This window comes from Catenulispora yoronensis (assembly GCF_039531695.1).
Lineage (GTDB): Bacteria > Actinomycetota > Actinomycetes > Streptomycetales > Catenulisporaceae > Catenulispora > Catenulispora yoronensis.
Genome location: NZ_BAAAQN010000079.1, coordinates 1 through 49671, shown reverse-complemented (window position 1 = coordinate 49671; position 49671 = coordinate 1). Strand labels below are relative to the sequence as shown.

The following is a 49671-nucleotide window of genomic DNA, read 5'->3' as shown; positions in this document are numbered from 1 at the left end:
CGCATCCTCACCCACCAAAACACCACACAACCAACCCCCACACCTTGACATAGGAGCATCGGAAAGACCGGAACCGAAGACCTAACTTTGGCAAAAAGCGGGGCACCCGGTCGCGATGACCACCGGTCCTGCTGGCCGCCGCCGGTTGTGATGGCGGCCAGTCTTCTTTTGCTTGCCGCCGCCGGTGGTGATCGTGGCGCGGCGACCGGTTGCGATGGGGTCCGGTCCTGCTGGCCAGTCTTGTTTTGTTGGCCGCTGGCAGCAGGGCGATCGTTCTGGGCTGCTAGCCCAGCGCTCGTAGCGCCGGCAGTCGCTCAGCGACCTGTTCCAAGTCGGCGAGCGGATGCTCTGGGCCGAAGAAAAGTACGATTTCGCTGAAGCCGGCGTCGAGCCAGGGGGCTATGTCGTCGATGACGCGGTGGGGGGTGGGGCGGAGTTGGACTGAGCGGCGGATTTCGGTGGGGTTGCGGCCTGCTTTGGTGCACCAGGTGTCCAGGACTTTGGACAGGCGGGTGGCTTCGGCGAGGCCGGAGTGGTTCACGGTGTTCCAGACGTCGGCTTGTTCGGCTACTAGTTTCAGCATGTGTTTTTCGCCGGTGCCGCCGAGCCAGATCGGGGGGTGGGGTTTTTGGAGGGGTTTGGGGGCGTGGACTGCTTGGTGGAGGGTGTAGTGCTCGCCGGTGAAGGTTGTGGTGGGGGCTGACCAGAGGCTTTTGATGATGGTCAGGGATTCGGCGAGCTTTTCTATGCGGTGGCGGGGGGTGCCCAGGTCCAGGCCGAGCATGTGGTGTTCGTATTCGGCCCAGCCGGCGCCTATGCCGAATTCCAGGCGGCCGTTGCTGAGGTGGTCGACTGTGGTGGCTATCTTGGCCAGGGTGGCGGGGTGGCGGAGGGTGTTGGCGGTCACCATGCAGCCGAGGCGGGTGGTGCGGGTTTCGGAGGCCATGGCGGACAGGAGGGTCCAGCCGTCGAAGAGGTCGATCGCGGGGTCGGGTTCGGCCACGGTGGCGGCGTTGCCGACGCCGGCCAGGTGGTCGTAGACCCAGAGGTGGTCGAAGCCTGATTCGTCGGCGAGGCGCCAGAAGGCCCGCAGGGCGGCGATGGTCGTGCCCTGCGGGACCAGTTTGGCGCCGAGGCGGAGCGGGGGCATCGGGGGTGCTACTTGCCGATCTGGCCCAGGTCGCGGACGCCGCCGGTGGCGGCGCTGGAGGCCAGGGCGGCGTAGGCGCGCAGGGCCACGGAGACCGGGCGGTCGCGGTCGCGGGGGTGGTAGCCGCCGAGCTCGGTCAGGAGCTTGGTGCGGCGGGCGTCCAGGACCTCGGGGTCGACGTCGAGGTGGAGGGAGCGGGTGGCGATGTCGATCTTGATCGTGTCGCCGTCCTCGACCAGGGCGATGATGCCGCCGGAGGCCGCTTCCGGGGAGACGTGGCCGATGGACAGGCCGGAGGTGCCGCCGGAGAAGCGGCCGTCGGTGACCAGGGCGCACTTCGCGCCCAGGCCCACGCCCTTGAGGAAGGCGGTCGGGTAGAGCATCTCCTGCATGCCGGGGCCGCCCTTGGGGCCCTCGTAGCGGATGACGACGACGTCGCCCTCGACGATGTGCTTGGACAGGATCGCCTCGACCGCGTCGTCCTGGGACTCGAAGACCTTGGCCGGGCCGGCGAACTCCCAGATCTTCTCGTCGACGCCTGCGGTCTTCACGATGGCGCCGTCGGCGGCGATGTTGCCCCAGAGGACGGCCAGGCCGCCGTCCTTGGTGTAGGCGTGCGGGAGGTCGCGGACGCAGCCGTTCTCGGCGTCGGTGTCCAAGCTGGCCCAGCGGTTGGCGGTGGAGAAGGGCTCCGTGGTGCGGACGCCGCCGGGGGCGGCGTGGAACAGCTCGGTCGCGGCCTCGGAGGCGTGGCCGCCGCGGATGTCCCACTCGTCGAGCCAGGTCTGGAGGGTCGGGGCGTGGACGGCGTGGACCTCCGGGTCCAGCAGGCCGCCGCGGTGGAGTTCGCCCAGGATGGCCGGGATGCCGCCGGCGCGGTGCACGTCCTCCATGTGGAACTGGCTGCTCGGCGCCACCTTGGAGATGCACGGCACGCGGCGGGAGACCGCGTCGATGTCCTTCAGGCCGAAGCCGACGCCGGCTTCCTGGGCGGCGGCCAGCAGGTGCAGGACGGTGTTGGTGGAGCCGCCCATGGCCACGTCCAGGGCCATGGCGTTGCCGAAGGCGGCGGGGGTGGCGATGGCGCGGGGCAGGACCGACTCGTCGTCGCCGTCGTAGTAGCGGCGGGCCAGGTCCACGACCGTGGTGCCGGCGCGCTCGAACAGCTGGCGGCGGGCCTCGTGAGTGGCCAGCACCGAGCCGTTGCCGGGCAGTCCCAGGCCGAGCGCCTCGACCAGGCAGTTCATCGAGTTGGCGGTGAACATGCCGGAACAGGAGCCGCAGGTCGGGCAGGCGGAGCGCTCGATGCCGTCGAGCTGCTCGTCGGTGACGGACTCGTTGGCCGAGGCGATCATCGCGTCGATCAGGTCGATCTTGGAGTGCACCACGCCCTCGATGGCGGTGGTCTTGCCGGCCTCCATCGGGCCGCCGGAGACGAAGACCGTCGGGACGTTCAGGCGCAGCGCGGCCATCAGCATGCCGGGGGTGATCTTGTCGCAGTTGGAGATGCACACCAGGGCGTCGGCGCAGTGCGCGTTCACCATGTACTCCACGGCGTCGGCGATCAGCTCGCGGCTGGGCAGCGAGTAGAGCATGCCGGCGTGGCCCATGGCGATGCCGTCGTCGACGGCGATGGTGTTGAACTCCTTGGCGACGCCGCCGGCCTCCTTGACCGACTCGGCGACGATCTCGCCGACGTTGCGCAGGTGCACGTGGCCCGGCACGAACTGGGTGAAGGAGTTGGCGATCGCGACGATCGGTTTGCCGAAGTCGTCGTCCCCCATGCCGGTGGCCCGCCAAAGGGCTCGGGCCCCAGCCATGTTGCGTCCGTGGGTACTAGTCCGGGACCGCAGGGCGGGCATGGTGGCTCCGTTCTACTGGTGATGCTCGACTGCTACTCGTCGTTGAGACAGACATTCTCGCACTGTGGACTCTATCGCTCCAGCCACGTCCGGGGAGTGGACGACCGGGCCGGTCCCGTGCGTACTATCGGCACGTGGCGAAGTCTGGGCGGGGACAGAGCGTGACCGACCTGCTGGATTTCTCGGACCGGAGACGGCCCAAGAACTATGTGACGCTCCGCGTCTTCACCGTGCTCGCGGCGGTCGTCGCGGTTCCGTTCACGATCGTGGCGGCGGTGTGCGCGGTGCTGTTGTTCCCGTCACAGGCCGACCAGGAAGCCTACGACAAGGCGCCGATCTGCGCGGCCGGGGTGACGAGCACGCACGACTGCGCGCTCCAGACCACGGCGCAGGTGGAGTACGTCGACTCCTGGAAGAACACCGGCAAGAACGCCCATGGCTACACCACCAAGGCCGACCTGGTGCCGGTCGCCGGGAAGCGGGAGTCGATCACGGTGTCCAAGTCCCGTGACCTGACCTCGGAGATCAGCGTCGGCGACACCTGGCCGGTGCTGGTGTGGCGGGACGTCATCACCCGCTACACCTTCGACGGCACGACCCACGACGCCGACAAGAACCCGCACAAGATCGTGGTCCAGTTCCTCATCGCGACGCCGGCCTGTCTGGCTGTCGCGGCGTTCTTCGGCCGGGCCTTCATCCGCCGGGTGATACCGATGCGGGTCGCGAACAACCCGGCGCGGCACCGGATCCCGGAGTGGACGCTGCTGGTGCTGTGCGCGGCGACCGTCGTCGCGGCGTCCGTGCACGCCTCGTACGTCGCCTCGGTCTTCGCGCTACTGGGTGTCACGGCCCTGATCGGGTCGGTGGCGGTGTGGCCGTTCCTGCCGTGGGTCCTGGAATCCGACCCGGGTTCAGTGCTGGGGCGCGGGCAGACGCAGCGGGCCATGCAGCGCTACAGCCCCCGCCGGCTCCCCTGATCAGGCCCCTGTGTCGGCGACCATCGCGGCGGCCTTGCGCCCGCGCCAGTCGATGATCCCGACCAGCAGCGCCGCGGCCTCGAAGCAGATCGCCACGACGCCGCCGGCCTGGAAAGCGTTCGCGAAGCCCTTGCCGTGGGACACGCGGGAGAAGAACACCGCGCCGACGCAGGCGATGCCGAGCGCGGAGCCGAGTCGCTGACCGGTCTGCATCACGCCGCCGGCCGTCCCGGCGCGGACCACCGGCACCTCGGACAGCGACAGCGCCAGGTTGGGCGCGATCACCAGGCCGGAGCCGACGCCGGCGACGAGCAGCGGCAGCGAGGCCGCGACGCCCGCGCCGCGGCCGTGCACCCAGTGCACGACCAGGATCGTCGCGCCGGTCGCGACCGTGACCAGCACGATGCCGAGGATCACCAGGGCCCGGCCGTGCTTGCCGACCAGCCGGCCGCCGAGGGTGGCGCTGACCGCCGAGCCGAGCGCGAACGGCGTGGTGGCCAGGCCCGCCTCCAGGGCGCTGTAGTCCAGTCCGTTCTGGAGGTAGAGCGTGAAGATGAAGAAGATCGTGGTGAACCCGGCGAAGTAGAGCAGGCCGAGGGTGGCGCCGCGGGTGTAGGAGCGGATGCGCAGCAGGGTCGGCGGCACCAGCGGCGTGTGGCCTTCGGCGGCGACCCGGCGCTCCCAGGCCGCGAACGCGCCGAGCAGCAGCACGCCCAGGACCACCAGCCACCACTTGCCGCGGCCGGTCCACTGCTGTTCCTGCACCAGCGGCAGCATGATCGCGACCACCGCGCCGCCGAGCAGGACCACGCCGAGCCAGTCGACGCGGCCGCGGGTGCGGGCCACGCCGGCTCCGACGCAGCCGGGGATCAGGCGCAGCGCGAGGGCGAAGGCGACGACGCCGATCGGCAGGTTGACGAAGAACACCCAGCGCCAGCCGTGCTCCTCGCCGCCGGCCGCGATCAGCAGCCCGCCGACCAGCGGGCCGACCGCGGTGGCCAGGCCGACCGTGGCGCCGAAGTAGCCGAAGGCCCGGGCCCGCGCGTCGCCGCTGAACATCTCCTGGATCAGGCCGGAGATCTGCGGCCCCAGGATGCCGGAGGCCAGACCCTGGATCAGGCGGGCGATCACCAGGAACGTGGCGTTCGCGGCGATGCCGCACAGGCCGGAGGCGACGGTGAAGGCGGCCAGGCCGACCAGGAACGCCGTGCGGCGGCCCACCATGTCGCCGAACACGCCGGCCGGGACCAGGATCAGGCCGAAGGTGAGGGCGTAGCCGGACACCACCCAGGACAGGTCGGCGGGGCTGGCGTTCAGGCCCTTCTGCATCGAGGGCAACGCGACGTTGACGATGGAGACGTCGAGCAGCGTCATGAAGCCGACGAGGAGGCAGACCGCCAGGGCCCGGTGCTTGCGGGCGTCGGAGAGGTCGGCGATGCCGGGGATGACGGAATGCGACTCGGGCTGGTCGGCGGCGGCCGTGCCGGGACCGGGGTTCTCCGAGGCGCTCATACGCGTCACGGTTACAGCGTCGAAGATCGCCCGCAAGTCGGACCGGCCACGCGGTGGAGCGGGAGGATCAGGCCGTCGGCATCCGGCGCCGGGCGCGGGAGAGTTCGGCGTCCTGCTCCCGGCTGAGCCGGCGGGCCACGCGCAGTTCGTCGCGGAGGTCGCGGCGCTGGACCTCGGTCCACGGAACGGCGTCGACGAGCCTCTGGAACTGGGCCCGCAGGGCATCGGGGCCGTCGTAGGCGTAGAAGGCGACGCCGGGGGCGCCCCGCTCGACGCCGAGGATTTCGGCGGCCTGCCGGCCGGCGTGCTCGGCCGCCGACAGGTCGGCGAGGCAGCGGACCAAGGCGTGCGCGACGTAGTGCTCGGGGCTGGCGGGTGCGACCGCGCGGATGCGCTCGGCGTAGCGGCGGGTGGCCGGGAGCGGCCGGGTGTATTCGAGCTCTGAGCGCCAGTGCGGACCGTGGAAGTGTTCGAGGTCGGTCAGCAGGGCGGTGCGGCGGCGCAGCCCGGCCAGCAGCAAGGGTCCAACCTGCGGATCGCCGGCGAGCGCCACGGCCGCGTCTTCCAGGGCCGTGTAGACATCAAGGAGTTCGCGGGCGTGGAGCGCGTATTCGGCCGGGGTCATGGAGCCCTCTCGATGCTTAGGTGAGCCTTGCCTAAGCTACCAAGGCGAGGGTGGTGGGGGAAGCGCTCGGCCGGGCCTCTGAAGAGGGGTTATTCCCGTCCGGACTCCAGGCCCTTCGCTATGGCGCCGAGGGCGTCGCCGAGCGCGACGAGCTGCTCCCGGGTCAGCGGCTCGACGAACGACTCGCGGACGTCGCGCACGTGGCTCGGGACCGCGGTCAGCAGCTTCTCCCAGCCCTCGTCGGTGAGCACGGCGAAGAAGCCGCGGCCGTCGGTCTCGCAGGGTTCGCGCCGGACCAGGCCTTCCTTCTCCATCCGGCTGATCTGGTGCGACAGGCGGCTCTTGGACAGCAGCGCGCCCTCGGCCAGCTCGGTCATCCGCAGCCGGCGCAGCGGTGCCTCGCTGAGCCGCGCCAGCACCTCGTAGTCGATCAGGGTGAGGCCGTGCCCCCGGCCGAGGCCGGCGTTGAGCCGGTCCGGCAGCAGCCGCATGACCGAGATGTACTGGCGCCACACAGCCTGCTCGGTCTCATCGAGCCATGGGGTCTCGGGATCCTCCGTGCCGTGGGCGCTCATGGTCCAAGTTTAGCGGCACTGGTTGAAGATGAAACGTTTTCGGGCCGCCGACCTGGTGGATCGGCGGCCCGGTGGGTCGGCAGGCCGGTAAGTCACCGGCCCGGTGCGGGACAGCGGTCCCGGCGTCGCGTCACGCGCCGCCGGCCGCCTCCTCCGGCTGGGGCTCGCGCGACAACTGGACGGTGGCCGACTCCGAACGCGGTTCCTGCGGCAGCAGCACGGTCGCCGCCTGCGCCTGCGGTTCCCGCGGCAGCAGCACAGTGGCCGCCTGCGACTGCGGCTGCGACTGTGCCTGTGGCTGCGGCTCCCGCGACTGCTGCGCGGCCTTCTCCAGAGCGATCTCGCCGGCCGCCTCGCGGGCGTGCGGCTTCGGACCGCCGCAAGCCGCGATCTCGACCGTGAGCAGCGCGTCCGCGTGCTTGGCGGCCTCGAACGCCTCGCCGCCGCCCCGGATCCCGAACAGCCGCTTGGACACCAGCAGGTAGACCACGGCGCCGACGTTGATCGCGAAGGTGCAGGCCGCGAAGATCCAGGACTTGTGCTCGTGGATCTTGTTCAGGCCGTCCCAGACCTCCAGCGGCAGGAAGATCGAGGTGCCGACGGCGGTGAGGTACTCGCCCCAGCGCTTGGACATCCACAGCCCGACGCCCTCGACGGTCTCCAGCAGCGCGTAGCCCGCGAGCAGCCCGGCGACGACGTGCACCGTCTTCGGCTTGTAGTCGAAGGCCTTGCGGATCCGCTCCACCACGCCGGCGTGCTCCACGTCCCAGCCGAAGTGGTTGGCCAGCGGCTTGAACGCGGTCAGGTCGGACTCGAACAGCTGCCGCACCGCGTTCTGGTTGCTGCCGAACTTCCACACCGCCCAGGCGATGAAGGCGATCACCACGCCGCGGCCGATCCGCTCCACGGCCAGGACCCGCAGGATCAGCAGGTCGCGCAGGGCCTTGCCACGCGGCACGATCGGCGCCTCGTCCGCCGGTCCGCTGCCCTTGGGCTCGCCGATCACGAAGTCGCCGCAGCGCAGGCAGCGCCACGCCCGGCCGTGGACGGTCTCCACTTGAAGTCGTGCGGCCAGATCCGGCTCGATACCGGGTCCGACCGGTGCGTAGGTCTCGTGCCCCCGCCGCGCGCAATGGCGCCTGTTCCAGTCACGCATGGTGCACAGCGTAGGGGGGAGCGCCGACGCGTAACAGCGACTCAGGTATTCTCCTGGCTGATACCGACACGATGTCGGCATTAGGGCCGTTGAACAGCGAGGAACACCCGTGACCACTGCCGATGTGACCACCGCCGCTGATGCGAAGCTCGCGCGGTTCCGCTGGGTGTCGCTGGCGGAGGGGGTTTCCTTCCTGCTGCTGCTGTGCGTCGGGATGCCGCTGAAGTACGGCGCCGACATGCCGGCCGCGACGATGGTGTTCGGCTCGCTGCACGGCATCCTGTTCCTGGCCTACCTGGCGCTGGCCTGGGACCAGAAGCAGGCGCAGGGCTGGGACGGGAAGCGGTTCGGCGTGGTGCTGCTGGCGTCGGTGCTGCCGACCGGGCCGTTCTGGCTGCACAAGTCGCTGAAGAAGTGACGGTGTAAGGCTTCTCACACGCGAACCGGGCGCGGGCGCGTCCGCGCTCAGTCGCTGACGCCCGCCACCAGCTCGTCGGCCGCCGAGTACGGGTCCAGCTCGCGCCCCACGACCCGGTCGGCCAGCGCCGACAGCCGGCGGTCGCCGTGCAGGTCGCCGATCCGGGCGCGCAGCGTGGCCAGGGCGATGCCCTCGATCTCGACCGAGGCCCGGTACCGGCGGCGCTCGGCGAGCTTGCCGTTGCCCTCCAGCCAGGCCTTGTGCTTGTCCAGCGCCTCGACGAACTCGTCGATGCCCTGGCCGGTGGCGGCGACCGTCTTCACGATCGGGGGGCGCCAGTCGCCGGGGTTGCGGGACTCGCCGAGGGCCAGCATGTGGCCGAGTTCGCGGGCGGTGGCGTCGGCGCCGTCGCGGTCGGCCTTGTTCACCACGAATACGTCGCCGATCTCCAGGATCCCGGCCTTGGCGGCCTGGATGCCGTCGCCCATGCCGGGGGCCAGCAGCACCACCGCGGTGTCGGCGGTGCCGGCGATCTCGACCTCGGACTGGCCGACGCCGACGGTCTCGATCAGCACCACGTCGCAGCCGGCCGCGTCCAGGACCCGGACCGCCTGCGGGGTGGCGGCGGACAGGCCGCCGAGGTGGCCGCGGGAGGCCATGGAGCGGATGTAGACGTCGCGGTCGGTGGCGTGCTCCTGCATCCGCACCCGGTCGCCGAGCAGCGCGCCGCCGGAGAACGGCGAGGAGGGGTCGACGGCGAGCACGCCGACCCGCTTGCCCTGTTTGCGGAACGCCGTGACCAGCGCCGAGGTGGAGGTGGACTTGCCCACCCCGGGGGATCCGGTGAGGCCGACCACGTACGCGTTGCCGGCGTACGGGGTCAGGGCCGCCATCACCGCGCGCAGCAGCGGCGAGCCGTCCTCCACGTGGGAGATCAGGCGCGCCACCGCGCGGGGGTCGCCCTTGCGCGCGCGTTCGACGAGGTCTGTCACATCGGTCACATCGGTGCTGGCCACGGCGGATGATCCTAGTTCGTCGCGCTTCAGCCGCGCTCGGGGACGGTGATGATCAGGGCGTCGCCCTGGCCGCCGCCGCCGCACAGCGCGGCCGCGCCGGTGCCGCCGCCGCGGCGCTGGAGCTCCAGGGCCAGGCTGAGCACCAGGCGGGCGCCGGACATGCCGATCGGGTGGCCCAGGGCGATGGCGCCGCCGTTGACGTTGACGATGTCGTCGGAGACCTCCAGGTCGCGGGTGGACTGCACGCCGACCGCGGCGAAGGCCTCGTTGATCTCGATCAGGTCCAGGTCGGCCACGGTCAGGCCCTGCTTGGCCAGGGCGTGCCGGATGGCGTTGGAGGGCTGGGACTGCAGCGAGGTGTCGGGGCCGGCGACGTTGCCGTGCGCGCCGATCTCGGCGATCCACTCCAGGCCCAGCTCCTCGGCCTTGGCGCGGGACATCACGACCACGGCGGCGGCGCCGTCGGAGATCTGCGAGGAGGTGCCGGCGGTGATGGTGCCGTCCTTGGTGAAGGCCGGGCGCAGGGCGGCCAGGCCGTCGACGGTGGTGTCGGGGCGGATGCCCTCGTCGGTGGTGAACAGGATCGGGTCGCCCTTGCGCTGCGGGATCGACACCGGGGTGATCTCGGCGTCGAACACGCCGTTCTTCTGGGCGGCGGCGGCGCGCTGGTGGGAGCGGGCGGCGAACTCGTCCTGCGGGGCGCGCTCGATGCCCAGGCGGGTGTTGTGCCGCTCGGTGGCCTGGCCCATGGGGATGTTCTCCCAGGGGTCGGTGAGGCCGTCGTAGGCCATGGCGTCGAGCATCTCGATCGCGCCGTACTTGAAGCCCTCGCGGGACTTGGGCAGCAGGTGCGGGGCGTTGGTCATGGACTCCTGGCCGCCGGCCACCACGATGTCGAACTCGCCGGCCCGGATCAGCTGGTCGGCCAGCGCGATGGCGTCCAGGCCGGACAGGCAGACCTTGTTGATGGTGAGCGCCGGCGTCGTGAGCGGGATGCCGGCGGCCACCGCGGCCTGCCGCGCCGGGATCTGCCCGGCGCCGGCCTGGAGCACCTGGCCCATGATCACGTACTGCACCTGCTCCGGCGCGACCCCGGCCCGCTCCAGCGCGGCCTTGATCGCGACCCCGCCGAGCTCGGCGCCGGAGAAGTTCTTGAGGGAGCCGAGCAGGCGCCCCATGGGGGTGCGCGCGCCTGCGACGATGACCGACTTGGTAGCGCTCACGACGATGCTCTCCAGTGTCTGCCGAGGGGTGAGGGGAAAAATGACTGCCACTGCTGCTGGACAGCCTAGTCACCAGTAAATTACTCGTCAGTAGCTTAGGGTGTCGCCTTCGACACAACCAACTAGGCGCGACGGCGCCGGCCCATGGAGGATGGTCCCCATGTCATCTCCCCTCACGCGCATCGACCACATCGGCATCGCCTGCCGCGATCTGGACGAGACCGTCGAGTTCTACCGCGCCACCTACGGCTTCGAGGTCTTCCACACCGAGACCAACGAGGAGCAGGGGGTCCGCGAGGCGATGCTCAAGATCAACGACACCGGCGACGGCGGCGCCAGCTACCTCCAACTCCTGGAGCCGATCCGCGAGGACTCGGCCATCGCCAAGTGGATGGCGAAGAACGGCGAAGGCGTCCACCACATAGCCTTCGGCACGGCCGACGTGGTCACCGTCACGGACGACATCGTCGGCAAGGGCATCCGCTCCCTGTACGAACAGCCGCGCCGCGGAAGCATGGGCTCGACGATCAACTTCCTGCACCCGAAGGATGCGCACGGGGTGCTGGTGGAGTTGGTGCAGGCGGCGGAGGGCGGGGACGGCGGGGAGCACGGGGAGCACTGAGCGAGTGGTGAGCGGCTGGTAAGCGGCTAGCGAGCGGCTAGTGAGCGGCTAGTGAGCGGCTAGTGAGCGGCTTCGGCACAGGTCACCCGGGTGAGGCGGATCGCGCGACTCACTCGGGTGGGCTCACTCGGGCGGCTCAGTGGTCAGCGGCGTCGGCCGCGGGAGTCGGTTTGTCCCGGGTGGCCGGTGCCGGCCTCGGTGATCCATAAGGTGCGGTGCAGGTCGTCGATCGCGTACCAGATGCGACCACCGCCGGTCACCTCGTACTGCCATTGCTCAAGGAGTCCGGAGGCCTCGGTGATGAAAACCGATGCCTTGTCTCCCTTCAAACGGTGCTGTCGCCCATCGAGGCCGCGAGGGTAGCCAGTCATCGCCACCCAGGCCCGGTCCAGGTTGTCAGGCACACACGCCAGAAGCTCTCGCCAGCCGAGCGCCGCCCGCCGATCCTTGACGCGGACAGACCACGGATGCGGCCGGGGCACTTCGTCTCCGCGCCGCATCAAGCCGGCTCCTGGGGAATCGGCCGCTCCAGCGGAAGGCTCTGCGCCGGGTCGATCGGCTCGGACAGCCTCGCCGCCAGTTCCGGATCCGACCACACCTCCGCCGTCGCGCGCCAAGCGCGGAAATCGCGGACGAAGGGCATGATCAGGCCGGTGTCGGCGGCTGCGACGAGGTCGGCCAGCAGTTCTTTGACGCACTCCGGGCGCTCCTTCGCGGGGAGCCAGTGCAGCCAGGAGATCTCCTCGGAGAGGATCTCTTCGGTCAGTTCCGGGTCGCGCCTGTTCAGGGCGGCGAACGAGCGGGCCATGAGCGACAGGGCCGATACCTCGCCGTTGTGGGCGTGCTCGTACATCAGCGCGAGGTTGGCTTCGCCGCGACGTTCCAATATCACCACTTTTGACTCCTCGAGTGCGGGCAGGACCTGCGACGGGTTGCGCAGGAAAGTGCTGTACGGAAAGGTCTCGGTCGCCATGCGGCCACGGTAGTTCTGAAGTAGTTCAGAAGTCCAGGGAGTTGTCCCTCGAAAGTGGACATTCTTCGCGGCGATTCACCCTCGCCACGCTCAGCGTCCGCTGACGCGGCCGTGCTCCCGCAGCGGGCCGACCTTCCAGCCGCGCTGCTCGCAGTGGTCCAGCAGCAGCGGGACGGCGCCGAGGGTGGAGTGCCAGGAGTTGGGCTTCGCGGTGCAGTCGGTGTCGTGGAGCAGGATCGTGCCGCCGCCGTGGAGGTCCTTGGTGACCTGCTTCAGGACGGAGGTGGAGGTGGCGCGCGCCGTCCAGTCCTCGCCCCAGCTGGTCCAGAGAGTCGGGCGGAGATTGAGGCGGCGGGCCGAGAGGTGGGCGGCGGTGGTCATGACGCCGTAGGGCGGGCGGAAGAGGCGGGGTTCCTCGCCGGTGAGGCCGGCGAGGAAGTCGCGGGCGCGGGCGAGGTCGGTGTGGGTGGCGCGGGGGCCGCGGAACAGGAGGCTGCGGTGGTGCCAGCCGTGGACGGCGATCTCGTGGCCGGCGGCGTGGAGCTCATGGACCAGGCCGGGGGCGCGTTCGGCCATGGAGCCGAGGAGGAAGAAGGTCGCGTGGACGCCGCGGGCGGCCAGGAGGTCCAGGAAGCGGGGGGTGGAGTTGGGGTCGGGGCCGTCGTCGAAAGTGAGGGCGACGTGGTCGGGGGCGCCGCGGGCGGCGAGGCCGGGCAGGACGCGGTTGCGGGCGGGGCCGAGCGTGGTGGTGGCGGGGAACGGGTGGGTCAGCAGGCTGGCGGCGGTGGTCAGGGCGGTCATTTCGAAACTCCTTGGAGGAGAAGAAGGTTGAGATTCAGCGGGCGCGAGGTGCGGGCAGGGCAGGGCAGTGGATGATTCAGACCACTGCGAATTCAGGCGAGACAGCACCGGCGGTGTGCCCGACTCCCCCGGCCTCGTTCCCCAGCCATCCCAGCTCCCGCAGCAGCGCGACGATCAGCTCGTCGGGCGCCGCGCCCTCGCCGACCATCGCCAGGCCGGCCTTGCGCTGGCGCAGGCCGCGCAGGCCGGAGGTCAGTTCCAGCAGGGCGCCGGGCAGTTCCTCGGGGGTGCGGATCCACGTCGCCAGGCCGGCCTCGTCCAGGACGGCGGCGTTGGTGCGGCCGTGGCCGACCAGGCTGCGGTAGGTCGCCACCGGCAGGCCGGATGCGAAGGCCTCCAGCGTCGAGGACGCCCCCGCGTTCTGCACCATCACGTCGCACGCGGCCATCAGCGTCGGCATGTCGCCGACCCAGCCGAACACGTGCGGCAGGCCCGCGGCGCGCAGGCGTCGGCGCAAGGTTTCGTTGCGCCCGCACACCACCACCGGTGTCACCACGCCCGAGGCGGCCAGGTCGAAGGCCGTCTCGGCGATGTCGCCGACGCCCCAGGAGCCGCCGAGCAGCAGCGCCAGCGGCTTCTCGGCGCCGGACAGCCCGAACCTGGCGCGCGCCGCCAGCCGCTCGGCCGACGAGCGCCGGACAAAGCGCTGCGACACCAGAGGCCGCGCGACCGCGACCCGACCGGCACCGGTCCGCTCCCCCATGCCAATGCCCATGCCCATACCGACGCTCGCATCCGCGCCCGCGCCCATGCCCGCGCCAACGCCAACGCCAACGCCAACGCACGCACCGGTACCCGCGCCAAAACCAGTACCGCCACCGCCACCCACCACATGCTCCACCGCCTGCCCCGCCGTCACCGCATGCGACGCCAAATACAGATCCACCCCCTCCGCGATCCACAGCGGATGCACCGAGAAGTCCGTGAACGTCACCACCACCGGCACCCGCAGCCGTCCCGACGCCCGCAGTCGCGCCAGCACCTGCGCCGCCAGCGGGTAGGTCGCCACCGCCGCGACCGCGTCGGCCGGTATCGCGGCCAGCACCGCCTGCTCGGCTCCCTTCAACAGCCGGCGCTGCACCAGGCCGGGGCGGGCGGTGCGTTCGGTGCGCGAGTAGATGCACTGATACACCTTCGGCGCGTGGGTGATGATCCGCTTGTAGGACTCGCAGACGGCGCGGCCGGCGGGCATCAGGGTGAGGAAGTCGTGCCGGTCGACGGCGAAGCCGCGCGCGGACAGGCGGTCGGCCAGGGCGGCCGCGGCGCTGTCGTGACCGGCGCCGACCGAGGCGGAGAAGATGACCACGCGGGACATGGGAGTCCTTTTCTGAGCGTCTGGAGGAGTTGTTCGGACTCCCTCAATGCTCGGCACGCGGGGCCTCCGGATCAGTAGTGCGACCTGGCGACTAGGGGGTGGGGCCAGCACCACCCCCGCGGTGAGGCGCACCTCATGGACCCGCCTCGACCAGCGCGAATACCGTGGAGGCGTGCCCACGAAACGAGAACTGCGCAGAGCCCGGTGGTCCGAGGCCGGCTGGGAGCTCATGTTCCTGGTCACCGGACTGCCGCTGTGGGCCGGCGCGATGGTGGTGCTCAGCGTCTGGACGCAGCCGGTCCGGCAGGTCGTCCACACGGCGGCGCCCTCCTCGGCGATCCGGTTCCTCGTGTCCCTGCTGGTCATGCTGCTGGTGCTGATGGCCGCCGCGCCGATGCTGACCGGCTGGCAGCGGCGCCGGTTCCGGGCGTTCCGGGGCCTGGAGATCCACGAGGTCGAGACGCCGCCGCTGCACCGCGGCCAGGTCCGCGCGGCGCTGCGGTCCGAGGCGCTGTGGCGCCAGACGCTCTACCACCTCGTCGCCGGACCGCTGATCGGCGGGGTGATCGTGCTGGGGCTCTGGCTGGCCGGCGTGACGGCGTTCGTCAGCCTCCAGGTCGTCGAGCGCGTTCTGGGCACCCGCCCGTTCAACGGCGGCGCCTCCCCGGCCCTGTCCAAGGAGAAGTTCTTGGCGCAGATCGTGCTCCTGCTCGTCGTGGGCTTCGGCGCCCGCCTGATCCCCCGCCTGGTCGGCCGGCTCGCGCGCGCCGACGAGCTCGCCGCCCGCCGGCTGCTCGGCCCCAACGAGACGATCGTCCTGGCGCGCCGCGTGCAGACGCTGTCGGACTCCCGCGCCGCCGCGGTGCAGGCCGCCGACGGCGAGCGCCGCCGCATCGAGCGCGATCTGCACGACGGGGCGCAGCAGCGTCTGATGTCCCTGGCGGTGCATCTGGGTATCGCCCGCAAGACGCTGAAGGACGTGCCGCCGGACGCCATGGCCGTCATCGTGGACGCCCACGAGCAGGTCCGGCAGGCGATGGCGGAGATCCGCAACCTGGTGCGGGGCCTGCATCCGGCGGTCCTGGACGACCGCGGCCTGGACGCCGCGCTGTCCGGGGTGGCGGCGCGGTCGGCGGTCCCGGTGCGGCTGAGCGTCGGGCCGACCGGCGCGCTGAGCGCGTCGGTGGAGACCGTGGCCTACTTCGTCGTCTCGGAGGCGCTGGCCAACGTGGTCAAGCACTCGCGGGCGTCGCAGGCCGCGGTGGACGTCAGCCGCGAGTCGGACCGGCTCCTGGTCCGGGTCTCGGACGACGGGGTCGGCGGCGCGAACGCGGCCGGCGGCAGCGGGCTGACCGGCCTGGCGCACCGGGTCGCTTCGGTGGACGGCCGGCTGCGGCTAACATCACCCTCCGGCGGCCCGACCGTGCTGACCGCCGAGCTGCCTTGCGGGGTGTGAGGCGCGGGGCGCGGCGGCCGTGAGCCGCCCGCGACGCCAAGGGGGAACCATGCGCGTGGTGATCGCGGACGACTCGGTCCTGATCCGGGCCGGAGTGGTCCGGGTGCTGGAGCTCGCCGGGCACGATGTCGTGGGCGAGACCGGGGACGGGACCACGCTGCTGACCGCCGTCGACGAGCACCGCCCGGACGCGGTGGTGGTCGACGTCCGGATGCCGCCGACGTTCAAGGACGAGGGCATCACCGCCGCCGTGGAGATCCGCCGCCGCTGGCCGGACACCGCGGTCCTGGTGCTGTCGCAGTTCGTGGAGGAGCGCTACGCCACCGACCTGCTGGCCCACGACACCGCCCGGATCGGTTATCTGCTCAAGGACCGCGTGGCCGACATCGACTCCTTCATCGAGGCGCTGGAGCGGGTCGCGGCCGGCGGCACCGCGCTGGACCCGGAGGTGGTGGCCCAGCTGCTGGTGCGCCGTCCCGCCGACCCGCTGGACCGCCTCACCCCGCGCGAGCACGACGTGCTGGCGCAGATGGCCGAGGGCCGGGCCAACGCGGCGATCGCGGCGCGGCTGCTGGTCAGCGAGAGCGCGGTCGGGAAGCACATCAACAACATCTTCATGAAGCTGGACCTTCAATCGGACGACGTCGGCCACCGTCGGGTCCTGGCCGTATTGCGATACCTGGCGGCGTGAGGGCCGGGTCCGCTACTAGCCTCCGCACATGGATCTTCAAGCTGTCGCCGCGACCGGGTGGGGCTACGTAGAACACAGCTATATAGGTGAATGGGAACTTCGCGCCGCCGGCGGTCACACCTCGCGCGCCAACTGCGCACTCCCTATAGGGGATTCCGGGATGACGCTCCCTGAGTCCCTGAACGCCGTCCGGCATTGGTTCGAAGAACGAGGACTGCCCGGCCGGGTCCAGACCGTCGAGGGCAGTTCCCTGGATCAGGCGATCGCCGCACTCGGCTATAGGGAAACCGAAGGCGCGGCTCTCCGTAGGAGCGCGCCTCTGCGTCCGGCACTGGAGATCCTGCGCGCCAGCGCGAATGATGCGCGCATAGCGGAGCTCACTAAAGAACTCCCCGCGGACTACTTCACCGTGTATCGGCGCGGCCTCGGCATCCCGGAGTTCCAGACCATCCTGACGACCGGCGATGCCGAGATCGCCTTCGCGGTTGTTCGCGGCGACAACGGCGAGGCCCTCTCCGTTGGTCGCGTCGCCATTGACAAGGCGACCGGGCATGCCGGGATCGCGGCTCTGGCCACCTCCGAACACGCCCGGCGGCGCGGACTTGCCCGGATCGTTTTGCGTGACCTCCTAGCGTTCTCGGCGGAGCACGGTGCGGAGAACACCTATTTGGAAGTAGAGGAGCAGAACGTCCCCGCACTCGCTCTCTACGATTCCCTCGGCTTCACCACCGCGCACCGCTATCACACCCGTCTTCTCTGATCCCGTTCTCCGCAGCCGCGACTTCCGGAGCTGCGAGTTCCGATGTCGTCGGGCGGCCTGTCAAGGTGCTGCAACGTGATAGGCGGCCGGTGGAATCTGTGACAAGGCCCACCTAGCCAGGGTGTGCCCGGAGCGGGATAGTTACCAGTGAGTAGCTCCCGCTCCCTCACTCCCAGGGCCGGCAGCCGTACTGCCCTCACAGACGGCAAGCCAAGGCCCTCGACACCGCCGACCCTTGGAGGCCGACGATGCAGCACGAGACAGCGATGCCTTTTGAAACGGTGCAGATCCTCGCGGCGATCCAGGCCGGGGACACCCCGGCCGCGGACTTCGCGCACCTGAAGCTCCCGTCCTCCTACCGCGCGGTCACCGTGCACGCCGACGAGGCGGAGATGTTCGCCGGCCTGGCCGGCCGGGACAAGGACCCCCGGCGCTCGCTCCACGTGGAGGACGTGGCGACGCCGGAGCTGGGTCCGGGCGAGGCGATCGTCGCGGTGATGGCCAGCGCCATCAACTACAACTCGGTCTGGACCTCGATCTTCGAGCCGGTCAGCACCTTCGGCTTCCTGAAGCGCTACGGCAAGGTCTCCGAGCTCACCCGCCGCCACGACCTGCCCTACCACGTGATCGGCTCGGATCTGGCCGGCGTGGTGCTGCGCACCGGCCCGGGCGTCAACAAGTGGAAGCCCGGCGACGAGGTGGTCGCGCACTGCCTGAGCGTCGAGCTGGAGGACGCCGAGGGCCACGACGACACCATGCTGGACCCGCAGCAGCGGATCTGGGGCTTCGAGACCAACTTCGGCGGCCTGGCGCACCTGGCGCTGGTGAAGGCCAACCAGCTGATGCCCAAGCCGGCGCACCTCACCTGGGAGGAGGCCGCCTCCCCGGGCCTGGTCAACTCCACCGCCTACCGGCAGCTGGTCTCCAAGAACGGCGCCGCGATGAAGCAGGGCGACGTGGTGCTGATCTGGGGCGCCTCCGGCGGCCTGGGCAGCTACGCGACGCAGATGGCGCTGAACGGCGGCGCGATCCCGATCTGCGTGGTGTCCTCCCCGGACAAGGCGGAGATCTGCCGCGCCATGGGCGCCGAGCTCATCATCGACCGCGCCGCCGAGGGCTACCGCTTCTGGAAGACCGAGGACGAGCAGGACCCCAGGGAGTGGCAGCGCTTCGGCGCCAGGATCCGCGAACTGACCGGCGGCGAGGACCCCGACATCGTCTTCGAGCACCCGGGCCGGGAGACCTTCGGCGCCAGCGTCTACGTCGCCAAGCGCGGCGGCCGGATTGTGACATGCGCCTCCACCTCCGGCTTCATGCACAGCTACGACAACCGCTATCTGTGGATGAACCTGAAGCGGATCATCGGCTCGCACTTCGCCAACTACCGCGAGGCCTGGGAGGCCAACCGCCTGATCGACAAGGGCATGATTCATCCCACATTGTCGCGCTCCTACCGGCTGGAGGAGACCGGCCAGGCCGCCCACGACGTCCACCGGAACCTGCACCAGGGCAAGGTCGGCGTGCTGTGCCTGGCCCCGGAGGAGGGCCTCGGGGTGCGTGACGCCGCCAAGCGCGAGCGGTTGCTCCCGGCGATCAACCGGTTCCGGAACGTGTGATCCCGGTCACGCCGCGCGGGCCGGGCCGCGGGCCCGCCCCGCGCTCCGCAAGGCACTGATTCGGGGGGCCGTCCGACTTGAGCGGGCGGGGCTCCCCGGCCTGGTACGATCCGAACCCGTAACTCATTCCCCGGCCCGACTAGGTGTCATCCGGCCGGAAATCTGACACGATTCACTGTCATGGGACCAGGGCGGCTCGACGAACGCAGCACGGATCGCTACGGCGATCGTGCCGGCGATCGCGGATCCCACGCCAGGCGCGGGGGGTCCGGCAGCGGCGCGCCATCGGGCGGCTACCCTCCGCGGTCCCGGTCGCCGTATCCCGGCGAATCCTGGGAGGACGAGCCCGACCCCGGTTACGACCGGCACGACGTCGAGGCCACCTTCGCCGAGATGGAGAAGGAGCTCGAGAAGCTCCGCGGCGCCCGCGACGAGGCCGTCACCGACACCGAGGATCTGCGGTACCAGATCGAGGTCCTGCGCTCCAAGCTGCACGAACAGCGCCGGCTGGCCGCCCAGCCGCGGTTCGACAACATCTCGGTGCAGGTGGAGCAGATGCTCCGCAACGCCCAGTTGCAGGCCGACCAGGTGCGCGCCGCCGCCGAGCGGGAGCTGCGCGAGTCCCGGGCCAAGACCGCCCGGCTGCTGGAGGAGGCCGCGCACCGCTCGGCCGAGCTCGAAGCCGAGTGGCACACCGAGGTCGGCAACCGCCGCCAGTCCCTGGACCGGGAGCTGACCGAGAAGCGGCAGCAGGCCGAGGCCCAGGTCAACGAGATGGCGGTGTGGGCCGAGAAGGTGCGCTCGGACACCGAGGCGCACCGCGGCCGGATCATCGAGGCGGCCCGCGCCGAGGTCGAGGCCGGCCGCGACCGGATAGCGATGGAGACCGCCCAGGCCATCGAGCACGTCCGCATGGAGACCGAGAACATGCGGACCGCGGCGCGCGCCGAGGCCGAGAAGACCCGGGGCGCGGCCAACAACGAGGCCGAGCGGGTCCTGACCGCCGCGGGCAGCCACGCGCACCAGGCGCAGGAGCACGCCGCGCAGATCCGGTCCACCGCCAAGGCGGAGGCCGAGACCACGGTCAACGCCGCGCGCGCCGAGGCCTCGCGGATCCTGATGGAGTCCGGCGCGCAGGCCGAGCGGACCCGGGCCGAGACCAGCGCCGAGGCGATGCGGGTGCGGGGCGAGGCCGACGCGGCCGCCCAGCAGGCCCGGGCCGAGGCGGCGAACGACGCGGCCCGGATGCGCCAGGAGGCGCGGCTGGAGGCCGACCAGGTCACCGGGAACGCCGGCCGGATCCTGGCCGAGGCCGAGGAGCAGGCCGCGCAGCGCCTGGAGCAGGTGGCCCGGACCGTCGAGGAGCTGCTGGCCAAGGGCCACTCGGACGCCGACACCACCCGGCGGGCCGCCGAGGAGGACGTGGCGCCGCTGCGCGGCCAGGTCGAGGCGCTGCACGCGCAGGCCGGGGAGTTGCACGCCGCGGCCCAGCAGGCGCACGAGGACGCGCACACGGCCGCGGAGCAGCTGCGGGTGGACACCGAGGCCGGTGTCGAGGCGATGCAGAACGCCGCGCGCGAGGAGATCGGGCGGCTGCGCGAGAAGGCGCAGGCCCGGATCGACGAGCTGCAGGCGGTCACCGAGGCCGAGACCGCGCAGGCGCGGGCGGACGCCGAGACCTACGCGGTGAACGTGCACGCCGAGGCCGACGCCTACTCGCAGCACACCCGCGGCGAGGCGGAGTCCTACGCGCAGAACCTGCACACCGAGGCGGACGCCTACGCCCTGGGCCTCCAGACCGAGGCGGACGCCTACTCGCAGACCACCCGCAACGACGCCGACGCCTATTCGCAGGGCACGCGCGGCGAAGCGGACAAGTACTCCCAGAACGTCCACGGCGAGGCCGACAAGTACTCGCAGGGTGTGCGCACCGAGGCCGACGGCTACGCGCAGAACCTGCACGCCGAGGCCGACGCCTACGCGCAGCACACGGTCCGCGAGGCCGACACCTACGCGGCCAACACCCGCACCGACGCCGACGGCTACTCCGAGACCACCCGGGCCAGCGCCCGCGCCGAGGCCGACAAGCTGCGCGCGGACAGCGACGAGTACTCGCGCTCGATGCGGCGGGACGCCGATTCCTACGCCACCCAGACCCGCGCCGAGACCGACGCCGAGGCCGGCAAGGTCCGGGCGGACGCCGACACGTACTCGCAGCAGACCCGGCAGGGCGCCGACAAGTACTCGGCGCAGTCCCGGGCCGACGCCGAGGTGTACTCCAACAGCGCGCGGGCCGAGGCGGACACCTACGTCATCAAGGCGAAGGCGGACGCCGAGCGCGCCGCCGAGACCACCCGGTCCGACGCCGAGCGGCACGCCAACGGCCTGCGCGCCGAGGCCGAGGTGTACGCGGCCAAGACCAAGGCCGACTCCGAGCGGCTGGCCGAGAAGGCGCGGGCGGACGCCGAGCGGCAGGCCGCGGCCGTCCGCACCGCCGCCGACGACTACGCGACCGCCACCCGGGCCGAGGTGGAGGCGTACGCGGCACAGGCCAAGGCCGACGCCGACCGGGCCGGCCAGGTCACCAGGGCCGAGGCCGACTCCTACGGCGCGCAGACCCGGCAGGCCGCCGAGGACGCCGGCGCCGAGGCGATCGCCGCGGCCGAGCGCGAGGCCCGGCGGATCGGCGAGGAGGGCGAGCGCTATGCCGCCGCCGTGCGCGCCGAGGTCGCCGGGATCGTGGACGAGGCGCAGGCCGCCGCCGACCGGCAGCTCGCCGACGCCGAGCGGATCCGCGGCGAGGCCGAGACCGCCGCGGCGATGCTCGGGGTGGAGGCCGCCGAGGAGTCGGCGACCGTGCGCTCCGAAGCCCGCCGGGACGCCTCGGCGATGCGGGCCGAGGCCGAGGCCGCGCTGGCCGAGGCCCGGACCAAGAGCGAGACGATGGTCACAGCGGCCAAGTCCGAGTCCGAGCGGATCCACCACGAGTCGGCGGCCACGGCCGAGGCGGCCCGGCTGGACGCCGACCGGATCCGGGCCGAGGCCCGCGAGGAGGCCGGCCGCAAGCTGGAGACCGCCGGCCGGGACGCGGACAAGCTGGTGGCGGTGGCCCGGCAGGAGGCCGCGAAGCTGCGCGCCACCTCCGAGGCCGAGGCCGACCGGTTGATGGCGGGCGCCCGCGAGGAGTCGCAGCGGCTCACCACCACCGCGCAGAACGACGCCGAGCGCGCCACCACGGCGGCCCGCGCGGATGTGGACCGGATAAGGCGGACCGCCGACGGCGTGCTGGAAGCCGCCGACGCCAAGGCGCTGGAGACCCGGGAGCGGGCCAACTCCGAGGCCGAGAGCACGGTCGCGAGCGGGCGCAAGCAGGCCGCCGAAACCGTGGCCGAGGCCCGGGAACTGGCCGAGCAGCTGGTGGCCAAGGCCAAGGAGGAGACCGACCGGATGCGCGCCGACGCCAAGCGCGAGGTCGAGGAGATCGAAGTGCGCAAGCAGGAGATCAAGGCGGAGATGGCGCGCGTGCACGGCGTGCTCGACGCGCTGGCCACGTCGGTGTCGGTACCGGTCGGACCGCCGTCCGAGGACTGATGGAGGTTCCGGCCCGGTTGCCCGTCCCCAACCCGCCGCGAAGGCTCGCGGTGCTGGTGGTGCGTGTGCACGGCCCGTAAAGTCATGATCAACTCGCGCCACTCGATAGGGCGGAGTTCCTCCGATCCCCGGCTTCGATTCGGCCACAGCCGGTCGAACCACAGCCGGATTCGTGCCAGGATTCCCCTACACCCTCACCGGCTTCCGGTACACCTTCACCGCCACTTGTAGATTGTTCACTCACCCCCCGGCCCCTGCGGGCCAGTGAATCGCGACAGGGATCTCATGAGCGACATGCATTCGCCGCACGGCTTCGAGCAGGTGCGACGCGGGTACGACCCGGTTCAGGTCAACGACCGAATCACCAAGCTGATCGCCGAGCGCGACGCGGCACATTCGCGCTCGGGATCCCTGGAGAAGCGCATCGAGGAACTCCACCTGGAGAACCAGACGGTGCAGGCGCAGCTCGCCGACAGCGAGCCGAGCTACGCGGGTCTGGGTGCGCGGGTGGAGAAGATCCTGCGCCTGGCCGAGGAGGAGGCCAAGGACCTGCGCGAAGAGGCCCGCCGGGCCGCCGACGCGCACCGGGAGCTGGCCGACCAGGCCGCGATGAAGGTCCGTACCGACGCCGAGCAGTACGCCAAGGACCGCAAGGCCAAGGCGGACGAGGAGGCGCTGCGGATCGTCGAGAAGGCCAAGGACGACGCCAACCAGGTCCGCGCCACCGCCGCCAAGGACGCGGCGACCAAGCGCGAAGAGGCCGAGGCGCTGTTCGAGGAGACCCGGGCCAAGGCCGCGGCGGCCGCCACCGACTTCGAGACCAAGCTGGCCAAGCGCCGCGAGCAGTCCGAGCGCGACCTGGCCGCGCGCCAGGCCAAGGCCGAGAAGCGGCTGGCCGAGATCGAGAACCGGGCCGAGCAGCTGCGCCTGGAGGCCGAGAAGATGCGCACCGACGCCGAGCGCCGCGCCCGCTCGACGATCGAGACCGCGCAGCGCCAGGCCGACGACATCATCGCCGACGCGCGCAGCAAGACCGACCGGATCCGCAGCGAGGCCGAGCGCGAGCTGGCGGCGCTCACCCACCGTCGCGACAGCATCAACGCGCAGCTGCACAACGTGCGCGAGATGCTGGCCACGCTGACCGGCGGCGCGGTGAACATGAACGCGCTGGCGGCGCTGGACCAGGCCGAGGACGAGCTGGAGAAGGAAGACGAGGCGTCGATCCCGGCCCAGCGGTAACGCCGCGGACGCGGCCACTGCCACTGGCGGCCCCGGCGCCAGGTGTCACTGCGAACGCCCCGTTCCCTTCGTCGCGAAGGGAACGGGGCGTTCGGCGTGTTCGGCCGACACCGGCCGGACGGTCAGGTCACGAGTCCTGGTTCGAGGGCAGGTTCGGCGGCATCGAGTGGTTGTCGGCGCTGCCGATCTTCCGGCCGCTCGCGTCGTACAGGTCGAAGTCGATGTCGGGGACGGTGCCGGCCGCCACCGGCAGGACGTAGATGCTCCGGTCGACGCCGGGGGCCGGCACCGTGGTGACGGTGACCGGGGCCGCGACGCCCTGGAGATGCGCGACGATCTTGGCGACCCGCGCCCGGGCGGTGCCGACCACCAGGAATCCGGAGCCGCCCGGCACCCCCTGTGTCAGATCACTGACAAAGGTGGTGTCCGGCCGGCTGCCTTCGCAGTACAGCCCGGTACGGTTGGCGGCGCTGTCGGCGGTGACGTGGCCACCATCCGTGATCATCACGTTCAGGCACCGCGAGTTCTCGGTCAGTGCGTTGTCGCCGCGGCCGGGGACGGCCGAGACGGTCCAGTGCTTGCCGCCGAGGTCCCCCTCGAACAGCAGCTTCGGCGCGGTCGGCAGGGGACCGACCGGATAGTTCTGAGCCGTCGACGGCGTGATCGGCGGTTTGGTCGACGGCGTGGTCGACGGCTCGATCGACGGCGTGGTCGACGATTTGGCGGACGGTTCGGTCGACGGCGCCGCCGCCGAGGACACCGTCGCCACCACCGGCTTCACCGCCCCGCCCGACGCCGCCGGCGCTCCGCCGGGCCCGGAGGCGAACGCCAACGCGGCCACCGGCACCGCCGCCACGACCGCCAGCGCACCGCCGGCCACACCGCTCCGCCGCGCCCGCACCCGGCGGGTGCCGGCCGCGACGATGGCGTCGGTCGGCGGCAGAGCAGTCCCGGCCGTCCCAGCCGTCGCAGCCGTCATCGGTTCCAACAGTTCGCGCAGCGCGGAGCCGTCGAATTCCTCGTCCATGGTCACCTCATTCGGAAGAGAAGTCATTTCGCCGCCAGGGCGACCGTGTGCGTCCGCAGCTTGGCCAACGCCTTCGCGGCCTGGCTTTTCACGGTCCCGACCGAACACCCGAGAATCGCCGCGGTCTGCGCTTCGCTGTAGTCCTCCCAGTAGCGCAGCACCACCACCTCCCGCTGCCGTTTCGGCAGCGCGGCCAACGCCGCCCACAGCAACGCGCGCTGTTCCAGGTGCGCCGTGGGGTCCTCGCTCCCGCGGTCCGGCGGGGCGTCGGTCAGGTCCTCGTCGACCCGCCGCTTGCGGAAGCGGTTCTTGTTCTGGTTGATCAGGATCCGCATGGTGTAGGCGTCCATGTCGTGCGCGGCCCGCACCCGGGACCACGAGCTGAACACCCGCACCAGGGCTGCCTGGGCCAGATCCTCGGCATGTCCGCGATCACCGGTCAGCAGCACCGCGGCGTGCACCAGCCGCGTCCACCGGCCCGCCACGAACTGCCGGAACTCGGCCTCGTCCTCAGCCTTCATCGGCACCTCCTTCGCTCATGCAGACCCGCGCTCGGAAGGATTGAGTTGCCCGGCGGGCGCGATCGGCCGTCGGCCCCACAGACACCCACCTCAACTAGACTCGCCCCCATGACCGCCGACCAGGCCAGCACCGACCCCGCCCGCCACGAGCAGGCGGCCAAGCCGGCGCTCACTCGGACGCCGCCGTTCGCCATAGGGCTGGTGGGCGGCTTCGGGGTGCTGGCGGCGTACTATCTGGGCCGCACGCTGACCAACGTCATCGACATCATCGTCCTGGTGACCATGGCCCTGGTACTGGCGGCGGGCCTGAATCCGTTCGTGGAGATGCTGATCGCGCGCGGCTTCCCGCGCCGGTGGGCGGTGACGGTCGTGGCCCTGGCCGCGCTGGCGTTGTTCGCCGGCTTCATCATCGTGATCGCCAAGCCGCTGACCGAGCAGACCGCGTCGCTGGTCCACAACGGCGTTCCCGACGGCCTGCGCAAGTTGCAGGAGAACTCGACGATCCAGCGCTGGGACAAGAAGTACCACCTGATCGACAAGGCCCAGAAGTGGTTCGCCGACGCCGACACCACCAAGACCCTGGCCGGCGGCGCCTTCGGCTTCGGCAAGGCGGTGCTCACCAGCGTCTTCAAGGCCTTCACCATCCTGATGATGACCCTGTACTTCCTGGGCTCGCTGCCGAACCTGGTCTCCGGCGGCCTGAAGCTGGTGCCGCGCTCGCGGCGGGAGCGCGCGGCGGACCTGACCGAGCGGGTGCTGAACCGGGTCGGCGGCTACGTCTCCGGCGCCCTGGTGGTGTCCACCTGCGCCACCATCGCCAGCTGGATCGCGATGGCGATCATGAAGATCAACTTCGCGCTGCCGCTGGCGCTGCTGGTCGGCCTGACCGACCTGATCCCGATCATCGGGGCCACCTTCGGCGCGTTCGTGGCCTGCACGGTGATCCTGCTGCTGGACAGCCCGTTCAAGGCCCTCGCGGCCCTGATCTTCTTCGTGCTGTACCAGCAGCTGGAGAACTACCTGGTGTATCCGCGCGTGATGAGCCGCACCGTGGACCTGCCGCCGGCGGTGGCGGTGATAGCGGCGCTGGCCGGCTACGCGCTGCTCGGCGTGAGCGGCGCGCTGTTGTTCATCCCGCTCACGGCCGGCCTGATGGTGATCGTGCGCCAGGTCGTCATGCCGGCGCAGGACCGCGATCCCGACGCCGAGCCGCCGCCACCGACGGCGACGCCCGCACCACCACCACCCGCGCCACTCTCCACGCCGCTTCCTACGCCGGAAGCCGGTACTCCCGTCCAGCCCGATCCCGCGTAAGGTTCCGGGTCTCGACCAGATACCGGCGCAGCGCCACGTAGTCGTCGAAGACGCTCATCAACGCCGCGTTGACCTCCGGCTCGGAGTACGTGCGCCCGGGCTCGAAGGCCCGGGTGGCGATATGTTTCAGCAGCCGCTCGCGCAAGTCCTGGCTGCGCCCGCGCATCGTCGGCATCTGCACCAGGCGGCCATGGCTGTAGAGCTGGGCGATCTGCGGGTCGTCGCTGCCCGAACCGCGGTCGGCGGGCTGACGGAATCGGGTTTCCTTCGGAGTGTCCATACTCCGATCCTCGCCGGGGCTCCCGCCCCGGCCAACCGAATTACTCCGTGAAGGTCTCGTACTCGCCGTCCCACGTCGTCGGCAGCGGATACGCCCGCGGGTTCACCCGCTTGACGATCTCGTTGTGGGCGCGCTGCACGTACTTCTCCCCCACCCACAGGTGCTTGGCCCCGTCGACCCCGATCACCTCGGCCTGCGGAATCCGCGCGAACCGCTCGCGCGCCTCCTCCGGCCGCAGGTAGTCGTCGAACTCGGGCACCAGCACCAGCACCGGCTTCCCGGTGGCCGCCCAGCGGTCCAGATCCTCGGGAGCCGAGTAGCGCAACGGCGGCGAGAGCAGGATCAGGCCCTCGATCGAGGGATCGGCCCCGTGCATCAGCGCCAGGTCGGTCCCGAACGACCAGCCGACCAGCCACCGGTTCGGCAGATCCTCGAACTCTGCGAACTCGATCGCCGCCTGGACGTCGAACCGCTCCCCCACGGCGTTGTCGAACGCGCCCTGGCTCCGCCCGGCCGGCGACTCGGTGCCCCGGGTGTTGAAGCGCAGCACCGCCAGGTCCGCCAGCGCCGGCAGGCGCCACGCGGCCTTGCGGTAGACGTGGCTGTCCATGAACCCGCCGTGCGTGGGCAGCGGGTGCAGCGTGACCAGCGTCCCGGCCGGCGTCCGTCCGTCCGGGGGCAGCGCCAGCTCGCCGACCAGATCCAGGCCGTCGGCGGTGGTCAGCGTCACCGGACGCCGCCGCGCCGGCAGGATCGTCGAAGCTCGAATCTCGGTGCTCATCGCCCTCCACGGTACCTCGCCGCGATCACCTCGGAGCACTGCCGCTCCGCCACCCCCTACTTCGGTATGGGGCCCGCTGAAAACCTGAGACGGAGGACGCACCGGCGCCGATCCCGGTACCGTCTCCCCATGATCGAAGCGATAGGGCTCACCAAGCAGTACGGCGACAAGAAAGCCGTGGACGGCTTGACTTTCACCGTACGCCCGGGGATGGTGACCGGCTTCCTCGGCCCGAACGGCGCCGGCAAGTCCACCACGATGCGGATGATCCTGGGGCTGGACGCCCCGACCTCCGGCACCGTCACCGTGAACGGCCGCCCGTACGTCAAAGCCGTGGCGCCGATGCGCGAAGTGGGAGCGCTGCTGGACGCCAAGGCCATCCACGGGGGACGCACCGCCTACAATCACCTGCTCGCGCTCGCGCAGTCCAACCGCCTCCCGGCCCGGCGGGTCGGCGAGGTGCTGGAGCTGACCGGCCTGACCCAGGTCGCCAAGAAGCGCTCCGGCGGCTTCTCCCTGGGCATGGGCCAGCGCCTGGGCATCGCCGCCGCGCTGCTCGGCGATCCCAGGGTCCTGATGTTCGACGAGCCGGTGAACGGCCTGGACCCGGACGGCATCCGCTGGATCCGCGAGTTCATGCGCCGACTGGCCGGCGAGGGGCGCACGGTGTTCGTCTCCAGCCACCTGATGTCGGAGATGGAGCACACCGCCGACCACCTGATCGTCATCGGCCGGGGCCGGCTCCAGGCCGACTGCTCGGTCAAGGACTTCATCGCGCGCAACTCCGAGCAGACCGTGACGGTCCGCACCCCGGAGACCATGAAGCTGCTCCAGCTGCTGGCCGGCAAGGGCGCCCGCGTCTCCAACGACGAGACCGGGCTGATCACGGTGCGCGGCGCCACGCCGCAGCAGATCGGCGACCTCGCCTTCGACCACCAGATCCGCGTGCACGAGCTGGCCCCGCACCAGGGCTCCCTGGAAGAGGCGTTCATGGAGATGACGCGCGACCAGGTCGAGTACCGGGCCGTCGCCGTCGGCGCCGGCCCGAACGGACCGGGTGGCCCGGGCGGCCCCGTCCCACCGCAGAACCCTTACGCCCCCGGCCAGATGATCGGAGCCCGCTGAGATGAGCACGCCCACGCCCACCGGGCAGCCCACCCCCGGCTTCGTTCCGCCGTCCGGCCAGCCGGGCAGCCAGCCAAACAGCCAGCAGAGCAGCCAGCAGGGGCCGCCGAACCACGGTTACGCCGCGCCGGCGGGCCAGGTCCCGCAGCAGCCCCGGACGCCTGTACCGCAGTCCGCGCAGACCCCGGGATACGGACCGCCGGCCGACTACTCGTCGGCACCGCCGCAGGGCTTTCCCGCGCCGCAGCCCGGCTCCGCCGTGCCCGCCGCCGGCTACCCGGCCCCGGCCCCGGCGCCCGCTCCCCCGAACCCGTACGCCGGCCCACCGGCGCAGCCACAGCCGCAGCCGTACGGCTTCCCGGCACCGCAGCCGGGCTTCCCGGCACCCCAGCCCGGGCCCGGATTCCCGGCCCCGAACCAGGGCTTCGGGCCGCCGAGCCCGGTCCCGAGCCAGAACCCGCACCAGAACCCGCACCAGAACCTCGGTCCCAACCCGTTCCCGAACGCCAAGGCCAGTTTCGGCGCCGCGCTCCACTCCGAGTGGACCAAGATCCGCAGCGTCCGCTCCACCTTCTGGACGCTGCTGGTCACCATGGCCATCACCATCGGCCTCGGCGCGCTGTTCGCCTTCGGCGCGGTGCAGCACATCAGCCCCGGCGACCGCGTCGACGGCGACTGGCCCGCGCACGCCATGTCCGGCCTGTTCCTCGGCCAGCTGGTGATCGTGGTCTTCGGCGCCATGGCGATCACCGCCGAGTACAGCACCGGCATGATCCGCACCTCGCTGACCAGCCAGCCCCGCCGGGCCACGCTGTTCTGGGCCAAGACCCTGATCGTGACGCTGGTGTCGCTGGCCGTCGGGCTGATCTGCTCGTTCAGCTCGTTCGTGATCGCCTCGGCGATCTACTCCGGCCACGACATCCACATGAGCCTGTCCGACGGCGACACCCTGCGCGCGGTCTACGGCGGCGGCCTGTACCTGGCGGTCAGCGCGCTGCTCGCGTTCGGGCTCGGCGCGGTCCTGCGGCACACCGCCGGCGCCATCACCACGGCCGTCGGGCTGCTGTTCGTGCTGTGGATCCTGGTCGCGTTCCTGCCCAGCAGCTGGCGCACCGACATCGCGAAGTGGGTGCCGTTCAACGCCGGGATGCAGATCATCACCACCCAGCCGACCGACGACATGCTGGCCCCGTGGACCGGATTCGCGGTCTTCGCCGGCTATGCCGTGGCGGCGATCGTCCTGGGCGCGATCGTGATGCGCAACAAGGACGCCTGATCGGGCCTTTTCAGTAAGCTGGGACGGGGCCGGGACGCCGGCTCCGTCTCACGCTGTCGACTGGGGGCTGCCGTGATCGAAGTGCACGACTTGTCCAAACGTTATGGGGACAAGACCGCCGTCGACCATTTGACGTTCGCGGTCCAGCCCGGCCGGATCACCGGGTTCCTCGGGCCCAACGGGGCCGGCAAATCCACCACGATGCGCCTGATCCTGGGTCTGGACCGGCCGAACTCGGGCACCGCGACCATCGGCGGCGTCCCCTACCCGGCGCTGCGCGAGCCGCTGCGGAAGGTCGGCGCGCTGCTGGAGGCGCGGGCCGTCCACACCGGCCGCTCGGCCTACAACCACCTGTGGTGCCTGGCGCAGAGCCAGGGACTGCCGCGCCGCCGCGTCGACGAGGTGCTGGCCCTGGTCGGCCTGACCGAGGTGGCCCGCAAGCGGGCCGGCGGCTTCTCGCTGGGCATGGGCCAGCGGCTGGGCATCGCCGCCGCGCTGCTCGGCGATCCGCAGGTGCTGATCCTGGACGAGCCGGTGAACGGCCTGGACCCGGAGGGCGTCCTGTGGATCAGGAACCTGATGAAGTCGCTGGCCGGCGCGGGCAAGACCATCTTCGTCTCCAGCCACCTGATGAGCGAGATGGCGCAGACCGCCGACCACCTGATCGTGATCGGCCGCGGCACCCTGATCGCCGACGAGTCGGTGGACGCCTTCATCGCGCGCTCCTCCGACCAGTCGGTCCTGGTCCGCACGCCGCAGCCGGCACAGCTGGTCAAGGAGCTGGAGCGCCCGAACGGGTCCGACACCGGCGCGGTCACCGTGGTGACGAAGGACGACGGCGCGCTCGTCGTGCGGGGCATGACGGCCGCGGAGATCGGCGAGAAGGCCTCGGCGGCCCGGGTGGTGCTGCACGAGCTGACGCCGCAGCGGGCCTCGCTGGAAGAAGCCTTCATGGAGATGACGCGCGACTCGGTCGAGTACCACACGGGTCCTGACGCCGCGGGCGGTCCGCCGGCCGGGGCCGGTCCGGACAGTGTCGGTGCGGACGCCGGTATCGGTGCGGGTGTCGGCGTCGGTTCGGGTGTCAGTGTCGGTGCGGGCGTCGGTATCGGTGCGGGCGTCGGTGGCGGCAGCGCCGCCGAAGCCGCCGCCGCGGCGCCTTCCGCACCCCCGGCACCCCCCTCGGCGTCCTCCCCACCCTCCGCACCCTCCGCACCGCCCGCCAGCGAGAGCGAGGCCGCAGAATGACCGGCGACGGCACCACGACCGCCTCGACCACCCCGACCACTCCGATCGCCCCGACGACCCCCGCCCCGACCGCCGGCGGCCTCGCCACCGGCGGCGGCAGCGGCCCTTCCGGCGCCTCGGCCTTCCCGCGGCTGCTGGCGATGGAGTGGACGAAGTTCCGCAGCGTCCGCTCGACGGTGTACTCGCTGCTCATCTTCGTCGTGGTCACCCTGGGCCTGGTCCTGCTGATCACCTCGCTGACCGTGCACGGCTGGGACACGCTCGACGCCGACCGGCGCGCGGCCTACCTGCGGGACCCGGTCGGCAGCATCCTCGGCACCGGACTGGGCCTGGGCCAGCTGGCGATCTGCGTGCTGGGCACGATGATCATCACCTCCGAGTACAGCACCGGCATGATCCGCGCCTCGCTGCTGGCCGTGCCGAAGCGCTACCCCGTCCTGGCGGCCAAGGGACTGGTCTTCGCCGTGGTGACGTTCGTCATCGGCGAGATCGTCTCCTTCGGCGCGTTCGGCATCGGGGCGCCGATCCTGCACAGCAAGGTCAAGGTCGCCATCAGCGACCCCGGGGTGCTGCGCGCACTGGTGGGCACCGGGCTGTACCTGATGATGCTCGGGCTGTTCGCGATGGCCGTCGGGACCCTGATCCGGCACACCGCCGGCGCCATCACCGGCGTCATCGCCTTCGTGCTGGTGCTGGCGCCGCTGGCGCAGCTGCTGCCGGGATCGGTCGGCAAGCACATCCACGCCTACCTGCCGACCGAGGCCGGACAGCTCGTGGGGCAGTCGGTGCAGGGGCCCAAGGACTTGCTGTCGCCGTGGCAGGGCTACGGGGTCTTCTGCTTGTGGACAGCCGTGCTGCTGATCCTGGCCGGGTGGGTGCTGGAGCGGCGCGACGCCTGATACCCGGGCCGACGTGGGTCACCGGGTAGCCGTTGACAGGTCCGCGGCGAGACGCCGAACGTCTCGCCGCGGACCTTGCCCGTCACCCCCACCAGAAAGCGGCCGCCACCAACACGTACAGCCCGATCATCGCCGCCCCCTCCAACCAGTCCGACTCCCCGTCGGAGATCAGATACAGCACCGCCAGGGTCGCTATCCCGACCGTCGCCACCAGCATCGGTGCGAAGACCAGCGTGAACGGCGCGCCGCCGATCAGCGGCGAGGCCAGCACCAGCACCGGCGCCAGCACCAACGCGATCTGCAACGGGCTGTTCAGCACCACCGACAGGGCGTGGTCGGCGCGATTCTGCCAGGCGAGCTTCACGCCGACGGCGTTCTCCACGGCGTTGCCCGCGATGGCGACGATCACCAGGCCGGAGAACGCCTGCGAGATGTGCAGTGCCTCCATCGCCGGGGTCAGCGCGTCGACGAACCGGTCGGAGACGAAGGCGGCCCCGAGGCCGGCCAGCGCCAGCATGGTGACCGCCAGCCACAGCGGCCAGCTGGTCTCCTTCTCCGCACCGAGTTCCTTCCTCGCCTCGGCCGCGTCCTCGGCGAGCGTCGGTTCGAGGTCGCGGCGCAGACTCGCCGGGATCGACAGCACGAACACGACGAGCAGCACGACCGCGGTCACCCGCGACAACGCCACCTCGTGTCCGCCGGCCGGCGAGTGCACGTAGGAGGCCAGGCTGGGGATGAGCATCGACGCCACCGACAGGATCATCAGGCCCATGATCAGCCGCGCCCGCTGCGCCGAGAACCGGAGCACGCCGTGCTTGGCGCTGCCGACCACGAACGACAATCCCAGCACCAGCAACAGGTTGGCCATGATCGAGCCGATGATCGCGGAGCTCACGACGGTCGTGAGCCCGGCCCGCAGCGCGAAGATGGAGACGAACAGCTCCGGCAGATTGCCCAGCGCCCCCTGCAACACCCCGACCGCCCCGGCGCCGAGCCGGTCGGCCAGGTGGTCCACGGACCGCCCGACCAGAGCCGCGAGCAGCGTCACCGCGATCGCCGAGACCAGGAACGGTGCCAGCGACCCGCTCGTCACCACCGCGGACCCGACCGTGAAGGTCGCCGCCAGCCCGAGCAGCACATAGTCCGACCGCGAGAAAACCCGTGAGAGCCCCGTGAGTGCCGTCATGCCTCGGGACTATAGGGCATGTCAGCCCAGGTACTTACCTGCCAACGCACTGAGTGCGCGGACATAGCGCTCCGGGGTCACCCCGATGTCACGCTGCCGGCGATACAAATCCGGAGCCAACGGCGCCAGCAGCAGGTCCGCGGCCGTGTCCGGATCCGCAATCCCCGCGGCGGACGCCAACAGCCGCACATGCTGCCGCCAGAACGCGTACGCGCCGGTGGCGTATCGGGCCGCCCCCACCTCGGCACCCAGATACAGGTGCACGTGCCGCTCCAACAGCTCGACCTGGGCCTCGTAGAACGCCGCCAGCCGCTCCGCGGGTGTGGCGGCCGGCCCGCTGGAGGCGGGCTCGGGTCCCAGCGGCCCCGGACCGCGCAGAATCCGTTCCTGGATAACCCTTTCGTGCTCGTCCAGCAGCGCCTGCGCGATCGAGGCCCGATCCGGATACCGCCGGTACAGCGTTCCGCGCCCGACCCCGGCGGCCTTGGCGATGTCGTCCATGGTGACCGCCCCCGGATCCCCGGCGGCAAACAGCTCCTCCGCCGCCGCGAGGACCCGCGCGCGGTTCCGCGCAGCGTCCGCGCGTTCTTTCTCAGGCATGGCTCCACCCTAAAGAGAAGTGGACAGCGTGTCCATTTCGAGGTTATGGTCGAGACCGATCAAGCGGACAGCATGTCCACTTATCTGGATCCGGCCTCCGGACCCGGGAACGATCCGCGAAGGAGCGAACCATGCCGCACCTCCTCCACCTCACCGCCGGCGCCCGCCGCGCCTCCCACTCCGCCCGCGTCGCCGACGCCTTCGCCGAGTCCTGGCTCGCGGCCACCCCCGACGCCGTCCACACCCGCCGCGACCTCACCGAGCAGCCGGTCCCGCCGATCCGCGAAGCCTGGACCACGATCTGCGACACCCTGCTCCGCGAAGGGATCACCGACATATCCCGCTATCCGGAGGCCGTCCGCACTCCCGCCGAGCGCGAGGCCTGGAGCATCGTCGAGCCCTTGCTCGCCGAGCTCGTCGCCGCCGACGTCGTCCTGATCGGCTCGCCGATGTACAACTTCGGCGTCTCCGCCGCGTTGAAGGCGTGGATCGACCAGGTCACGTTCCCCAAGATGGATCTGGCCCCGCGGCGCTTCGTCATCGCCTACGCGCGCGGCGGCAGCTATCTGCCGGGCGCGCCGCGCGAGCCGTACGAATACCAGGTCCGCTACCTGCTCGACTTCTTCGCCGGCCACTACGCGATCCCGGCCGCCGACGTGCACGTCGTCGGCGCCGAGCTGACCAACGCCCTCGTCGACCCGGGACTGGCCGCGCGCCGGCCCCAGCACGAGGACTCGCTCGCCCGGGCCCTGGCCGACGCCGCCGCGCTCGGCCGGTCGCTGGCCCTGGGTCGCGCGCTCATGGAAGGAGTCTGAGATGCCCTGGATCTTGTTGCTGCTGGCCGGTCTCGTGGAGGTGGCCTGGTCGCAGAGCATCGCCCCGACCAACGGCTTCACCCGTCCGCTGCCGACGGCCGTGTGCGTGGTCGTCGGCGCGGCCTCGGTGTACCTGCTCTCCCGCGCGATGCGCGACCTCCCGGCCGGCACCGCCTACGCGATGTTCACCGGCATCGGGACGGTCGGCGCGATCGGGCTCGGGGTCCTGGTCCGGCACGAGCAGCTGACCGCCGGGAAGGCGGCCGCGCTCGCGCTGATCGTCGGCGGCCTGGTGCTCACGCGCCTGACCGCCGCCGAGTGAGTGGGACGGTCCGGACCGTCAGGCCAGCGGCATCAGGCCTCTGGCTTGCGGGCCTCGATGAGGAACCGCCGCGAATACGCGACGAACGGCCCCTCGCTCCGGATCTGGTCGTGCAGCCGCCGCAGATCGTCCCGGTACTTCTCGACCGTGAAGTCCGGGACGAACCAGATCACCTTGCGCAGGAAGTAGACCATCGCCCCGACGTCGAAGAACTCCATCCGCAGCTCGGCCTCGCGCAGGTCCACGACCTCGAGCCCGTACTTCTCGGCGTCGTGCCTGGCCAGCGCCGGCTCCCGGAAGCTCTTGCCGGTCGGCTTGGGGCCGAGGAAGTACTCGTACACCTCGTGCCCGCTGTCCGGCCCGACGTGCTGCGAGAAGTAGGTGCCGCCGGGTGCCAGCACCCGCGCCACCTCCCGCCAGTGCGCCATCACCGGGTGCCGGCTGGTCACCAGGTCGAAGGTGCCGTCGGCGAACGGCAGCGGCGGCTCGTCCTCGTCGGCGACGACGATCACGCCCTGGTCCCGCAGGTTCCGCTGCGCCACCGCGATGTTCGGCGCCCAGCCCTCGGTGGCGACCGTGGCCCCGGAGGGCCGCTGCGCCACCCCGGCCAGCACCTCGCCGCCGCCGGTCTGGACGTCCAGATGCATGTGGGCCCGGCCGATCCGCTCCCCGAGCAGCCGCTGATAGCCCCACGGCGGGCGCTCCTCGGTGGCTCGGCCGTCGAGCCACGAGAAGTCCCAGCCGCTCACGTCGACCGCGTCGGCCTCCGCGATCAGTTCCTCGAATGTGCGGTCCATGGAGGAGAATGATCGCGGGTCGGCACCCCTGATCGCCAGATGCCGCGGCCCTGTCCGGGCACTTACTTGCCGAAGGTTTACTCAAGCCTTACGCGGGCCTCAGCGTGGCCGCCGCCGCCCCCGCGCGTTCCAGCACGGCGTGTGCCAATGCCGCCGGTCCTGGACGTCCCGGCTGTAGTCCGCCTTGGGCCAGGCCACCACGTGCGGCACCCCGGCCCGGATCTCCTGGTCGCAGCCGGGGCACCGGTAGACCTTCTGCGCCGCCTGGCCCGGAACCGCCCGCACGGCCCAGTCCCGGCCGTCCGGACCGGGCTCCACGCGGTCGTAGCCGAGCACCCGCGACGCCATCCGCGCGGCGGCGCCGTCCTGGTCGTCGTCCCCCGGGACGGCGTCGGGACGGCGGGGCGGGCGGCGGCGCGGGCTCATGGGACAAGGGTAATCAGCGCGCGCCGTGATCCCGGAACCCGCGCCCGGCCTTGCGCCCCAGATATCCGGCGGTCACCAGATGCTCCAGCAACGGCGCCGGGGCGAAGCCGGGCTCGCGGAACTCCTGGTACAGCACCCGCTGGATGGCCAGCGACACGTCCAGGCCGACCACGTCCAGCAGCTCGAACGGGCCCATCGGGTAGCCGCAGCCGCGCTTCATGGCGGTGTCGATGTCGTCGGCGGTGGCGTAGTGCGCCTCCAGCATCCGCACGGCGTCGTTCAGGTACGGGAACAGCAGCGCGTTCACGATGAACCCGGCCCGGTCGCCGCAGTCCACCGCGACCTTGCCCAGGCGCGCGCACACGGCGTGCACGGTGGCGAGGACGTCGTCCGCGGTCTTGACCGTGCGCACCACCTCGACGAGCTTCATCACCGGCGCCGGGTTGAAGAAGTGCACGCCGACCACGTCGGCGGGGCGCTGCGTGGCCATGGCGCACTCGATGACCGGCAGCGAGGAGGTGGTGGTGGCCAGGACCGCGCCGGGCTTGCAGATCTTGTCGAAGTCGGCGAACAGCGCCCGCTTCACCTCGACGTCCTCCACGACCGCCTCGACCACCAGGTCGCACTCGGCCAGCGCGCCCAGGTCGATGGTCCCGTGCAGGAGCAGCATCGCGGCGTCCCGCTTCTCCTCGGCGAGCTTCCCGCGCTGCACCGCCTTCTCCAGCGACCGCGCGATCGCGGTCTTGGCCGCCTCCACCTTCGCCGAGGCGCGGGCGATGAGCACGGTCTCGTAGCCGGCCTTGACGCAGACCTCGGCGATGCCGGAGGCCATGGTGCCCGAGCCGACGACGCCGATCCGGGTCACCGGCCGGGCCGCCGCGCCGTGCCGGGCGCCGCCGGCCTCGGGGGTCTGCCCGTCGGCCACCACCACCGGGGAGTCGGAGCCCTCGTAGGTGTAGAAGCCGCGGCCGGTCTTGCGGCCCAGCAGCCCGGCGACCGCCATCTGCTTCAGGATCGGCGCCGGGGCGTGCAGCCGGTCCCGCGACTGCTTGTACATCGTGTCGAGGATCTCGTAGGCGGTGTCGACGCCGATCAGGTCCAGCAGCGCCAGCGGCCCCATCGGCAGGCCGCAGCCCAGCCGCATCGCGGTGTCGATGTCCTCGCGGGTGGCGTACTTCTGCTCGTACATCGACACCGCGTGGTTCAGATACCCGAACAGCAGCGCGTTGGCGATGAAGCCGGCGCGGTCGCCGCAGGTGACGTCGTCCTTGCCGAGCCGCCGCACCAGGGCCTCGACGTCGGAGACCACCTCGGGATCGGTGACCACGGTGCGCACCACCTCGGCCAGCTTCATCACCGTGGCCGGGTTGAAGAAGTGCACCCCGACCACGCGGGACGGGCGCGCGGTGGCCACCGAGATCTCGGTCACCGACAGCGCCGAGGTGTTGGTGGCCAGGATGGTCTCCGGCGGGCAGATGGCGTCCAGGCGCTGGAAGACGGAGCGCTTGAGGGCCAGGTCCTCCGGGACCGCCTCGACCACGAGTTCGGCCGCCGCCAGGTCCTCCAGGGAGGTGCTGTAGGTGATGCGGCCGTGCAGGTCCTCGGCCTCGGCCTCGGTGAGCTTGCCGCGCTTGACGGCGCGCGCCACGGAGGACTGGAGGTGGCCGCGGCCGCGGGCGATGTCGTCGGCGTCGACGTCCACGCCGATCACCGCGATCCCGTTGCGCGCCATGACTTCGGCGATGCCGGCGCCCATCGTGCCCAGGCCGACGACGCCAATGGTGGTGAACTCGCGGGGCATGGCTATCCGTCTCCTTGAGTTGGCTACTCGCAGCTCGTGAGGGATGGAGTCTGCGGTTACCGGTCAGTATCTACGGACGACATGCCATCTGACACCACCTGTTCGGCTGTGAGAGTGCTCACTTCGCTACACACTGGTACCCATGCGGATCGGCGTTTTTCTGGTGGCGGCGGACTTCCCGGGAGTCTCGCCCGAACGGGCCTTGCGCACCGCCCTCGACTACGGGATCGCGGCCGAGGACGCCGGGTTCGACGACGTCTTCGTCGCCGAGCACCACTTCATGCCCTACGGCACCTGTCCGTCGGCGCTGACCTTCGCGGCGCTGCTGGCCGGGCGCACCAGCCGGATCGGCGTGGGCACCGCGGTGACCGTGATGTCCACCTCGCACCCGGTGGCGGTGGCCGAGCAGGCGGCGATGCTGGACGTGCTGACCGGGGGCCGGTTCACGCTGGGCGTCGGGCGCGGCGGGCCGTGGGTGGACCTGGAGGTGTTCGGCACCGGTATGGAGGGGCTCTCGCACCGGGCGTTCGCCGAGGCGCTGGACCTGCTGGAGGCGTGGGGCGCGCAGGACTCGGTCGCCTACGACGGGGAGTTCCACCGGTTCCGCGAGGTGCCGGTGGTGCCGCGCGGACGGCCGCCGGTCCTGGTGGCGTGCACGTCGCCGGAGACGGCGCGGCTGGCGGCGCGGCACCGGCTGCCGATGCTGCTCGGGATGCACGCCGACGACCTGGAGAAGGCGGCGATGGTGCGGCATTACGGCTACCGCGCGCCGCACGTATCGACGATGGTCGCGCAGGTCGCCGACTCCCGGTCGGCGGGCGTGGCGCTGCTGCGGCGGACGATGCCGACGTGGCTGGGCCCGGGGCTGGCGGCGCATGTGCGGTTCGACGGCGCGGTGGCGACGATGCGGGATCCGGTCTCCTACGCCGAGCACCTCACGTCGTTCCACCCGATCGGTCCGGCGGGGTACTGCGCCGAGCGGATCCTGGAGTCGGGGTGGGCCACCGGCATGGAGCGTTTCCTGCTGTTCGTGGAGGGCGGCGGGCCGGAGCACACGCTGGCGAACATCAAGGCTCTGGGAAGTTCGGTGCTGCCGCTGCTGCGAGCGGAGTGAAGCCGCGGGCGGGGCGGACGCATCGCCGGTGGCGTCCCCTGCCCCCTGGGACGCCACCGGCTGCTCGCGGAAGTCCTCGACTCTCGATTCGGGGTGCCCGCACCAGCCCGTATACGGCGCACGGCTACCGGCCCGAACCGTCCCCACCAGTGCCGGGGATCCGCGGTCCTAGCAGTCCCGCAGCAGCGGCGACTGGTTCAGGAGTTGCGCGCGGACCGAGGTGAAGGTGCGGTAGCCGTCGGAGTCGCGCGGCGTGCCGGCGGGGAACACCGCGACGCGGTGGCAGTTCTGGAAGGCCAGGCGGACGCCGAAGTGCCGCTCCAGGCAGCCGCGGATGCTGTCGCTGGCCAGGGCGCGCAGCAGCTGCCCCCGGGCCTGCTCGTCCGGCGGCGGGACGGTGTTGTCGACGAACCCTGACTCGCCGGTGCCGTCGACGTGCAGGCGGGTCGACAGGTCGCTGACCATCTGCCAGGCGTACGGCAGCGAGGTGCGGACGCAGTCGGCGAACTGCTCGTCGGAGACCTCGCCGAGCTCGGCCGCGGCGAGCAGTTCCGGGGATACGTCGAGGGACATGTCAGAAGGCTCCTCCCGGTTGGGGGTACACCTAGAGGCATGGCCAATCCCGGAGGTCTTCTAACCTGTCGGGACGAAGGGCTTTCAAAACGACATCAGTGCACGACTGATGTCCAACTTTCGCCCGCCGTACACCCCGCGTCCTCAGAACAGGCGGGCCGACGGATCGTCCATCCCGCGCAGCACCTCGTAGTCCAGCACCGCGCACTCGATGCCGCGGTCGACGGCCAGGGTGCGGGCCTGGGGCTTGATCTCCTGGGCCGCGAAGACGCCGCGGACCGGGGCCAGCAGCGGGTCCCGGTTGAGCAGGTCGAGATAGCGGGTGAGCTGCTCGACGCCGTCGATCTCGCCGCGGCGCTTGATCTCGACGGCGACGTGGGCGCCGGCGGCGTCGCGGGCCATGATGTCCACCGGGCCGATGGCGGTCGGGTACTCGCGGCGGACCAGGGTGAAGCCGGGGCCCAGAGTCTCGATCTGCTCGGCGAGCAGCTCCTGCAGGTGGGCCTCGACGCCGTCCTTCTGCAGGCCGGGGTCGACGCCGAGCTCGTGGCTGGAGTCGTGCTCGATCTCCAGGAGGGTGATGACCAGGCGCTCGCCGGCCTTGTTGGTGACCGTCCACTGGGGTCGGCCGTCCGGCCCGCCGTCGGACTCCTTGAGCACGCACGGCGGCGACATCCAGTTCAGCGGCTTGTACGCGCGGTCGTCGGCGTGGATCGACACACTGCCGTCGGCCTTCACCATGAGCAGGCGCTTGGCCTCCGGGAGGTGCGAGGACAGCCGGCCCGCGTAGTCGACGGTGCAGCGGGCGATGACGATGCGCATGGAATCGGAGCCTACCAACCGGAGCGGCCCATCCCGCACAATCAACCGCCAATGGACCGTAGTACGCCCTACGTAGATCGCCGGAACCCGTTTTCGCAGTTGCCGCTATCATTCAGCACGACACGCTGCTATCCCGCACTCATCACCGTCACGGGAAGGCGTGTAGGGGAGCACGCACACGCCTCGTCGATAGTGTCGATGGGCGCCGTTTCGACGCGAGGAGTCGCAGAACGATGAGTTTCATAGCCAAGGCTCTGGAGATCACTGAAAAGAGCTTCGAGGGGGCCGTCGACCAGCTCGAGGAGTGGAGCGCCCACCGCCACGGCGCGAAGCTCTTTATGAAGCTGGGCATCGCCTACTACGCCGAGCAGCGGCTGGAGGGCCACCACGAGCCGGTGGCGCGGATCATGGACGCCCTCGACGGCCACGCCGCCGAGCACGGCGAGACCGGCCTGGACCACCTGCGGGTGGCGCACGAGGTGCTGGGCCGCGACTTCGCCGGCGAGCACCACCCCGAGGCCGCGGCCGAGAAGGCCGACGAGAAGGCCGACGCCTGACATCTCCGGATATCCAGGAGATCAGGACCCAAATAAGCGTAGAACAAATCAGCGCCCTTCCCTCGGGGATATCCCTTAGGGAAGGGCGCTGATCGCGTCCGGCACGGTGAGGGATCCGCTCAGACGACGGCAGATCCGGCACGCCGGATCTCTTCGACGATGGTGCGCAGGATCTGCGTGATCCCGAAATCCTTGGGCGTGAAGACGGCGGCCACGCCGGCCTCGCGCAGCGCCCGGGCGTCGGCGTCCGGGATGATGCCGCCGACCACCACCGGCACGCCGCCGGCCCCGGCCGCCCGCAGCTCGGCGAGCACCTCGGGCACCAGCTGCAGATGCGAGCCGGAGAGCACGGACAGGCCGACGCAGTGCACGTCCTCGGCCACCGCGGCGGCCGCGATCTGCGCCGGGGTCAGCCGGATGCCCTGGTAGACGACCTCGAACCCGGCGTCGCGGGCCCGGACCGCGATCTGCTCGGCGCCGTTGGAGTGGCCGTCCAGGCCGGGCTTGCCGACCAGCAGCCGCAGCCGGCGGCCGAGGTCGGCCGAGGCCCGGTCCACGTCGTGGCGCAGGCCCACCAGCTCCTCGGACGGGATCGCGGTGCCGACCGAGCCCGAGACGCCGGTCGGCGCCCGGAACTCGCCGAACACCTCGCGCAGCACGCCGGTCCACTCCCCGGTGGTGACGCCGGCCCGGACGCAGGCCAGGGTGGCGTCCATCAGGTTGGCCGGCGTCGCGGCCTGCTGACGCAGCCGGTCCAGCGCGGCGCCGGCGGCGGCCGGGTCGCGGCCGTCCTTCCAGGCCCGCAGGGAGCGCACCGCCTCGGACTCCACGGCCGGGTCGACGGTCTGGATGGCGGCGTCCAGGTCCGCGGTGAGCGGGTTCGGCTCGGTCTCGGTGAACTTGTTCACCCCGACCACGACCAGCTCGCCGGACTCGATGCGGGCCCGGCGCTCGGCGTGCGCGCCGACCAGCTGCGCCTTCAGATAGCCGGACTCGACGGCCGCGACGACGCCGCCGAGGTCGGCGATGCGCTCGATCTCGGCGTACGCGGCCTCGGCGATCTCGTCGGTCTTGGCCTGGACCACCGTCGAGCCGGCGAACAGGTCGGGGTACTCCAGCAGGTCGGACTCGTAGGCCAGGACCTGCTGCATGCGCAGCGACCACTGCTGGTCCCAGGGCCGGGGCAGGCCGAGGGCCTCGTTCCAGGCCGGGAGCTGCACGGCGCGGGCGCGGGCGTCCTTGGACAGGGTGACGGCCAGCATCTCCAGCAGGATGCGCTGGACGTTGTTCTCCGGCTGGGCCTCGGTCAGGCCGAGGGAGTTGACCTGGACGCCGTAGCGGAAGCGGCGGAGCTTGTCGTCGGTGACGCCGTAGCGCTCGCGGGTGATGCGGTCCCAGAGGGCTGCGAAGGCCCGGAGCTTGCACATCTCCTCGACGAAGCGCACGCCGGCGTTGACGAAGAAGGAGATGCGGCCGACCACCTGGCCGAAGTCCTCCGGGGCGACCTGGCCGGAGTCGCGGACGCCGTCCAGGACGGCGATCGCCGTCGACAGCGCGTAGGCGACCTCCTGCACCGGCTGGGCGCCGGCCTCCTGGAGGTGGTAGGAGCAGATGTTGATGGGGTTCCACTTGGGGAGGGTGGACACCGTGTAGGCGATGGTGTCGGTGATCAGGCGCAGCGACGGGCCGGGCGGGAAGACGTAGGTCCCCCGGGAGAGGTACTCCTTGACGATGTCGTTCTGCGTGGTGCCGGCCAGCGCGGACAGATCAGCGCCCTGCTCCTCGGCGACGACCTGGTACAGGGCGAGCAGCCACATCGCGGGGGCGTTGATGGTCATCGAGGTGTTCATCCGCTCCAGCGGGATGCCCTCGAACAGCGCGCGCATGTCGCCGAGGTGCGCGATCGGGACGCCGACCTTGCCGACCTCGCCGCGGGCCAGGACCGAGTCCGGGTCGTAGCCGGTCTGGGTGGGGAGGTCGAACGCCACCGACAGGCCGGTCTGGCCCTTGGCCAGGTTCCTGCGATAGAGGGCGTTGGACTCGGCCGGGGTCGAGTGCCCGGCGTAGGTCCGCATCACCCAGGGACGGTCTCGGTCGGTCACGGGGACTCCCAAGTGGTTTGTGTCGCCGCCGGGAGGGATGTGGTCGGCGCTTCGGGTCGGAGCCTACTGACGGGTAACGCGGGTGTCACCGGTGAGCTTGCGCACATCGGGTCGGGTCGTGGTGGAGGGACGAGCTCCACCAGATTTTACCTTGACGTCAAACTTCTTGACACCAAGAGAGCCACTCGGTCAGACTCCCGATGGACCGTCGGGGCTGACACAAGGGGTGGGACGTGGGGATTCGAAGAAACGCGGGGGTTCGTGTCGAAGGGAACGCAGCGGGCGCAGAGCATTCCACCAGGAACCCGGGCACAATCGCCCAACTGCGTAACCCACCCGGGGGACACGACGCCCGGACCATGCTCCTCGCCCTGTTCCTGGACCGGACCGGCAGCGGCGTATGGACCTCAGCAGCGGTGCTCTACTTCACGGTGATCTCCGGACTCACCGCCGGCCAAATCGGCCTGCTGCTGGGCACCGCCGGCCTGATCGGCATCGCCGCACCACCGATAGCGGGACGACTGGCGGAGCGATTCGCAGTCCGGTCGATCCTGGTGACCTGCCACGGAATACGAATACTGACACTCTGCGCGGTACCGCTGTGCCACACGTTCACGCCACTGCTGGCGGTAACGACGGCGACGACCCTGTGCGACCGGGCGTCGAAGACGATGGAGATCCTGTTCGCGACGCAGGTGGCGGGAACGCAGCGCGCGACGTACCGGGCGTTGATGCGGGTGGTGATGAACGCGGCGTTCGCGCTGGGCGCCGGGGTGGCGGCGATCGCGGTCGCGGTGGGGACGCGGGGGGCTTATGACGCGCTGGTGGTTGGGGATGGGTTGTCGTATGTGGCGGTGGGGGCGATGGTGCTGCGGACGGGGCGGACGGGGCGGAGGGGGGTGGGGGTTCGGGACGCTGGGGTGGTGGCGGGGAACATCGTGGCGAGCGGCAGCAAAGTGGCGAGCGCTGTAGCGGCGAACGGTTTGGCAGGGAGCGGCGGGGCACCTGGCGAGGCGGTGGGCGGTGGAGCGGCGAGCGGTGCGGCGGCGAGCGGCAGCCTGGCGAGCGCCAGCAAAGTGGCGAGTGGTGGTGTGGCGGGCAGCACCGTGACGAGCGCTGTGGCTCGAAGCAGCATCGTGGCGAGCGGTGTGGCGGCGAACAGTTTGGCAGGGAGCGGCGGGGCACCTGGCGAGGCGGCAGGCGGTGTAGTGGTAAGCGGCGGTGTGGTGGCGAGCGCTGGCGGAGCGGCGAGTGGTGGCGAAGCAGTTTTGCGGCCGCGGAACCCGTGGCGGGATCCGGGCTATTTGTTGTTCGTTCTGCTCGACATCTTTATGAACCTGGATGATGCGGTCCTGATGGTCGGTCTGCCGCTGTGGGCTGTCACGCGTACTGAGGCGCCGCATGCGGTGGTGCCGGCGGTGCTGGTGATCAACACTCTGATGGTGGTGTTCCTTCAGATGCCGGTCTCCACGCGGGTGGTCGGTACGCGGGCGGCGGCGGGTGCGGTGGCGTGGTACGGCGTGGCGTTGCTCGGTGGGTGTGCGTTGATCGCGGTGTCGGCGTCGGGTGGGGCGGTGTTCGCGGGGGTGATGTTGTTGGGTGCGGCTGTGGTGGTGACGATCGCGGAGTTGGTGCGTTCGCTGGCGTCGTGGGAGTTGGCGGTGGCGCTGGCTCCCGGTGAGGCGCAGGCCTCGTACATAGGTGTGGCGGGTATGGCGCAGGCGATCGAGCGTTCGGCGGGGCCGGTGGCGCTGTCCAGTGCGGTGATGGCTGCCGGGCCGGTCGGGTGGTTGGGGCTGGGGGCGGTGGTGACCGGGCTGGGGGTGGTGCAGCGGGTGGCGAGTTTGCGGCGGTTGGATGCGATGGCGTGAGGGGGCACAAAGGCGGCGATCGTCGGCAGTGAGTTGCCGCCGGTGATCGCCGCCGCGCGCGGGGGTAGTGAGCAGGTGAGGGGTGGGGTGGCGAAACAGATCAGTAGCTGTAGAAGCCCTTGCCCGACTTCCGGCCCAGGTCGCCGGCCGTCACCATGCGGTTGAGCAGCTCCGGCGGGCTGAACTTCTCGTCCTGGGTCTCGGTGTAGATGTTGCGCGTGGCGTTGCGGAGGATGTCGACGCCGGTCAGGTCGGTGGTGGCCAGCGGGCCCATGGCGTGGCCGAAGCCGAGCTTGCAGGCCAGGTCGATGTCCTCGGCGGTGGCGACGCCGGACTCGTAGAGCTTCACCGCCTCCACCACCAGGGCGGCGATCAGGCGGGTGGTCACGAAGCCGGCGACGTCGCGGTTCACCACGATGCAGGTCTTGCCGACCGCCTCGGCGAACTCGCGGGCCTTGGCCAGGGTCTCGTCGGAGGTCTTGTAGCCGCGGACCAGTTCGCACAGCTGCATCATCGGCACCGGGGAGAAGAAGTGGGTGCCGACCACGTCCTCCGGGCGCGCGGTGACGGCCGCGATCTGGGTGATCGGGATCGCCGAGGTGTTGGTCGCCAGCACCGCGCCCGGCTTGGCCAGGCGGTCCAGCTCGCGGAAGATGTCCTGCTTGACCTCGACGCTCTCGAACACCGCCTCGACCACGACGTCGGCGCCGTCCACGGCCTCGGCCAGGTCGGTGGTGGCCGACAGCCGTCCCAGCGCGGCCTCCACCTCCTCGGGGGTGTAGCGGCCCTTCGAGGCGAACTTCTCGAGGGAGGCGCGGATGCCGTCGGTGCCGCGCTTCAGGGCCTCGTCGGTGACGTCGCGCACCGCCACGTCGTACCCGGCGGCCGCGGCCACCTGGGCGATCCCCGAACCCATCAGTCCGGCGCCGATGACGGCGAGCTTCTTCGACACTGCGCTACCTCGTGCTTCTCAAATAGTGAGTTGCTAGGACGTCCAAAAGATAACCCAGGTGCGGAGTCCGGCCGGGTGGGGCGACGGGTCGGGGTAACGGATATCACGGTGCGCAAAAAGTCGGGGCCCGGCCCGACTCCCAAGAAGGAGAGTCGGGCCGGGCCCCGGAGATTCACTGGATCAGGGGTAAGGGTCCGGGTCCGGTTCGCGCTCGATCGTCGCCCCCAGCGACCGCAGCTGCGTCACCAGCCCCTGGTAGCCCCGGTCGATGTGCCGCACGTCGGACACCGTCGTGTACCCGTCGGCGACCAGCCCGGCCAGCACCAGCCCGGCCCCGGCCCGGATGTCGGTGGCCCGCACCGGCGCCCCGGACAGCCGCTCCACCCCGCGCACGATCGCGTGGTGGCCCTCGGTCCGCACCGACGCCCCGAGCCGCGCCAGCTCCTGGAGGAACACGAACCGCGCGTCGAACAGGTTCTCGGTCACCATCGACGTGCCCTCGGCGATCGAGTTCATCGCGGCGAACAGCGGCTGGAGGTCGGTCGCGAAGCCGGGGTAGGGCAGCGTGATGATGTCCACGGCCTTGGGCCGGCGGTCCATCGAGACCCGGAAGCCGTCCTCCTCGGCCCGGACGTCGGCGCCGGCCTGCGTCAGCTTGTCCAGCGCGATCTCCAGGTGCGCGGCGTTGCCCCCGGCCACCCGGACGTCGCCCCGGGTCATGGTGGCCGCGACGGCGAACATCCCGGCCACGATCCGGTCGGCGACCACCTTGTGCGGCGCCGGCGCCGGGCGCAGCCCGTCCACGCCGTGGATCACGAGGGTCGAGGTCCCGGCCCCCTCGATCTGCGCGCCCATCGAACTGAGCAGCGCGCAGATGTCGACGATCTCGGGCTCCCGCGCCGCGTTGTCGATCACCGTGGTCCCCCGGGCCAGCACCGCGGCCATCAGGATGTTCTCGGTGGCCCCGACGCTCGGGAAGTCCAGCAGGATGCTGCCGCCGGTCAGCCCGCCGGGGGCGGTGGCGACCAGGAAGCCGTGCTCCTGCGAGATGGTCGCGCCGAGCCGCTCCAGGCCGTCGATGTGCATGTCCAGCCCGCGCGAGCCGATGGCGTCGCCGCCGGGATAGGACACCTTGGCCTCGCCGCGGCGGGCCAGCAGCGGCCCCAGCACGCAGATCGAGGCCCGCAGCCGCCGCACCAGGTCGTAGTCGGCCTCGGTGCCGGGTTCGGCCGGGACGTCGATGACCAGGGTCGAGCCCTGTTGGGGGCCGTCCTCCCGCTCCGGCCCGGGTTTCCAGTCCAGCTCCACGCCGCAGCCGAGGCGGCGCAGGAGTTCGGCCATCAGCTCGACGTCCAGGATGCGCGGCACCGAGCGCAGCTCGGTCCGGCCCTCGGCGAGCAGTGCGACCGCCATCAGCTTCAACGCGCTGTTCTTCGCGCCGCACACGGCGATCTCGCCCGCGAGGCGGGCCCCTCCTGCGACTTTGAAACGCTCCACGGAGCGTCATCCTCGCACAAGGGCATAGCTCTTTCGGGTGACCGGCAGGCAACCTGCGGCTTTCAGTTCGCGTCTTTGTCGTTGCCATGGAGATTCCTGACCACGAAGACCACGAAGACATCACGATATTCACCCTGGGCGAGGGGGCCGCCGGGGTGGAGGAACCGGAGCTGCACCGGCTGCTGCGGGGAATCGCCGACGAGGTGGTACCGGCGCCGCGCGGAGACTTCTACCCGCAGGTGATCAAGCGCGCCACGGCGATCCGGAAGCGGCGGCGCGCGGTGCGGGCGTCGACGGCGACGGCGGTGCTGGCGGCGGCGATCGTGCTGGGGCCGGCGGTGGGGCGCGAGGTGGGGGTGGGGCTGCACCGGGGGGCGGCGGTGGCCGCGCCGCCTTCGGCGGTGGTGGATCTGGCGAGTGCTTATCCGGCGGCGGAGCCGGGTTATGCGGCGATGGTGCCTACGGGGCCGGTGCGGCCGGGGAATGCTTTGAGTTGGGGGGCGCGGGGGGTGGCGTTGCCGGAGGGGGCTGTGGGGATGGCGGCGTCTTATTTGGTGGGGAGGGGTGGGGATCACACTTCGGCGGAGTCCGGGGCTGGGGCTGATGGCGGGGCTGGGGCTGATGGTGCTGTGGCGACGGTGACTGCGACCACGTTGTGGGCTGGGGTCAAGGACGACACGACGGGGGTTGTCGGGGTGCGGGAGGCCGTTGGGGCGAAGGCGGGTGTGCCGAGTGAGGTCAACGTCAATGGGAGTCCGGAGCGGTTGATCGCGCAGAGTGCGCACAAGACGTGGTTGTTCGTGATGCAGGGGTGGACTGTCGGGGCGGATGGGGTGGCGACGTCGCAGGCTCAGCTTTTGGTGGGTGAGTACACGGTGAGCGGGAGCGCGACGAGTATGACGGTGTTCGCGACGCCGGTGGCGTTCGGACACGCGCGGCCGGGGACCGGGGACGACAAGGACGATACGGAGCAGATCGCGGAGTTGTCGGTGTGGTTGCCGGACAGTGATCAGTTGTTGGTGTTGGGGGCTCCGCAGGCGAAGTCGGTGCTGTATGCGAAGACCGGTGGGGATCTGATTCCGCAGAAGACGGTGGATGGGGTGGCTCTGTTCGCGCGGACGCACAGTCTGGTGAAGGGGCAGTATGCGGACACGATTCAGGTGCGGGATGCGAGGAATGTTGCTTTGACGCCGCCGAGGGCTTGGGCTGCGGCTGATTTTTCGTTGACGGGGGTTGGGGGGCGGTGGGTGAGTTCGGAGCCGGGGTGGGTTTTGGTGAAGGGGGAAGGGGAGGGTTTGGGGAGTGGGCGTGTGAAGGGGGCGGGTGTGGGGGTGTCTAGTTTGGTGCCGACTGCTGAGCCGACTGTGGCGCCGACTGTGGCGCCGGCGCCTTCGGGAGCGTCGGGGGCGTCGGGGGCGTCGGGGGCATCGGGAGCTCGTGGGAGCGCGAAGGCTTCGGCGCCGCCGTCTGTGGTGAAGAGTTCGGTGCGCTGAGGCCAACGGGGTGGGGAGCCACTACCGTTGGTGGCATGGTGAACCTGACTCGCATTTACACCCGTACCGGGGATGATGGTACGACCGCGCTCGGCGACATGAGCCGGGTTCGCAAGACGGATGCCCGCCTTGCCGCGTACGCCGATGTCGACGAGGCCAACGCGGCTATTGGGCTGGCGCTCGCGTTCGCGGACAACTCGGCGGCCATGCTGCACGACGGGATCAGGACGCTGCTTCGTCGGATTCAGAATGAGATGTTTGATCTGGGGGCGGATTTGTCGACGCCTCCTGCGGAGAATCCGGAGTATCCGCCGCTCAGGATCGAGGAAGCGTATGTCGAGCGGCTGGAGGCGGAGTGTGATGAGTGGAACTCGACGCTGGAGAAGCTGCGGTCGTTCATTTTGAACGGGGGGACGGTTGTCGCTGCGCAGCTGCATGTGGCGCGGACGGTGACGCGGCGGGCGGAGCGGAGTGCGTGGGCTGCGGTGGAGGCTTATGGGGAGGGGATTAATCCGTTGGCTGTGAAGTATTTGAATCGGTTGTCGGATTTGCTTTTTATTTTGGCGCGGGTGGCGAATACGGATTCGCATGGGGGGGATGGGGATGTTTTGTGGGTGCCGGGTGGGGAGCGGGG

At 71.0% G+C, this 49671-nt stretch carries 47 protein-coding genes; 21 read left to right on the top strand and 26 right to left on the bottom strand.

Annotated elements, in window-relative coordinates; translation table 11 throughout:
• Window positions 1–283: 283 nt before the first annotated feature.
• Together ABD481_RS41310 and ilvD are read right to left on the bottom strand one after the other, a co-directional pair.
• Window positions 284–1150 carry a TIGR03560 family F420-dependent LLM class oxidoreductase gene (locus tag ABD481_RS41310; RefSeq protein WP_344671366.1) on the bottom strand — a complete coding sequence of 289 codons (867 nt, stop codon included), beginning with the start codon at window positions 1148–1150 and terminating at the stop codon, window positions 284–286.
• A gap of 8 nt (window positions 1151–1158) precedes the next feature.
• Window positions 1159–3012: a dihydroxy-acid dehydratase gene (gene ilvD, locus ABD481_RS41305; protein ID WP_344671365.1), complete on the bottom strand. Its 1854-nt coding sequence runs from the start codon at window positions 3010–3012 to the stop codon at window positions 1159–1161.
• Between the two features lie 134 nt (window positions 3013–3146).
• On the opposite strand from ilvD, the gene ABD481_RS41300 reads away from it, so the two are divergent.
• A complete protein-coding gene (locus ABD481_RS41300; protein WP_344671364.1) occupies window positions 3147–3989 on the top strand; it encodes a hypothetical protein in 843 nt (280 codons plus the stop codon).
• On the opposite strand, the gene ABD481_RS41295 is transcribed toward ABD481_RS41300, so the two are convergent.
• The 4 genes from ABD481_RS41295 to ABD481_RS41280 form a co-directional block, all read right to left on the bottom strand.
• Window positions 3990–5501, bottom strand: a complete 1512-nt coding sequence (locus ABD481_RS41295; RefSeq protein ID WP_344671363.1) for an MFS transporter — start codon at window positions 5499–5501, stop codon at window positions 3990–3992.
• Window positions 5502–5568: 67 nt separating this feature from the next.
• Entirely contained in the window at window positions 5569–6126 is a 558-nt protein-coding gene (locus tag ABD481_RS41290; RefSeq protein ID WP_344671362.1) for a biliverdin-producing heme oxygenase, read from the bottom strand.
• An 89-nt stretch (window positions 6127–6215) separates the two neighbouring features.
• Window positions 6216–6701, bottom strand: a complete 486-nt coding sequence (locus ABD481_RS41285; RefSeq protein ID WP_344671361.1) for a MarR family winged helix-turn-helix transcriptional regulator — start codon at window positions 6699–6701, stop codon at window positions 6216–6218.
• 130 nt (window positions 6702–6831) lie between these two features.
• On the bottom strand, window positions 6832–7857 hold the full coding sequence (locus ABD481_RS41280; RefSeq protein ID WP_344671360.1) for a DUF2127 domain-containing protein: 1026 nt from the start codon (window positions 7855–7857) through the stop codon (window positions 6832–6834).
• 109 nt (window positions 7858–7966) lie between these two features.
• Here ABD481_RS41280 and ABD481_RS41275 point away from each other — a divergent pair, with 109 nt between their 5' ends.
• Window positions 7967–8275, top strand: a complete 309-nt coding sequence (locus tag ABD481_RS41275; RefSeq protein ID WP_344671359.1) for a DUF3817 domain-containing protein — start codon at window positions 7967–7969, stop codon at window positions 8273–8275.
• Between the two features lie 47 nt (window positions 8276–8322).
• On the opposite strand, the gene meaB is transcribed toward ABD481_RS41275, so the two are convergent.
• Window positions 8323–9276: a methylmalonyl Co-A mutase-associated GTPase MeaB gene (meaB, locus tag ABD481_RS41270; RefSeq protein ID WP_344671369.1), complete on the bottom strand. Its 954-nt coding sequence runs from the start codon at window positions 9274–9276 to the stop codon at window positions 8323–8325.
• A 41-nt stretch (window positions 9277–9317) separates the two neighbouring features.
• Window positions 9318–10514 carry an acetyl-CoA C-acetyltransferase gene (locus ABD481_RS41265; RefSeq protein ID WP_344671358.1) on the bottom strand — a complete coding sequence of 399 codons (1197 nt, stop codon included), beginning with the start codon at window positions 10512–10514 and terminating at the stop codon, window positions 9318–9320.
• Window positions 10515–10674: 160 nt separating this feature from the next.
• Here ABD481_RS41265 and mce point away from each other — a divergent pair, with 160 nt between their 5' ends.
• Window positions 10675–11136 carry a methylmalonyl-CoA epimerase gene (mce, locus tag ABD481_RS41260; RefSeq protein WP_344671357.1) on the top strand — a complete coding sequence of 154 codons (462 nt, stop codon included), beginning with the start codon at window positions 10675–10677 and terminating at the stop codon, window positions 11134–11136.
• 143 nt (window positions 11137–11279) lie between these two features.
• Here the strand turns inward: mce and ABD481_RS41255 are convergent, their stop codons facing one another.
• The 4 genes from ABD481_RS41255 to ABD481_RS41240 form a co-directional block, all read right to left on the bottom strand.
• Window positions 11280–11636: a hypothetical protein gene (locus ABD481_RS41255; RefSeq protein ID WP_344671356.1), complete on the bottom strand. Its 357-nt coding sequence runs from the start codon at window positions 11634–11636 to the stop codon at window positions 11280–11282.
• Window positions 11636–12109, bottom strand: a complete 474-nt coding sequence (locus ABD481_RS41250) for a hypothetical protein (protein ID WP_344671355.1) — start codon at window positions 12107–12109, stop codon at window positions 11636–11638. Before ABD481_RS41250 ends, ABD481_RS41255 begins: the two co-directional genes overlap by 1 nt.
• A 90-nt stretch (window positions 12110–12199) precedes the next feature.
• On the bottom strand, window positions 12200–12910 hold the full coding sequence (locus ABD481_RS41245) for a polysaccharide deacetylase family protein (RefSeq protein ID WP_344671354.1): 711 nt from the start codon (window positions 12908–12910) through the stop codon (window positions 12200–12202).
• A 76-nt stretch (window positions 12911–12986) separates the two neighbouring features.
• Window positions 12987–14285, bottom strand: coding sequence for an MGDG synthase family glycosyltransferase (locus tag ABD481_RS41240; RefSeq protein ID WP_344671353.1), 1299 nt, complete (start codon window positions 14283–14285; stop codon window positions 12987–12989).
• 172 nt (window positions 14286–14457) lie between these two features.
• Between ABD481_RS41240 and ABD481_RS41235 the strand changes: the two genes are divergently transcribed.
• The 6 genes from ABD481_RS41235 (at window position 14458) to ABD481_RS41210 (ending at window position 23638) form a co-directional block, all read left to right on the top strand.
• On the top strand, window positions 14458–15741 hold the full coding sequence (locus ABD481_RS41235; RefSeq protein ID WP_344671352.1) for a sensor histidine kinase: 1284 nt from the start codon (window positions 14458–14460) through the stop codon (window positions 15739–15741).
• A gap of 49 nt (window positions 15742–15790) precedes the next feature.
• Window positions 15791–16432 (top strand): response regulator transcription factor, encoded by a 642-nt coding sequence (locus ABD481_RS41230; RefSeq protein ID WP_344671351.1) that lies wholly within the window; start codon window positions 15791–15793, stop codon window positions 16430–16432.
• A 28-nt stretch (window positions 16433–16460) separates the two neighbouring features.
• Entirely contained in the window at window positions 16461–17192 is a 732-nt protein-coding gene (locus ABD481_RS41225; RefSeq protein WP_344671350.1) for a GNAT family N-acetyltransferase, read from the top strand.
• A gap of 248 nt (window positions 17193–17440) precedes the next feature.
• Window positions 17441–18808 carry a crotonyl-CoA carboxylase/reductase gene (gene ccrA / locus ABD481_RS41220; RefSeq protein ID WP_425559399.1) on the top strand — a complete coding sequence of 456 codons (1368 nt, stop codon included), beginning with the start codon at window positions 17441–17443 and terminating at the stop codon, window positions 18806–18808.
• 393 nt (window positions 18809–19201) lie between these two features.
• On the top strand, window positions 19202–22399 hold the full coding sequence (locus ABD481_RS41215; protein WP_344671349.1) for a hypothetical protein: 3198 nt from the start codon (window positions 19202–19204) through the stop codon (window positions 22397–22399).
• 285 nt (window positions 22400–22684) lie between these two features.
• Window positions 22685–23638, top strand: coding sequence for a coiled-coil domain-containing protein (locus tag ABD481_RS41210; RefSeq protein ID WP_344671348.1), 954 nt, complete (start codon window positions 22685–22687; stop codon window positions 23636–23638).
• A gap of 127 nt (window positions 23639–23765) precedes the next feature.
• On the opposite strand, the gene ABD481_RS41205 is transcribed toward ABD481_RS41210, so the two are convergent.
• Both ABD481_RS41205 and ABD481_RS41200 read right to left on the bottom strand, forming a co-directional pair.
• Window positions 23766–24665: a hypothetical protein gene (locus ABD481_RS41205; RefSeq protein ID WP_344671347.1), complete on the bottom strand. Its 900-nt coding sequence runs from the start codon at window positions 24663–24665 to the stop codon at window positions 23766–23768.
• A 23-nt stretch (window positions 24666–24688) separates the two neighbouring features.
• Window positions 24689–25186, bottom strand: coding sequence for a SigE family RNA polymerase sigma factor (locus ABD481_RS41200; protein ID WP_344671346.1), 498 nt, complete (start codon window positions 25184–25186; stop codon window positions 24689–24691).
• 108 nt (window positions 25187–25294) lie between these two features.
• Here ABD481_RS41200 and ABD481_RS41195 point away from each other — a divergent pair, with 108 nt between their 5' ends.
• Entirely contained in the window at window positions 25295–26500 is a 1206-nt protein-coding gene (locus tag ABD481_RS41195; protein ID WP_344671345.1) for an AI-2E family transporter, read from the top strand.
• On the opposite strand, the gene ABD481_RS41190 is transcribed toward ABD481_RS41195, so the two are convergent.
• Both ABD481_RS41190 and ABD481_RS41185 read right to left on the bottom strand, forming a co-directional pair.
• Window positions 26457–26780, bottom strand: coding sequence for a DUF2087 domain-containing protein (locus ABD481_RS41190; RefSeq protein WP_344671344.1), 324 nt, complete (start codon window positions 26778–26780; stop codon window positions 26457–26459). The two genes, ABD481_RS41195 and ABD481_RS41190, sit on opposite strands and share 44 nt — an antisense overlap.
• A 40-nt stretch (window positions 26781–26820) precedes the next feature.
• A complete protein-coding gene (locus ABD481_RS41185; RefSeq protein ID WP_344671343.1) occupies window positions 26821–27561 on the bottom strand; it encodes an alpha/beta hydrolase in 741 nt (246 codons plus the stop codon).
• A 129-nt stretch (window positions 27562–27690) separates the two neighbouring features.
• Here ABD481_RS41185 and ABD481_RS41180 point away from each other — a divergent pair, with 129 nt between their 5' ends.
• From ABD481_RS41180 to ABD481_RS41165, 4 genes are all read left to right on the top strand, one after another.
• Window positions 27691–28686 carry an ABC transporter ATP-binding protein gene (locus tag ABD481_RS41180; protein WP_344671342.1) on the top strand — a complete coding sequence of 332 codons (996 nt, stop codon included), beginning with the start codon at window positions 27691–27693 and terminating at the stop codon, window positions 28684–28686.
• Window position 28687: 1 nt separating this feature from the next.
• Window positions 28688–29962, top strand: coding sequence for an ABC transporter permease (locus ABD481_RS41175; protein WP_344671341.1), 1275 nt, complete (start codon window positions 28688–28690; stop codon window positions 29960–29962).
• Between the two features lie 72 nt (window positions 29963–30034).
• On the top strand, window positions 30035–31210 hold the full coding sequence (locus ABD481_RS41170; RefSeq protein ID WP_344671340.1) for an ABC transporter ATP-binding protein: 1176 nt from the start codon (window positions 30035–30037) through the stop codon (window positions 31208–31210).
• A gap of 44 nt (window positions 31211–31254) precedes the next feature.
• Window positions 31255–32109 carry an ABC-2 transporter permease gene (locus tag ABD481_RS41165; RefSeq protein WP_425559400.1) on the top strand — a complete coding sequence of 285 codons (855 nt, stop codon included), beginning with the start codon at window positions 31255–31257 and terminating at the stop codon, window positions 32107–32109.
• A gap of 82 nt (window positions 32110–32191) precedes the next feature.
• Here ABD481_RS41165 and cax read toward each other — a convergent pair whose 3' ends face one another.
• Window positions 32192–33295 carry a calcium/proton exchanger gene (gene cax, locus ABD481_RS41160; RefSeq protein ID WP_344671338.1) on the bottom strand — a complete coding sequence of 368 codons (1104 nt, stop codon included), beginning with the start codon at window positions 33293–33295 and terminating at the stop codon, window positions 32192–32194.
• A 21-nt stretch (window positions 33296–33316) separates the two neighbouring features.
• Complete coding sequence (locus ABD481_RS41155; RefSeq protein ID WP_344671337.1) at window positions 33317–33895, bottom strand: TetR/AcrR family transcriptional regulator; 579 nt, start codon at window positions 33893–33895, stop codon at window positions 33317–33319.
• A gap of 131 nt (window positions 33896–34026) precedes the next feature.
• Between ABD481_RS41155 and ABD481_RS41150 the strand changes: the two genes are divergently transcribed.
• Together ABD481_RS41150 and ABD481_RS41145 are read left to right on the top strand one after the other, a co-directional pair.
• Window positions 34027–34710 carry an FMN-dependent NADH-azoreductase gene (locus ABD481_RS41150; RefSeq protein ID WP_344671336.1) on the top strand — a complete coding sequence of 228 codons (684 nt, stop codon included), beginning with the start codon at window positions 34027–34029 and terminating at the stop codon, window positions 34708–34710.
• 1 nt (window position 34711) lies between these two features.
• Window positions 34712–35032: a DMT family transporter gene (locus ABD481_RS41145; protein WP_344671335.1), complete on the top strand. Its 321-nt coding sequence runs from the start codon at window positions 34712–34714 to the stop codon at window positions 35030–35032.
• Between the two features lie 32 nt (window positions 35033–35064).
• Here the strand turns inward: ABD481_RS41145 and ABD481_RS41140 are convergent, their stop codons facing one another.
• The 3 genes from ABD481_RS41140 to ABD481_RS41130 form a co-directional block, all read right to left on the bottom strand.
• A complete protein-coding gene (locus tag ABD481_RS41140) occupies window positions 35065–35829 on the bottom strand; it encodes a class I SAM-dependent methyltransferase (protein ID WP_344671334.1) in 765 nt (254 codons plus the stop codon).
• A gap of 99 nt (window positions 35830–35928) precedes the next feature.
• Window positions 35929–36255 (bottom strand): hypothetical protein, encoded by a 327-nt coding sequence (locus ABD481_RS41135; RefSeq protein ID WP_344671333.1) that lies wholly within the window; start codon window positions 36253–36255, stop codon window positions 35929–35931.
• A gap of 13 nt (window positions 36256–36268) precedes the next feature.
• Entirely contained in the window at window positions 36269–38056 is a 1788-nt protein-coding gene (locus tag ABD481_RS41130) for a 3-hydroxyacyl-CoA dehydrogenase family protein (RefSeq protein WP_344671332.1), read from the bottom strand.
• A 142-nt stretch (window positions 38057–38198) separates the two neighbouring features.
• Here ABD481_RS41130 and ABD481_RS41125 point away from each other — a divergent pair, with 142 nt between their 5' ends.
• A complete protein-coding gene (locus tag ABD481_RS41125) occupies window positions 38199–39170 on the top strand; it encodes an LLM class flavin-dependent oxidoreductase (RefSeq protein ID WP_344671331.1) in 972 nt (323 codons plus the stop codon).
• A 168-nt stretch (window positions 39171–39338) separates the two neighbouring features.
• On the opposite strand, the gene ABD481_RS41120 is transcribed toward ABD481_RS41125, so the two are convergent.
• Both ABD481_RS41120 and nucS read right to left on the bottom strand, forming a co-directional pair.
• Window positions 39339–39743 carry an SCO5389 family protein gene (locus ABD481_RS41120; protein ID WP_344671330.1) on the bottom strand — a complete coding sequence of 135 codons (405 nt, stop codon included), beginning with the start codon at window positions 39741–39743 and terminating at the stop codon, window positions 39339–39341.
• Between the two features lie 144 nt (window positions 39744–39887).
• Window positions 39888–40565, bottom strand: a complete 678-nt coding sequence (gene nucS, locus ABD481_RS41115; protein ID WP_344671329.1) for an endonuclease NucS — start codon at window positions 40563–40565, stop codon at window positions 39888–39890.
• Window positions 40566–40798: 233 nt separating this feature from the next.
• Between nucS and ABD481_RS41110 the strand changes: the two genes are divergently transcribed.
• On the top strand, window positions 40799–41122 hold the full coding sequence (locus ABD481_RS41110) for a hypothetical protein (RefSeq protein ID WP_344671328.1): 324 nt from the start codon (window positions 40799–40801) through the stop codon (window positions 41120–41122).
• A gap of 119 nt (window positions 41123–41241) precedes the next feature.
• Here ABD481_RS41110 and ABD481_RS41105 read toward each other — a convergent pair whose 3' ends face one another.
• Window positions 41242–43197, bottom strand: a complete 1956-nt coding sequence (locus ABD481_RS41105) for a methylmalonyl-CoA mutase family protein (RefSeq protein WP_344671367.1) — start codon at window positions 43195–43197, stop codon at window positions 41242–41244.
• Window positions 43198–43583: 386 nt separating this feature from the next.
• Here ABD481_RS41105 and ABD481_RS41100 point away from each other — a divergent pair, with 386 nt between their 5' ends.
• Window positions 43584–45095 carry an MFS transporter gene (locus tag ABD481_RS41100; RefSeq protein WP_344671327.1) on the top strand — a complete coding sequence of 504 codons (1512 nt, stop codon included), beginning with the start codon at window positions 43584–43586 and terminating at the stop codon, window positions 45093–45095.
• Window positions 45096–45195: 100 nt separating this feature from the next.
• Here the strand turns inward: ABD481_RS41100 and ABD481_RS41095 are convergent, their stop codons facing one another.
• Window positions 45196–46047 carry a 3-hydroxyacyl-CoA dehydrogenase family protein gene (locus tag ABD481_RS41095; RefSeq protein WP_344671326.1) on the bottom strand — a complete coding sequence of 284 codons (852 nt, stop codon included), beginning with the start codon at window positions 46045–46047 and terminating at the stop codon, window positions 45196–45198.
• Between the two features lie 180 nt (window positions 46048–46227).
• A complete protein-coding gene (gene murA / locus ABD481_RS41090) occupies window positions 46228–47544 on the bottom strand; it encodes a UDP-N-acetylglucosamine 1-carboxyvinyltransferase (protein WP_344671325.1) in 1317 nt (438 codons plus the stop codon).
• A gap of 86 nt (window positions 47545–47630) precedes the next feature.
• Here murA and ABD481_RS41085 point away from each other — a divergent pair, with 86 nt between their 5' ends.
• On the top strand, window positions 47631–49037 hold the full coding sequence (locus tag ABD481_RS41085; protein ID WP_344671324.1) for a hypothetical protein: 1407 nt from the start codon (window positions 47631–47633) through the stop codon (window positions 49035–49037).
• 35 nt (window positions 49038–49072) lie between these two features.
• Window positions 49073–49671 (top strand): cob(I)yrinic acid a,c-diamide adenosyltransferase (locus ABD481_RS41080; protein WP_344671323.1); only part of this gene is annotated, 599 nt, incomplete at its 3' end.

Excerpts from the sequence above, each read along its gene's own strand:
- ABD481_RS41135 (WP_344671333.1), bottom strand. The coding sequence starts at position 36,255 with ATGAGCCCGCGCCGCCGCCCGCCCCGCCGTCCCGACGCCGTCCCGGGG.
- ABD481_RS41150 (WP_344671336.1), top strand. The coding sequence starts at position 34,027 with ATGCCGCACCTCCTCCACCTCACCGCCGGCGCCCGCCGCGCCTCCCAC.
- ccrA (WP_425559399.1), top strand. The coding sequence starts at position 17,441 with ATGCAGCACGAGACAGCGATGCCTTTTGAAACGGTGCAGATCCTCGCG.
- ABD481_RS41110 (WP_344671328.1), top strand. The coding sequence starts at position 40,799 with ATGAGTTTCATAGCCAAGGCTCTGGAGATCACTGAAAAGAGCTTCGAG.
- ABD481_RS41290 (WP_344671362.1), bottom strand. The coding sequence starts at position 6,126 with ATGACCCCGGCCGAATACGCGCTCCACGCCCGCGAACTCCTTGATGTC.
- ABD481_RS41130 (WP_344671332.1), bottom strand. The coding sequence starts at position 38,056 with ATGCCCCGCGAGTTCACCACCATTGGCGTCGTCGGCCTGGGCACGATG.
- ABD481_RS41230 (WP_344671351.1), top strand. The coding sequence starts at position 15,791 with ATGCGCGTGGTGATCGCGGACGACTCGGTCCTGATCCGGGCCGGAGTG.
- ABD481_RS41210 (WP_344671348.1), top strand. The coding sequence starts at position 22,685 with ATGAGCGACATGCATTCGCCGCACGGCTTCGAGCAGGTGCGACGCGGG.
- mce (WP_344671357.1), top strand. The coding sequence starts at position 10,675 with ATGTCATCTCCCCTCACGCGCATCGACCACATCGGCATCGCCTGCCGC.
- ABD481_RS41250 (WP_344671355.1), bottom strand. The coding sequence starts at position 12,109 with ATGGCGACCGAGACCTTTCCGTACAGCACTTTCCTGCGCAACCCGTCG.
- ABD481_RS41205 (WP_344671347.1), bottom strand. The coding sequence starts at position 24,665 with ATGGACGAGGAATTCGACGGCTCCGCGCTGCGCGAACTGTTGGAACCG.
- ABD481_RS41295 (WP_344671363.1), bottom strand. The coding sequence starts at position 5,501 with ATGAGCGCCTCGGAGAACCCCGGTCCCGGCACGGCCGCCGCCGACCAG.
- ABD481_RS41120 (WP_344671330.1), bottom strand. The coding sequence starts at position 39,743 with ATGTCCCTCGACGTATCCCCGGAACTGCTCGCCGCGGCCGAGCTCGGC.
- ABD481_RS41195 (WP_344671345.1), top strand. The coding sequence starts at position 25,295 with ATGACCGCCGACCAGGCCAGCACCGACCCCGCCCGCCACGAGCAGGCG.
- ABD481_RS41180 (WP_344671342.1), top strand. The coding sequence starts at position 27,691 with ATGATCGAAGCGATAGGGCTCACCAAGCAGTACGGCGACAAGAAAGCC.
- ABD481_RS41125 (WP_344671331.1), top strand. The coding sequence starts at position 38,199 with ATGCGGATCGGCGTTTTTCTGGTGGCGGCGGACTTCCCGGGAGTCTCG.
- nucS (WP_344671329.1), bottom strand. The coding sequence starts at position 40,565 with ATGCGCATCGTCATCGCCCGCTGCACCGTCGACTACGCGGGCCGGCTG.
- ABD481_RS41240 (WP_344671353.1), bottom strand. The coding sequence starts at position 14,285 with ATGTCCCGCGTGGTCATCTTCTCCGCCTCGGTCGGCGCCGGTCACGAC.
- ABD481_RS41200 (WP_344671346.1), bottom strand. The coding sequence starts at position 25,186 with ATGAAGGCTGAGGACGAGGCCGAGTTCCGGCAGTTCGTGGCGGGCCGG.
- ABD481_RS41215 (WP_344671349.1), top strand. The coding sequence starts at position 19,202 with ATGGAGAAGGAGCTCGAGAAGCTCCGCGGCGCCCGCGACGAGGCCGTC.
- ilvD (WP_344671365.1), bottom strand. The coding sequence starts at position 3,012 with ATGCCCGCCCTGCGGTCCCGGACTAGTACCCACGGACGCAACATGGCT.
- ABD481_RS41105 (WP_344671367.1), bottom strand. The coding sequence starts at position 43,197 with ATGCGGACCTACGCCGGGCACTCGACCCCGGCCGAGTCCAACGCCCTC.
- ABD481_RS41145 (WP_344671335.1), top strand. The coding sequence starts at position 34,712 with ATGCCCTGGATCTTGTTGCTGCTGGCCGGTCTCGTGGAGGTGGCCTGG.
- ABD481_RS41285 (WP_344671361.1), bottom strand. The coding sequence starts at position 6,701 with ATGAGCGCCCACGGCACGGAGGATCCCGAGACCCCATGGCTCGATGAG.
- ABD481_RS41175 (WP_344671341.1), top strand. The coding sequence starts at position 28,688 with ATGAGCACGCCCACGCCCACCGGGCAGCCCACCCCCGGCTTCGTTCCG.
- ABD481_RS41100 (WP_344671327.1), top strand. The coding sequence starts at position 43,584 with ATGCTCCTCGCCCTGTTCCTGGACCGGACCGGCAGCGGCGTATGGACC.
- ABD481_RS41190 (WP_344671344.1), bottom strand. The coding sequence starts at position 26,780 with ATGGACACTCCGAAGGAAACCCGATTCCGTCAGCCCGCCGACCGCGGT.
- ABD481_RS41140 (WP_344671334.1), bottom strand. The coding sequence starts at position 35,829 with ATGGACCGCACATTCGAGGAACTGATCGCGGAGGCCGACGCGGTCGAC.
- ABD481_RS41155 (WP_344671337.1), bottom strand. The coding sequence starts at position 33,895 with ATGCCTGAGAAAGAACGCGCGGACGCTGCGCGGAACCGCGCGCGGGTC.
- cax (WP_344671338.1), bottom strand. The coding sequence starts at position 33,295 with ATGACGGCACTCACGGGGCTCTCACGGGTTTTCTCGCGGTCGGACTAT.
- ABD481_RS41225 (WP_344671350.1), top strand. The coding sequence starts at position 16,461 with ATGGATCTTCAAGCTGTCGCCGCGACCGGGTGGGGCTACGTAGAACAC.
- ABD481_RS41255 (WP_344671356.1), bottom strand. The coding sequence starts at position 11,636 with ATGCGGCGCGGAGACGAAGTGCCCCGGCCGCATCCGTGGTCTGTCCGC.
- ABD481_RS41245 (WP_344671354.1), bottom strand. The coding sequence starts at position 12,910 with ATGACCGCCCTGACCACCGCCGCCAGCCTGCTGACCCACCCGTTCCCC.
- ABD481_RS41085 (WP_344671324.1), top strand. The coding sequence starts at position 47,631 with ATGGAGATTCCTGACCACGAAGACCACGAAGACATCACGATATTCACC.
- ABD481_RS41280 (WP_344671360.1), bottom strand. The coding sequence starts at position 7,857 with ATGCGTGACTGGAACAGGCGCCATTGCGCGCGGCGGGGGCACGAGACC.
- ABD481_RS41310 (WP_344671366.1), bottom strand. The coding sequence starts at position 1,150 with ATGCCCCCGCTCCGCCTCGGCGCCAAACTGGTCCCGCAGGGCACGACC.
- ABD481_RS41185 (WP_344671343.1), bottom strand. The coding sequence starts at position 27,561 with ATGAGCACCGAGATTCGAGCTTCGACGATCCTGCCGGCGCGGCGGCGT.